The organism is Cellulomonas sp. PS-H5, from assembly GCF_019265565.1.
Classification (GTDB): Bacteria; Actinomycetota; Actinomycetes; order Actinomycetales; family Cellulomonadaceae; genus Cellulomonas.
The window spans coordinates 1-49,541 of the sequence record NZ_JAHVCI010000031.1 but is presented as its reverse complement, the minus strand read 5'-3'; the positions used below and the strand labels follow the sequence as shown (position 1 = coordinate 49,541).

Below are 49,541 nucleotides of genomic sequence, written 5' to 3'. Positions count from 1 at the left end.
CTGCGGCGCGCGCTCGACGCGACCGCAGCCGACGAGGGGTGGCCCGCGCCGTGAGCCGGCGCCCGCGGCGCGCGGTCCGGCCGCGCGCCGCGGGCGCTGCCCCGCCCTGTGCTGCCGGCGATACCCGGCCCCGTGCCGAGGGCGGTACCCGGCCCTGTGCCGAGGGCGGTACCCGGCCCCTTGCCGCGGGCGATGCCCGGCCCCGTGCCGCGGGCGATGCCCGGCCCCGTGCCGCGGGTGCCGCTCGGGCCACACGTCGCGGTGCTCGGCGCGTGCCGCGGCGCGATGCCCAGCCGCAGGTCACCGCCCCGGCGGGGCTACGATCACGGCAGGGACCTGGAGCACCCCGGAACGCGCGGCGGCCGTCGTCGTCGCACCGCCCGGACCTCGCCCTCGACGACCAGGAGAGGTGAGCGGATGACCCGGGGCCGGCTGCGCGTGCTGCTCGGGGCGGCGCCCGGCGTAGGCAAGACCTACGCCATGCTCGAGGCGGGCCGCGACCTGCGCGCCGACGGCCGCGACGTGGTCGTCGCGGTCGTCGAGACCCACGGGCGTGCCGCCACGGCCGCGCTGGTGGAGGGCCTGGAGGTCGTGCCGCGCGCCCGCGTCGAGCACCGCGGCATCGCGCTCACCGAGCTCGACCTCGACGCGGTGCTCGCCCGCCGCCCGCAGGTCGCGCTCGTCGACGAGTACGCCCACACGAACGCCCCCGGCTCCCGCAACGACAAGCGCTGGCAGGACGTCGCGGAGCTCCTCGTCGCCGGCATCGACGTGCTGACGACGGTGAACATCCAGCACATCGCGTCGCTCAACGACGTCGTCCGCACCATCACCGGCGTCCCGCAGCGGGAGACCGTCCCCGACGCGGTCCTCCGGGCGGCCGACCAGATCGAGCTCGTCGACCTGGCCCCGCAGTCCCTGCGCGACCGTCTCGCCGAGGGCAACGTCTACCCGGCGGAGCGCGTCGACGCGGCGCTGTCGAACTACTTCCGGCTCGGCAACCTCACTGCGCTGCGCGAGCTCGCGCTGCTGTGGCTCGCCGACGAGGTCGACTCCGCGCTGCGCTCCTACCGCGCCGAGCACGCCATCGAGGCGCCGTGGGAGGCGCGCGAGCGCGTCGTCGTCGCCCTGACCGGCGGGCCCGAGGGGGAGACGCTGCTGCGCCGCGGCGCCCGGATCGCGGCCCGGTCGGCCGGAGGCGAGCTGCTGGCCGTGCACGTGAGTGCCCAGACCGGCCTGCGGGACACCGACCCCGGGGCGCTCGCGGCCCAGGCGGCGCTCGCCGAGCAGCTCGGTGGCACCTACCACCAGGTGGTGGGGGAGGACGTCCCGACCGCGCTGGTCGAGTTCGCCCGCGCGCAGGACGCGACCCAGCTCGTCATCGGGCTGAGCAGGCGCGGCTGGCTGAAGGCCGCGCTCACCGGCCCGGGCATCGGCGCCACGGTGATCCGGCAGGCCGGGCCCATCGACGTGCACATCGTCAACCACGCGGCGGCGGCCGGCGCGCGGCTGCCGCTGCCCCGGGTGACGGGCGCCCTGACCGTCCGACGGCGCCTGCTCGGGTTCGCGCTGTGCGTGCTGCTCGGCCCGCTGCTCACCTGGTGGCTGGTCACCGCCAAGAGCGTCGACTCGCTCGCCAGCGACGTGCTCGCGTACCAGCTGCTGGTCGTGGTGATCGCCCTGGTCGGCGGCCTGTGGCCCGCGCTGCTGACCGCTTTGCTGTCAGGGCTGACGCTGAACTACCTGTTCGTCGCGCCGACCCACACCATCACCGTCAGCGAACCCGTGCACGCCCTCGCCCTGGCCCTGTACGTGGTCAACGGCGCGCTGGTCGCCGCGGTGGTCGACCTCGCCGCGCGCCGCACCCGCGCCGCGCACCGCGCGCGGGCGGAGTCCGAGCTGCTCGCCACGGTGGCCGGCGGGGTGCTGCGCGGCCAGGACGCGCTCGGCGCCCTGATCGAGCGCGCGCGGGAGGCCTTCGGCCTGGCGGGCGTGCGGCTGCGCGCGGACGACGAGGTGCTCGCGGAGTCGGGCACCGTCCGGCCGGGCTCGCCGCACGTCCCCGTGGACGAGCACACGGTGCTGGACCTCGACCGCGGCGACGGCGTCCCGCGCGGCACCGACTCCGACGTGCCGGACGTCGACGGCGCGGACAACCGCCTGCTCGGCGTCGTCGTCGCCCAGGTCGCCGCCGCCCTCGAGCACCAGCGGCTGAGCCGCACCGCCGACGCGATCGGCCCGCTGCGGGAGACCGACCAGGTGCGCAGCGCGCTGCTCTCCGCGGTCAGCCACGACCTGCGCCGCCCGCTCACGGCCGCCACGACCGCCGTCGGCAGCCTGCGGTCCAGCGACGTCGACTGGTCGCCCGCCGACCGCGAGGAGCTCCTCGCGACCGCGGACGAGAGCCTGGCGACCCTGACCGGCCTGGTCACCGACCTGCTGGACGTCAGCCGGCTGCAGGCGGGCGTGCTCGGCGTCTCGGTGCGCCCGACCGACGTCGACGACGTGATCCTGCCCGCGCTCGACGAGCTGGCCCTCGGGCCCGACGAGGTGCACCTGGAGCTCGACCCCGCCCTCCCGCCCGTGCAGGCCGACCCCGCGCTGCTGCGCCGGGTGATCGTCAACGTCCTCGCCAACGCCGTGCACGCGAGCCCCGCGGGCGTGCCGGTGCGGGTGCAGACCAGCGCGTTCGCCGACCGGGTCGAGATCCGCGTCGTCGACCACGGGCCCGGCGTCCCCGCAGACCGGCGGGCGGACCTGTTCGTGCCGTTCCAGCGGCTCGGCGACACGGACAACGCGACCGGCCTCGGCCTCGGTCTGGCGCTCTCGCGCGGGTTCGCCGAAGGCATGGGCGGCACGCTCGGGCCGGAGGACACGCCCGGCGGCGGGCTGACCATGGTGATCGCGCTGCGCCAGGCCGGCGCCGCGCCCGACCCGGGGGAGCGCGCGGCGTGAAGATCCTCATCGCGGACGACGACCCGCAGATCCTGCGGGCCCTGCGCATCACGTTGCGAGCCCGCGGCTACGAGATCCTCGTCGCCACCGACGGCGTGTCGGCGCTGAACCAGGCCATCGAGCACAAGCCCGACCTGTACCTCATCGACCTCGGCATGCCGCACCTCGACGGCGTGGAGGTCATCCAGGGGCTCCGCGGCTGGACGACGGCGCCGGTCCTCGTGCTGTCCGGGCGCACGGGCTCCGCCGACAAGGTCGAGGCGCTGGACGCGGGCGCCGACGACTACGTGACCAAGCCGTTCGGGGTCGACGAGCTGCTGGCCCGGATCCGCGCCCTCACCCGCCGCGCCTCGGGTGGCCCCGACGCCGAGCCGCTGGTCCGCATCGGCGACGTCACCGTCGACCTCACCGCCACCACCGTGACCCGCGACGGCACCCCGCCCGAGCCGGTGCGGCTCACCCCGACGGAGTGGCGGATCCTCGAGGTGCTCGTGCGCAACGCCGGCCGCCTGGTCACCCGGCAGACCCTGCTCTCCGACATCTGGGGCTCCGAGCACATCACCGACACCGGGTACCTGCGGCTGTACCTGTCGCAGCTGCGCAAGAAGCTCGAGCCGGACCCGGCCGCGCCGCGGTACCTGCTGACGGAGCCGGGCATGGGCTACCGCTTCGACCCGACGGGCGGCAGCGGCGTCTCCGCGGAGTGACGCCTCGGGGCGGTCACGGCCGGCGTCGCAGCTCGGCCTGTACCCGTGACTCCTGGGTCACCCAGTCCGCGAGGTCGCGGTCGATCATCCGCAGCACGAGCAGATACGCGTCCAGCCCGTCCCGCACGCTGATCCGTGGCTGCCTGGACTGCGCCCGGCCGGGCAGCGGTACGCCGTTCACGAGCGGCTCGTGGTGGGCCGCACGGTTCCGCAGCGCCTGGGTGGTCCTCAGCTTGTCGTGCGTCCAGGTGCGGGTGAAGCGGCCACCGCTCGCCGCGGCCTCGGTGCGACCGCCGGGGAACGCTCTCGCCAGGCCGCCGCGCCAGAGGTCCTCGTAGCTGACGGACCACTGCTGGGGCTCGCGCCCGACAGTCCCGCCGGAGTCGAGCAGGTCGACCCAGAACCCGAACATGAGCTGGGCCACGACACGACCCGGGGTGCGGCGCGACCGGGGCAGGTCCCGCCAGGCCACCGCCAGCTTGTGGCGGGATCGGTCGTCGAAGCCGATGTCCCGGGTGTACCAGCGCGCACCGTGCATCTCGGTCAGAGCGCCGTCGAGCGCGTTGCGCACCGCGACCTCCACGATCGCGATGTCCGCGAGCACGGCCGATGCGACGTCGCGATCCCAGACGTACAGCGCCCGAGCCCGCTCGCGGTCGCCGCCGCCTGCGCGAAGGTAGGTGGTGAACCGGTCGGCCGAGATCGCACGGTCCAGCGCGACCGAGTGCTGCGGTTGCACCGAGGGCTCCCCTCACGACGAGCGGCGACTACAGTGGTGGCGTACTCCCCGGACCCGCCTCTCTGGACTCGAGCCATGACGCGGCCGGGGTTCTTCATGTCCGGGCTGGGGCGTCTCCCATCGTGCTCGGTCTCACCGGCACCTAGGCGCGAGCGTCATACGCACTCCGGGTGACCTCCGCGTCCCGTAACGCGCCCGGACGGGTGGCGTCACCGCTCGTCCGGCTGACCCCGGTGGCGGCGCCGACGCCGCGCTGGTAGCCGCGGACCGGTCGGCCCCCGTCCGCGATGTGAACGCGCACACCGCTGACCTGCGGTTCTGTCCGCTCTCGGGTGGTACTTGCCGATCTGTCCGATTTCTGTATAGTTCTCCTCGTTGAGCGACAACGGCAAACCCGCTGCAAGGCGGGGACGCAAAGCCACGGGTCCCATGGGGACAGCCGGGCTACCGAACCGACTAGGAGTCACCATGACGTACCCCCTCGAGGCCCAGCTCCCGACCCAGGCCTCCGCCTCCCTGCTCACGCCGGGTGAGGTCGCGGTCATGTTCCGGGTCGACCCGAAGACGGTCACCCGCTGGGCCCAGGCCGGCAAGCTCTCCGCCGTCCGCACCCTCGGCGGCCACCGCCGGTTCCTCGAGTCCGAGGTCATGGAGCTGCTCGGCGGCGTGCCGCAGCAGGCCGGCCGCCTCTGAGGCGCAGCACCCCGCAGCATCGCGAACGGGCCCCCGAGCACACGCTCGGGGGCTCGTTCCGCGTTCCGGGGTACCGCGCGCCCGCGCCTGGACCTCAGCCCGGCAGCGGGTCGAGCACCGTCGCCAGGACCGCGCGGCGGACGTCCGCCACCGGCCGGTCGGGCTGGAACGCCAGCCACTCCAGCCCGGCGACGAGCGTCGCCCCGAACATCGCCGCGGCGGTGAGCGAGGGGTCCCGGTGCGGCCAGGACGCCTCGACGACCTCGGCGAACACGGCGAACGACTCGTTGCGCACCTGCCGGATCGAGTCCTGCCAGTCGCGCCCGGTGCGGAACACCTCGGCCACCAGCACCTTGGCGAAGTCGGGGTGGCCCTGGATCTGCGCGAGCAGCTCGTGCACCAGCGCGCCGACCGCGTCCCGGCCCTCGCGCCCCTCGGCCGCGCCGCGGAGCGCGGTGGTCAGCGCCTGCTGGCCCTCGGTGAGCACGGTCTCGAACAGCGCGCCCTTGGACCCGAAGTTGTAGTAGACGCTGCCCTTGGCGACGCCGGCCCGGTCGGCGATGTCGTCGACCGAGGTGGCGGAGAACCCGCGGTCCGCGATCAGCGCGACGGTCGCCGTGATGATCGCCCGGCGGGTGTCGCGCCGGCCGGGGCCGGGGGAGTCGACGGCCCCGGAGGGCGCGGGGACGGCGTCGGCGGCGGCTGGCATGGGACCCAGCCTCTCAGATCGACAGGGCGGGGTGCAGGCGGGACAGCGTCCACGTGCGCTGCCGGGCCGCCCGCCACGAGGTGATCGCGAGCGAGCCGAGCAGGAACGCCGCCAGCGCCGCGACCGAGGTCCACAGCCGCGCGTCGGTGCCGCCGGTGGTGAGCTCGCGCAGGCCGGTGACGGCGTAGGTCATCGGCAGCGCGGGGTGCAGCGCCCGGAAGAACGCGGGCGTGGTCTCGACCGGGTAGGTGCCGGACGCGGCCGTGAGCTGCAGCATGAGCAGGGCGATGATCGCGACCTTGCCCGCCGCCGCGCCCAGCACCGCGATCAGCATCTGCTGCACCGCCAGGAACGCGCCCGCGACCAGCACCGTGAACGCGGCGGTGCCCAGGGCGGTCGACCAGCCGAGGCCGAGCCCGAAGTGCACGACGGTCAGCAGGATCACGACCTGGCCGACGCCGATCGCCAGCGCGGGCAGGTAGCCGGCGAGCGCGATCCGCCAGCCGCGGGCGGGGGTCGCGAGGCCGCGCGGCGGCAGCGGGCGGAGCAGCAGCCACGTGATCAGCCCGCCGACGAACAGCGCGAGCGGCACGAAGAACGGCGCGAAGCCCTCGCCGTAGCCGTCGGCCGCGGCGACGTCGGTGCTCGACAGTCCGACGGGGGTGCTCAGGGCGCTCGCCCGGTCGGACCGGGTGGCGTCGGAGTCGTCCGGGATCTGCGCGGCGCCGTCGGCCAGCTTGTCGGCGAGCTCCTGACTGCCGTCGCCGAGCTGGTCGGAGCCGTCGGCGACCTGGGTCGCGCCCGAGGCGAGGGTGCCGGTGCCGGACGCGAGGTCGGCGGCGCCGGAGGCGAGCGTCTGCGCGCCGGAGTCGAGGTCGGACGCACCGGAGGCGAGGGTGCCCGCGCCGCCCGCGAGGTCGGACGCGCCGGCGGCGACCTGCGCGGTGCCGGACGCGAGGGTGCCGGCACCGGACGCGAGCTCGGCCGTCGACGAGGACAGCGTGCCGAGGCCGGACGACAGGGCGGCGGAGCCGTCGCGGAGGTCGTGGGCGCCGGTCACGAGCGCCCGGAGGTCGGCCGCGGCCTTCGCTTGGCCGTCGGCGGTCGTGGGCAGGCCGAGGTCGGCGAGGGTCGTCTGCATCGCCTGGAGCTGGGCCTGGATCCGCTGCGCGGCGTCGGTGTCGCCCGCGGCGGCCTGCTCCTGCGCGAGCGCGGTCAGGTTCGTGGCGACGGACCCGAGCCCCGTGCTCGCGCCGGACAGGCGGCCCAGGGTCGTGGCCGCCTTGTCGACGCCGTCGCTCAGCTGCTGCGCGCCCGCCGCCAGCAGCCCCGACTTCGTCGACGCGTCGGACGCGCCCGCGGCCAGCCGCTGCGCGCCGTCCGCCAGGTCCGCCGCGCCCGACGCCGCGGTGCTCGCGCCCGACGACAGCGTGCCCGCGCCGGTCGCCAGCGTCGCCGCCCCGGAGTCCAGCCGGCCCGCGCCGCTCGCGAGGTCCGCGGCGCCCGACGAGAGCCGGGCCGCGCCGTCGGCGGCCGAGGTGGCCCCGTCGGCGACCTGGTGCGCTCCGGACGACAGGTCGCCGCTCGCGGCGGTGAGCGTCAGGGCGCCGTCGGACGCCTGGGCGAAGCCGTCGCGCGCCGAGCCGAGCCCGACGAGCACCTGGTCCGCGGCCTGCTCGCCGATGGTGGCGGACACCGCGGCGCGGATCTGCGTCATCGCGCTGCGGCCCAGGGTCGAGGCCAGGTAGGAGTTGGCGTCGTTGTAGGTGACGTCGATCTCCGCGGACGTGGGGGCGTCGCCGCCGATCGACGCGATGTCGGTCGAGAAGTCCCCGGGCAGCGTGACCGCGAAGTAGTACGTGCCGTCGGTGACGCCCGCGGCGGCCTCGTCGGCGTCGACCTGCCGCCAGTCGAGGGCGTCGGAGTCGAGGAGCTCGTCGACGACGTCGTCGCCGGCGTGCAGCGGCTCGCCGTCCCGGGTCGCGCCCTCGTCGGCGTTCACCAGGGCGACCGGCAGCCGGTCGAGGTTGCCGGTCGGGTCCCAGTAGGCCCAGAGGTAGAGCGCGCCGTAGAGCAGCGGGATGGCGAGCATCGCCACGACGGCGAGCTTCGGCAGCACGCCGCGGCGGAACCGGCGCAGCTCGGTGCCGGTCGACAGGGAGGAGAGCATCGGGGGTCCTCGGGAAGGAGAAGCGGGAGGGTTCAGGCGGCGGGCACGGCGTGCGGGCCGGTGGCGAGGTTCACGACCTCGGGGACGGCCCACCAGCGCATCCGGGCGACCTCGTCCAGCGAGGCGACCGACGCGATCACGGTGGTGCCGGCGGCGGCGAGCGCCTCGAGCCGGGTCCAGACCGTCTGCCGGCGGCCGGAGTCGTGCACCTGGTCGACGTCGTCGACGACGAGCAGCTCGGGCTCCTGGGCCAGGGCGAGGGTGACCCGCAGCAGCATCGCGTCGACCTCGTCCAGGTCCCAGATCACGGTCTGCACGCGGGGGAGCGGGCGCTCGCCGAACACCGGCCCGGCCAGGTCGGCGAACCGCTCCTGGGAGACGCGGCCGGTCCAGCGGTACCAGGGCGACAGCCAGGCGAGCCGCTCGCGGACGACGTCGCCGACCGTCACGGAGTCGTCGAGCTCGTCGACCCCGGCGAAGCCGGCGACGGCGGCGCGGCGCTGCACGACGGACCGGCGGCGGGGCAGGTCCTCGCCGAGCACGGTGAGCTCGGAGCCGCGGTCGGGGACCATCCGGCCGGCGAGCGTGAGCAGCAGGCTGGACCGGCCGGCGCCCTGCGGGCCCTGGACGACGGTGAGCGCGCCGGTCGGCAGGTCGAGGTCGACCGGGCCGTAGACGGGGCCACGGGTGCCGGTGAGCACCAGCCCACGGGCGCGGACGGCAGGTGGGGGCGGAGTGGGCGCGACCTCGGCGTCCTGCGCCTCGGCCTCGGCGCGGGCGTCGGGCCGGGTGTCGGCCTGCGCCTCGGCGTGCGGGTGCGCGGCCTCGTGCAGGTCGACGTCCGGCCGGGCGGCCTCCGCCTGGGCGACGTCGGTAATCGCCACGTGCGGGTGCGCGACGCGCGGCTGCTCGACCTCGCGGGTCGGGGTGGGCTCCGAAGACACTGTCGCCTCTGATCGTTTCGCACTGACTGGTCAGTACAAAGATAGGACGACTACCGGGCGGCGTCACGCCGAGACCGGCGTCTCGCGCGTCACACCGCGCCCGGCACGGGCGGCGGCAGGCCGGCGGCGCGACGACCGGTGTCCGACGACCGGAGCCCGACGGCCATGTCCGATCGCCGCTGGACTCCGACCCCGCGCGGCGGTGGGATGGGCCCATGACCAGCACCCCGCACCCCGCCGCGCCCGCCCTCGACGCCCGGGCGGCCCGGTTGCGCGCGCTGCACGACCCGGCCGCACCGCTCGCCCTCGCCAACGCGTGGGACGTCGCCAGCGCCCGGGTGGTGGAGGCGGCGGGCGCCACGGCGGTCGCCACGACGAGCGCCGGCGTCGCATGGTCGCTCGGCCTGCCGGACGGGGACCGGCTCGACCGCGACGCCCTCCTGGCCGTCGTCGCCCGGATCGCCGGCGCGGTCGCGGTGCCCGTGACGGTGGACGCGGAGGGCGGGTTCGCCGCCGAGGCGGCCGACGTCGCGACGACCGTCGCCGGGCTGCTCGACGCCGGTGCGGTCGGCATGAACATCGAGGACGACGGCCGCGCGCCGGAGGAGCTCGCCGCCCGCGTCGAGGCGGCCCGTGCGGCCGCGGACCGGGCCGGCGTCGCGCTGTTCGTCAACGCCCGCACGGACGTGTTCCTGCGCGGGCTCGTGGCTCCGGAGGACCGCGTGGCCGAGGCCGTCGCCCGGGCCCGGCGGTACGTCGAGGCGGGGGCGGACGGGATCTTCGTGCCCGGGGTCGCCGACCCCGCGACGATCGCCGAGCTCGCCGCCGCGATCCCCGTGCCGCTCAACGTCATGGCGGTGCCGGGCCTGCCGCCGGTCGCGGAGCTCGGGCGGCTCGGCGTCGCCCGGGTCAGCCTCGGGTCGTCCGTCGCCGAGGCGGCCTACGCCGTTGCACGCCGGGCCGCCGTCGAGCTGGCGGGGCCGGGCACGTACGGCGTGCTGGCGGACGGCGTCGACTACCGGGAGCTCGACGCGCTGGTCGCCGCCGGCGCGGCGTCGTCGGGCGGGACGTCGCCGGGCGGGGCGGACCGGCCGTGACCGAGGCCGCGCACGCGCGCTGGGTCCCGGGCGACCCCGGCTTCGAGGAGCGGTACCGGGCGATCGACGCGCGGGACACCCGGTTCGACGGGCAGTTCGTGACCGCGGTGTCGTCGACGGGCATCTACTGCCGCCCGTCCTGCCCCGCCCGCACCCCGCGGCGGGAGCACGTGACCTTCTACCGGGCGTCCGCCGCGGCGCACGAGGCCGGGTACCGCGCCTGCAAGCGCTGCCTGCCCGAGGCCACGCCCGGCACGCCGGAGTGGGACCTGCGTCGCGACGCGGTGGGCCGCGCCATGCGGCTGATCGGCGACGGCCTGCTCGACCGCGGCGGGGTGGACGCGCTCGCCGCGGAGCTCGGGTACACCCCGCGGCACGTGCACCGGATGCTGGTCGCCGAGCTCGGGGCCGGGCCGCAGGCGCTCGCGCGGGCGCGGCGCGCGCAGACCGCGCGGGCGCTGCTGGTCGGGACCGCGCTGCCGGTGACCGACGTGGCCTTCGCGGCGGGGTTCGGCTCCGTCCGGCAGTTCAACGACACGATCCGCGAGGTGTTCGCGGTGCAGCCGACCGAGCTCCGCGCGCGGGCGCGGCGGGCCGAGGGCGCGGCGCTGCCCGCGGGTGCGGCTCGGGTGCCGGCCGGGGCCCAGCGGGAGTCGGGGACCGCGGGCGCCGCCGGGTCGCCGGGTGGGCCCGGCCGCGCACCGGGAGAGCGGGCCGGCGCGTCGGGCGCGCCCGCCCGCGTGCTCGGGGTCGCCCCCCAGGTGCGGCTGGACCTGGCGCTGCCGGTCCGGCAGCCGTACGACGCGCGCGGGGTCCTCGGTTTCCTCGCGGTGCGCGCCGTCGACGGCGTCGAGGTGGCGGACCTGCCCGACGACGGCCCGCTGCGGTACGCCCGCACCCTGGCGCTGCCGCACGGCCCTGGCGCGGTCGAGGTCGTGGCGACGCCCGACCGCCGTGTCGGCTGGCGGCTGTCGGCGCGGCTGGAGCTCGCCTCGCTGGCCGACGTCGGGACGGCGGTGGCGCGCGTGCGCCGGCTGCTCGACCTGGACGCCGACCCGACGGCGGTCGACGCCGCCCTGGGGGCGGACCCGGTGCTCGCCCCGCTGGTCGCCGCGACGCCGGGGATCCGGGTGCCGGGCACCGTCGACCCCGCCGAGCTCGTCGTCCGGGCGATCGTCGGGCAGCAGATCTCCGTCGCCGCCGCACGGGGCCACCTCGGGCGGCTCGCCGCCGTCGCGGGCGCCCCGTACGCGTCGGCGATCCCCGGGCTGGAGCGGCTGTTCCCGACGTCGAAGGAGGTGCTCGCCGCCGTCCCCGCGCCGGTCCCGGGGGCCGACCCCGACCCGGGCCGGCCGCTGCGGCTGCCCGCGCGCCAGGTGGCGGCGGTGCTCGCGGCGGCGGAGGCGCTGGTCGACGGGTCGCTGCCCGCGCACGTCGGGGCGGACCCGGTGACGCTGCGGGAGCGGCTGGTCGCGCTGCCGGGCGTCGGCCCGTGGACCGCGGCGTACGTGGCGATGCGGGTGCTCGGGGACCCGGACGCGTGGCTCGCCGGCGACGTGGCGCTCGTGGCGGGCGCGACGGCGGCGGGCGCACTCGACCCCGGCCTGCCGAGGCCGGCGGCGCACCGCGCCCTCGCGGTGCGGGCTGCCGCGTGGTCGCCCTGGCGCTCGTACGCCGCGATGCACCTCTGGCGGGCCGCCGCGCCCCGCTGACCAGGCCGCCTCCGTGCCGCGCGCCCGGTCCGCGGATGCCGGTCGTGGCATGGAAGAATCGCGGGCATGGCGATGAGAGAGATCCGCGTGGTGGGCGACCCGGTGCTGCGCACCCCGTGCGAGCCGGTGACCACGATCGACGCCCGCGTGAAGGGCCTGGTCGAGGACCTGCTCGAGACGGTCGACCACGAGGGTCGCGCGGGCCTGGCCGCGAACCAGATCGGCGTCGGTCTGCGGGCGTTCTCCTGGAACATCGACGACGAGCTCGGCTACGTGCTGAACCCCACCATCGTCGAGCTGTCCGAGGACTACCAGGACGGCGACGAGGGCTGCCTGTCGGTGCCCGACCTGTGGTTCCCGACCAAGCGTGCCTGGTACGCGCGGGTCGTCGGCACGGACCTGGACGGCAAGGAGGTCGTCGTCGAGGGCGTCGAGCTCATGGCCCGCTGCCTGCAGCACGAGGTCGACCACCTGGACGGCCACCTCTACATCGACCGGCTGGACCGGTCCGTGCGCAAGAAGGCGATGCGCGCCATCCGCGAGACCCTCTGACGGGTCGTCGGGGCGTCCGGAACCCGGACGATCCGGGCATCGAGCAGGTGATGAGGGCCGGAGCGCTGGTGCGCACCGGCCCTCATCAGGCATGCTGTCCCCAGCACGCCGCGCGTGCAGGCTGTGGAGTCACGTGTCCGGTAGGGACGAGGTCGTTGGGGAAGGCGAACCTCGAGCCGATCCGGGAGGGATGACATGGCAGGTGCGATCACCCGCGGTGTTCTTTTCGTGCACTCCGCGCCGCGCGCGCTCTGCCCGCACCTCGAGTGGGCGGCGGGCAACGTGCTGGGCATCCGTCTGTCCATGGACTGGACGGAGCAGCCCGCCGCACCGGGGATGTTCCGTGCCGAGCACTCGTGGCAGGGGACCTCCGGCACTGGCGCGCGCCTCGCGTCGGCCCTGCGCGGCTGGACGCACCTGCGCTACGAGGTCACCGAGGACACGAGCCACGGCAGCGACGGCGCCCGGTGGAGCCACACGCCCGAGCTCGGGATCTTCCACGCCCAGACCGACGTGCACGGCAACGTCGTCGTCCCCGAGGACCGCATCCGCGCGGCGCTCGAGCTGGCCGACGCGCGCGCCGTCCGCGAGGAGCTGGCGCTCGCGCTGGGGCAGGCGTGGGACGACGAGCTGGAGCCGTTCCGGTACGCGGGCGCGGGCGCGCCCGTGCGCTGGCTGCACCGCGTGGGCTGAGCGCCTCCGGGGTGCGCGAGGGCGTGGGCTGACGCGCCCGGGCCTCGGCGCGCGGTCATGCCCGCCGAGCGCGGTACCTCCCGCCGAGCGCGGTACTTCGCGCCGAGCGCGGTAGCTGGAGCGACCGCGGTCGGCGCGAGCGACCGCGCTCGGCGCGGCCGCGGTCAGCGGTAGAAGCGCGCCGCGCGGTCGTAGAGGTCCAGGACCTCGTCGCGGCGGGTCGCCGTCGGGAACCGGGCCGGCTCCGCGCGGGCGGCGGCCGTGAGGTCCGCGACCCAGCGGGCGAAGAACGCGCGGTGCTCCGCGGCGTCCGGCCTGGGCCCGTCGACGTGGACGGGGCTCGTGTGGGCGAGCCGGATCGTCCGGGGGTCGGGCTGCCGGGCGCGCGCCGCGACCCACCCGGCGCCGCGCAGGTCGAGCACGGTGTCGAGCACCGGCCCGTCAGAGGCGGCGACGACCCGCCCGTCGACGACGAGCTCCACCCGCACGGGCCCGGGCGCTGCCCCGCCGGTCGAGCCGTGCGCCGACGACCCCGCCGGTCCGCCCGGCGCCCCGCCCGGCGCCGTACGCGCCACCGCCCGCACCCGGTGCCGCCCCGCCGGTACCGTCGCGCCCGGGCCTGCGTGCCCGTCCCCGACGTCCAGCGCGAGCAGCGGCCCGTTCGTCACCACTGACCGCCCCGCCCGCAGCCCGGCGTAGAACCCGTCGACGGTCAGCGGCCCCGGCGCCTGGACGTAGACCCGGTCGTACCCGGGCGGCGCGGGCAGCACCCCCGACGCCGACCCCGCCGAAGCCGGCAGCCGCACACCCAGGCCGAGGTACCGGTACCAGAGCCCGAGCTGGTACCGGGCCGCGCCCTCCGGCCCGGGGTGCGCGGCGCGGTCGCGCGGCCGGCCCCAGGCCTCGTTCGCCAGCATCCCGCCGGGCACGAAGTGGTTGTTCAGCACACCGACCGCGTCCGGCGCGCCGGTCGCTACCAGCACCGGGGCGTCCCACCAGGTCAGCTTCTCCGCGTCGACGAACGCGCCGGCGGCCCGCGCGGCGTCGACCAGGGTGCGCGCGGGCGGGGACCACCAGTCGTCGGCGCCGGTGCCGGGCAGGTCGGGCACGTCGACGCCGTGCAGCAGCACCGCGCCGCCGCCCCGCTCGTCCTCGGTCACGGGCGCGACCGCGTGCCGGTCGCCGTCGACGGTCAGCGCGGCCCGCGGCGCCCCGCCGGACCCGTCCGCCGATCCGGCCCCGCCCGCCGCGGGCGCCTGCTCGTTCCACCGCGTGACGAACGCCCCGAGGTGCAGGTCCTCCGCCCGCAGCACGGTCGCGGCGTCGGCGAGCGGCCGGTGCACGTGCAGGTCGCCCGACCACCACCCCTCCGCGGCCAGGTCGGCCCACCGCCCGGGCGCGCAGGCGACGCGCGCCCCGGTCGTCCCGACGTCGACGACCCGCTCGACGCGCCGGTGCTCCGGCCCGCGCTCGACGACCACGTGGCACGCCCCGCGCGGCACGGGCACCTCGGCGGCCCCGTCGACGAGGAAGTGCGCGGTGTACCCGGGCTCGATCGCGGAGCCGTCCGTCGGGTCGAGGTCCATCCCGAGCACGCCCGGGCGGTCGCTCGCGGTCCGGTCCCGGACGGCGTCATCGGGCGCGTGCCACGCCCCGTCCGGCCCGCGCACGGTGACCCGCGCGGGCCCGCCGGTCTCGATGGTCAGCGTCGGCACGCGTCGACCGTAGCGAGCGCCCCGGGGCGTCCCGCAACATCGCCGTGACCAGAAGTTCACCGGATGATGAGCGGGTGCAGCGCTCGTTCCCAGGCCGTTCCCAGGATGCGTGCCTAGCGTCGTCTGTCACACCCAATGTGATCGGATTCAACCAAGGGGTCCCGGGGGCCGGGACCAGGGGAGGACGACCCATGGCGCACACCACCCGACGCCGCACGCTCGGCCTGATGTCCGGTCTGTCCGTCCTCGTGGCGCTGGCCGCCTGCAGCAACGCGGACGCGGCCACCGAGGACGGCGCGCAGTCGTCCGGCAGCACCCAGTCCGACGCCGGCTCCGGCAGCAGCGCCGACGCGACGGCCGGTGCCGGCACCGACGGCACTGCCGGCTCGTCGTCCGGCGGGTTCGCCGACGGCAGCTACACGGCCGAGGGCTCGTACTCGACGCCGGGCGGCGAGGAGTCGATCTCGGTCGACCTGACCGTCGCCGACGGCGTCGTGACCGACGTGACCGTGACCCCGGAGGCGAGCGGCGGCAACGCGGCGCGGTTCCAGGACGAGTTCGCCTCGGGCATCTCCGACGAGGTGGTGGGCCAGGAGCTCGCCGGGCTGTCGGTCGACAAGGTGTCCGGCTCGTCGCTGACCGGCGACGGGTTCAACGCGGCGCTCGACCAGATCCGGGCCGATGCCGCGGCCTGAGGCCACCGCGGCCTTCGACGCCATCGGCACCCGCTGGACGATCGACAGCGCGGAGCCGCTGCCGGACCCCGTCCTGCGCGCCGCGCGAGAGCGGATCGACCGGTTCGACCGGGACTGGTCCCGGTTCCGCAGCGACTCCTGGGTGTCGGAGGTCGCCCGCGGCGGTCCCGGCGCGTACCGGCTCCCGGACGACGCCGGGCCGCTGCTGGACGCCTACGACGCGGCGGCGCGGGCCACGGACGGCGCGGTCAGCCCGCTGGTCGGGCGCGCGCTGGAGGGGCTCGGCTACGACGCGGCGTACACGCTGCGCCCGCGCCGGGACGCCGAGGGCGCCCTGCTCACGGCGCCGGCGCCCGACTGGCGCGTCGCGGCCCGGCGGGACGGCGCGACGCTCACGCTGGACGAGCCCGCGCTCATCGACGTCGGCGCGGGCGGCAAGGGCTACCTGGTCGACCTGGTGTCGGGCGTGCTCAAGGCCCACGGGGTCGGGGAGCACGTGGTGGACGCCGGCGGGGACCTGCGGGTCGCCGGCCTGGGTGCCGCGACCGGCCTCCTGACGGTCGCGCTCGAGGACCCCCGGGACACGAGCCGCGCGGTCGGCGTGCTCCGGCTGTCCGAGGGCGCCCTGTGCGGGTCGGCGACCAACCGGCGCGCCTGGGGCGAGGGCCTGCACCACGTCGTCGACGCCCGGACCGGCGCGCCGACCTCGGACGTGCTGGCCACCTGGGCGGTGGGCGGCTCGGCCCTGACCGCCGACGTCGCCGCGACCGCCCTGTTCTTCGCCGACCCGGACCTCGTCGCGTCCCGGTTCGGCGTCCGGTACGTGGTGCTGCGCGCCGACGGGAGCCTGCGCTGGTCCCTCGGCCTGGACGGGGAGGTGTTCGCGTGAGGGCGTACGCGTGGCTGGACGAGCGGCTGGGCCGCGTCACGATGTACCGGCTGCTCACCCTGGGGCTGTCCGCCCTCGCGGTCGTGGCGCTGGTGCTGGCGGCGACGGACCGGATCTTCCTCGACCCCGGGGCGATGGTGGTGAGCGCGGCGGTCGCCGTGGCTGCGTCGGTGGTGAGCGCGTGGGGCGCCGCGCTGGCGTTCCGCACCCGGCCGCACACCGAGTCGGCGATCATCACCGGCCTGATCCTGTTCTTCCTGTTCTGGCCGACCCTCGACGCCCGGTACCTCGGCACGCTGGCCCTGGCCGCGCTGCTGGCGAACGCGTCGAAGTACGTCCTGGCGTGGCGCGGCCGGCACCTGGTCAACCCCGCGGCCGTCGGGGCGCTGCTGGTCGGCCTCACGGGCTGGGACGCGACGACCTGGTGGGTGGCGGACCGCTGGCTGCTCGTGCCGGTGGCGCTGCTGACGCTCGTGGTCGTGGCCCGGACCCGGCGCTACGCGCTCGTCGGCACGTTCGTGGTCGTGGCGGTGCTGGCGGTCGCGGTGCGGCTGGTCGCCGAGGGATCCGCGCCCTGGTCCGCGGTGTCGACCGCCCTGGTGTCGTACCCGATCCTGTTCCTCGGCGGCGTCATGCTGACCGAGCCGCTGACCCTGCCCCCGCGCCGGTGGCAGCAGCTGGTCGAGGCGGTCGTCGTCGGCGCCCTGATGGCCGTGTCGTACCACGTCGGCCCGCTGTACAGCACGCCCGAGGCGGCGCTGGTCGTGGGCAACCTCATCGGGTTCGCCTGGGGGCAGCGCGGGGCCGTGCGGCTCACGCTGACCCGGTCGACCCGGCTCACGCCGCGCACCGTCGAGCTCGCGTTCCGCGCCGACCGCCCCGTGCGGTTCCGGCCCGGCCAGTACGTCGAGCTGACCGTCCCGCACGCCCGGCCCGACAGCCGCGGCACCCGGCGGGTGTTCAGCGTGTCCTCGGCGCCGTCCGCGGACGAGCTCACCGTGGCGCTGACCGTCCCCGAGAAGGCGAGCACGTTCAAACGGGCGCTCGGCGCCCTGCCCGTCGGGTCCCGGGTCCGGGCGACCGGCCTGGGCGGCGACTTCGTCCTGCCCGACGACGCGGCGCGGCCCCTGCTGCTGGTGGCGGGCGGCATCGGGATCACGCCGTTCGCGTCCCAGCTCGCGGCGCTGGCGGCCGCGGGGGAGCGGCGCGACGTGGTCCTCGTCCACGGGGTCACCGACCACGCGGACCTGGCCTACGCCGACGCGGCCCGGGCCGCCGGCGCGCGGGTGCTGGTGCTGTCCCCGACGCCGGACCTCGACAGCCTGCCGGCCGGGGCCATGCACCTCGGCGAGGCCCGGCTCAGCGCCGAGCTGCTGGCCGAGGCGGTGCCGGACCTGGACCAGCGGGACGCGTACGTGTCGGGGCCGCCCGCGATGGTCGACGGAACCCGGGCGCTGCTGCGGCGCGCCGGGGCACGGCGGGTGCGGACGGACGCGTTCAGCGGGTACTGACGCCCGGCGCTCAGCCCGCCGTCCGCCGGTGCGCCACCGCGTCCAGCTGGAACCGCAGCCCCTCGTGCGCGAACGCCGTCTGGATCGACTTCCGCGCCGGGTAGCCCGCCACGAACCGCTCGCGGAACACCGCCTCCATCGCCGGGATCTCCCAGATGTCGGCGAACAGCGCGTCGACCTGCACCACGTCGGCGAGCGACAGGCCGAGCGTGGAAGCCGCGCCTCCAGGGTGTCGAGAGCCCCGTGCACCTGCTCGGTGGTCGTGCCCGTCGTGTTCCCGACGCAGTAGGAGACGAACACGAGGCCGCCGGCCTCGACCATCCCCGCGTGCGCCCAGCCGTCGTGGATCTCGTGCCGGGTGATCGCGTCCATGCCGCCGACGCTACGCACGGGCTCCGAGGACGGGGCGGGCCGAACGGCCCGGACCGCCCGCTCATCCGCGCGGGGTGACGCGCCCGCGCGCGCACCGCGCGGACCGTGGGACCCGGCGTCGGTGCCGGCGCCGCCGGCAACCTCAGGGGGAGGGCCCGACATGTCGCCGAGCCAGGAAGGACCGGAGGGCGAGTTCCGCTCCTCCGACGACGTGCGCACCGCGTTCATCTCCGGCAACAACTTCCGTGCCCAGGTCGTCCGCTACGTCGACATCGACGGGGACGCCATCTTCGAGGGCGACATCGTGCTCGGGCCGGTCGACCAGGTGGAGCGCGAGTCCGAGCAGCTCAAGGCGGAGCTGCGCGGCGAGCTCGAGTCCGGCGTGATCATCACCGGCGACCAGTTCCGCTGGCCCGGGTGCCTGGTCCCGTACGACATCGACCCCGCGCTGACCGACCAGGCGCGGGTCACCGAGGCGATCGCGCACTGGCAGCAGAACACCAACTTCCGGTTCGAGGAGCGCACCGCGGCGAACGCGGCGTCCCACCCGAACTGGGTCACGTTCCGGCCGGGCAGCGGGTGCTCGTCGTCGGTCGGGATGCGCGGGGGCCAGCAGTTCATCAACCTCGCGGGCGGCTGCGACCGGGGGCGGACGATCCACGAGATCGGGCACGCCGTCGGGCTGTGGCACGAGCAGTCCCGGGCCGACAGGGATGCGTTCGTGACGATCAACTGGGCCAACATCCAGGCGGGCTTCGAGCACAACTTCAACCAGCACATCACCGACGGCGACGACGTCGGTGCCTACGACTACGGCTCGATCATGCACTACCCGCGGGACGCGTTCGGCGTCGGGGGCGCGGAGACGATCACGCCCGTCGACCCCGCCGCGCAGATCGGCCAGCGGGTGGCGCTGAGCGCGGGCGACATCGCCGCCGCGAACGTGCTCTGCCCCGGGAAGTCGCCGGCCGAGACGCTCAAGGAGCTCGGCCCGGAGACGCTGAAGGAGCGGCTGCCGGAGACCCTGAAGGAGCTGCAGCCGGAGACCGTGAAGGAGCTCGCCCCCGAGACGCTGAAGGAGCGGCTGCCGGAGACGCTCAAGGAGCTGCAGCCCGAGACCGTCAAGGAGCGCATCCCCGAGACGGTCAAGGAGCGCATCGAGACCATCCGGGAGAACCTCGGCGGCTTCACGCTGCAGGAGGGCACGCTCCCGGGGACGGGCGGGCGCGTCGTCGACCCGGGGCAGTTCGCGGGCCGTGTCCCGTTCGCCCTGGGCACGCCGCATGCGGGCGCCCCGGGCACCGCGGGCACGGCCGACGCCGGGTCCCCGGACGTCCTGGCCCGGCTCGCCGCGCTCGAGGCGGCTGTCGACGCGCTCGCGGCCGAGCAGGCGGCGCTCGTGGACCAGGTCGTGCGGCTCGTCGACCCCGGGCAGTGAGCGGGGTGATCGTCGTCGTCTCGCACCCCGCGGACGTCCACGCGACCGCGGTGGTCGGCCGGCTGGCGTCCTGGGGCCGGGAGACGTACCTGCTCGACTACGCGCGGTTCGGGCGCGACCTGACGCTCACCCTCGACCCCGCCCGCGCGGGCGGCCCGGCCGTGCGGGTGGCGGACGCCGGGGGCGTCACCGACCTGACGGACGCGACCGCGGTGTGGTGGCGGCGCCCGCAGCTCGTCGACGTCGGCGGGATCCCCGACGACGACGCCCGGGGGTTCGCGTACGGGGAGTGGCACGCGGCGCTCGGCGGCCTGCACGAGCTGCTGCCGTGCCCGTGGATGAACCCGCCGCCGCTCGACGCCGCCGCGTCGCACAAGTCGACGCAGCTCGCGGTCGCCCGCGGGCTCGGGCTGCGGGTGCCGGAGACCCTGATGACGTCCGACCCGGCGGAGGCCCGGGCGTTCGTCGAGCGGCTGGGCGCCGGGTCGGTGATCTACAAGATCTTCGCGGCGACCGAGCGGGTGTGGCGCGAGACCCGGCGGCTGCGACCGGACGACCTCGCGCTGCTGGACTCGCTCCCGCTGGCGCCGGTGATCTTCCAGGAGTTCGTCCCCGCGCGCGCCGACCTCCGGGTGACCGTCGTCGGCGACCGGCTGTTCCCGCTCGCGATCGACAGCAGCGGCACCGGGTACGACGCGGACTTCCGGCTGCACCTCGCCCGCGCCCGCACCGGGGCCGCCGACCTGCCCGACGACGTCGCCGACCGGCTGCGGGCGCTGATGAAGCGGTTCGGGCTGGTGTACGGCGCGGTGGACCTCCGGCTCACGCCCGAGGGGGAGTACGTGTTCCTCGAGGTGAACCCCGCGGGCGAGTTCCTGTTCGCGGAGCACGGGTCGGGGCTGCCCCTCACGGACGCCGTCGCCGGCTGGCTGGCCGCGCCCGGCTAGATCGCGACGACCGGGAGGTCGACCTCGGGGGTCGCCGGTGCCCGCGGCACCGCCACCGACTGCGTCGAGACGAGGTCCGCGTGCGAGGTGCGCTCGGCGCCGCTCACCGCGACGCGCGCCCAGACGACGAGGTCGGCCGTGCTCGCCAGGAGGTCGTCGGGGGCGTCCACCGCGACCGTCGCGATCGTCCGGGTGCCGTCGTCGACCGCCTCGGCGTCGACGCCCGCCACCAGCACGCTCGCCGCGTCCTGCTCGGTGACGTCCCGCACCTCGACCCGCACGGGGGTGCCCGGCGCCGGACGGGGGCCCGCGCCGGCCGCCACGACGCGCACGGTCAGCTGCACGCACGCGACGCTACACCCGTGCGCGGAGGCCCGGCACGCGGGTCCCTGGCGCCCGCCGCGGCCCGCGACCCCCGGGGCCTCACGACGCCCCCGCCCCGCCCGCCACCGGCACCCCGGCCACCGGGTAGGGCCGCCCGCCCCGGCGGTGCGCGCCGAGCGGCACCAGCGCGTCCGCGGACTCGGCGCCGAGCGACGTGCCGTCGACCGTCACCACATCGCGCGGGTCCGACCGGTCGGCCAGCGTGGCGCGGAGCAGGTCGTCGAGCCGGTAGCGGTCCGGCCCGGCGAGGTCGACCGTGTCCTGGAGCGGCGCCCCCTGCGCGACCTCGGCGAGCAGCCCGACGACGTCCTCGACCGCGACGGGCTGCAGCAGCGTGCCGGTGGCCCGCACCGCGCCGTCGGCGGTCAGCCAGTCCGCGATCGTCGGGACGAAGTCGTGGAACTGCGTGGCGCGCACGATCGTGAACGGGACGTCGCCCTCCCGCACCGCGTCCTCCTGGGCGACCTTGCCCGCGAAGTACCCGTTCGCCAGCGCGCGGTCGGCCCCGACGACGGAGAGCAGCACGTGGTGGCGGACGCCGGTGCTGAGCTCCGCGGCGAGCAGGCGCTCGGTGGTGCCGCGGAAGAACGCCGTCGCGGCCGCGGCGTCCATCTCGGGGGTGTTGAGCACGTCGACCACGACGTCGGCGCCCCGCACGGCGTCCCCGACGCCCGCGCCGGTCACCGGGTCGAACCCGTCGCGCCGCGACCCGACCACCACCTCGTGCCCGAGCTCCCGCAACTGGGCCGTCAGCCGGCTCCCGACGTGGCCGGTACCCCCGGCGACGAGCATCCTCATGGCGATCCCTCCCGGACGGCGCCCTGCCGGCCTCGGGAGGATGACGACGCGGCGCCCGCCGGTGTGAGGTCAGGCGGACCAGGTGGTGAGCTTCCCGGGGTTGACCTGCAGCCACAGGTCCGTGATCAGGCCGCCGCGCACCCGGGCGTTGACCAGCGCCTGGACCTGCCCCCCGTCCTCGAGGGCGAACGCCAGGCCGTCCCCGGTGCGCCGGGCGGCCAGGACCGCCGAGGGCCGCTTCCGGACGATGCCGAGCAGGAACCGGGCGACGTGGTCGACGCCCAGCACCGGGCGCCGCGCGGCGCTGACGACCCCGCCGCCGTCCGCCCGCAGCGTCACCGACGGGTCCAGCAGACCGGTGAGCGCAGCGAGGTCCCCGCCGGCGGCCGCAGCCACGAACGCCGCCAGCACCTCGTCGTGCTCGCGAGTCCCTCGGCCCGGGTCGGCGTCGTGCGCCCGCACGCGGCGCCGGGCGGAGGTCGCGAGCTGCCGGACGGCCGCCGGGCTGCGGCCGACGACCGCGGCGATCTCGTCGAACGGCAGGGCGAACACGTCGTGCAGCACGAAGGCGACGCGCTCCGCGGGCGTCATCGCCTCCATGACGACCAGCAGGGCGGTGCTCACCTCCTCGTCGAGCGACACCCGGTCGGCCGGGTCCCCGTCGGCCGGCGCGGGCGACCGGGCCCCGACGCCCGAGAACAGGTCGGCCGGCACCGGCTCCGGGAGCCACTCGCCGACGTACCGCTCCCGGCGGGCCCGCGCGGACCCCAGCACGTCGAGGCACACCCGGCTCATGACCCGGGTGAGCCACCCCTGGGGGTTCCGGACGGCCGCGCGCTCCGCGTCGGTCATCCGGTACCAGCGGACGTACGTCTCCTGGACGGCGTCCTCCGCCTCGGCGAGCGTGCCGAGCATCCGGTAGCCGATCGCGAGCAGCCGGCGGCGCTCGGCGAGCACGTCGGGGAGGTCGTCCGGGGCGGGGCCCGGGACGGCGCCCGGGTCGGCCCGGACCCCGACGGGGTCCACGCCGGGTGCGCGCTCGCTCATCTCCGCCCGTCCTCCCCGTCGCCCGTCACGCTGCGGCGATCGTGGCACGGTCGGCCTTGCGGGGACCCGCCGACGCGTCGACGAGCGCGGCCGCGCGCTCCGGGGCGCCGCCGGTCACGAACGCGCGACGCGGGTCGACGACGGCGCCGAGCGAGGCGATGTCCCGGCCCCCGAGCGCGGCGCCCAGCCAGACCAGCAGGACGCGGAGCTTGCGCTCCCAGGTCGGCACGGCCAGCACGTGGTAGCCGCGGTGGGCGAGCCAGGCGGGCAGGCCGGTGAGCACCAGCCGCCGGAACTGGAACACGCCCTGGTGCCGGCCGAGCGTGGCCACGACCCCGAGGCTGTGGTGCACGTAGTCCCGCGGGCGGCGGCCGCGCAGCGTCGCGACGAGGTTCGCGGCGAGCAGCCGGCCCTGCCGGACGGCGTGCTGCGCGTTCGGGACGGTCAGCGCTCCGGGCGCCCCCGCCAGGTCCGGGACGGCCGCGTCGTCGCCCGCGGCCCACGCGTCCGGGACCACGGCGCCGTCCTCGTCCTCGACGCGCAGGTCGGCGCGCACCCGCACCAGGCCGCGCGCGGTGACGGGGAGGTCGGTGTGCCGGCTCACGACCGGGTTCGCGGCGTTGCCGGCCGTCCAGACGACGAGGCCGGTGTCGAACTCCTCCCCGGTGGACAGCACCGCGTGCCCCGCCACGGCGGACAGCAGCTGCGCGCCGAGGTGCACCCGGGCGCCGCGTCCGCGCAGGTGCCGCACGACCCACGCGCCCGGCCCGTCGGTGACCTCGGGCAGGATCCGGTCGCGGGCCTCGACGAGGTGGAACGCGAGGTCCTCCGGGCCGAGCTCCGGGTACGACGCCAGCAGCGAGGTCGCCAGCGAGAGGGTCTCGCCGAAGGCCTCGACGCCGGAGAAGCCGCCGCCGACGAACGTGAACGTGAGCAGCCGGCGCCGCTCGGGGCCGGGGGGCAGGACCGCCGCGCGGTCGAACGCGGTCAGCACGTGGTCGCGCACGGCCACCGCCTCCTCGACCTGCTTCAACCCGATCGCGGTGTCGACCAGCCCCGGGATCGGCAGCGTGCGGGTGACGGCGCCCGCGGTCACGACGACCACGTCGTAGGCGAGGTCGAACGGCACGCCGTCCCGCGGCGCCACCGTCACCGACCGTGCCGCGTGGTCGATCCGGGTCACCGCTCCGGCCACCAGGCGGGTCCGGCGCAGGTGCCGGCGCAGCGGCACGGTGGCGTGCCGGGCCTCGACGGAGCCCGAGGCCACCTCGGGGAGGAACGGCTGGTACGTCATGTACGGGCGCGGGTCGATGACGGTGACCCGGGCCTCGCCCCGGCGGAGCCTCTTCTCGAGCCCCCACGCGGCGTAGAACCCGGCGTACCCGCCACCGACGACGACGATGTGCTTCACGGCTGCGACCCCTCTTCCTGTCCGGTCGTCTGCATGACGACGCGGGCCCGCGAGATGTGAGGTCGGGGCTCGTGGACGAGAAGAGCGCCCCGCCCGGCACGCAGGTGCGTGTCGCGCAGGGCGCTCCGCTCGGAGGCCGCGGGGTCCGGTGCCCCGGGGGTCAGGCGTTCGTGACGACCAGGGCCACGTTGTGGCCGCCGAAGCCGAACGAGTTGTTGACCACCGCGATGTCGCCCTCGGGCAGCGCGCGCGGGGTGTCCCGGACCAGGTCGAGCACGAGCTCCGGGTCCGGCTTCTCGACGTTGATCGTCGGCGGGGCCTGGCGGTCGTGCACCGCGAGCACCGAGAACACGGTCTCGAGCGCGCCGGCGCCGCCGAGCAGGTGGCCCGTCATCGACTTGGTGGCGGACAGCGCGACCTGGTCGGCGTCGGCGCCGAGGGTCTCGCGGACGCCGCGGGCCTCGATGAGGTCGCCGACGACGGTCGAGGTGGCGTGCGCGTTGACGTGCCGCACGTCCGCCGTGCCGATGCCGGCGTCCTTCATCGCCATCCGCATCGCGGCGATCTGGCCGCGACCCGTCGGCTCGGGGGAGGTGATGTGGTAGCCGTCCGAGGACAGGCCGACGCCGGCGATCTCGGCGTACACCTTCGCGCCGCGGGCGCGGGCGTGCTCCTCGGACTCGACGACGACGATGCCGGAGCCCTCGCCGATGACGAAGCCGTCGCGGTCGACGTCGTAGGGGCGCGAGGCGCGGGCCGGGTCGTCGGACCGGGTCGACAGCGTGCGGGACGCGGCGAACGCGGCCATCGGCATCGGGTGGATGGTCGCCTCGGTGCCGCCGGCGATCACGACGTCGGCGCGCCCGCTGCGGATCATGTCGACGGCGTAGCCGATCGCCTCGGCGCCGGAGGCGCAGGCCGACACCAGGGCGTGCGCCCCGGCGCGGGCGCCGAATTCCAGCTCGACGTACGCGGACGGCGAGTTCGGCATGAGCATGGGGACGGTCATCGGCAGGACGCGGCGGGCGCCCTTCTCGCGCAGGGTGTCCCACGCGTCGAGGGTGGTCCAGATGCCGCCGATGCCGGAGGACACGACGACGCCGAGCCGGTCGGGGTCGACCTCGGGCGAGCCGGCGTCGGCCCACGCCTCGCGGGACGCGATGATCGCGTACTGCGCCGACGGGTCCATCTTCTTCATCTCGGGCCGGGGGAGGACCTCCTCCGGGCGGACCGCGAGCGTGGCGGCGAAGTCGACCGGCAGGCCGTACTTCTCGCTCCAGTCGTTGTCCAGGGTGCGCGCGCCCGACGTGCCGGCCAGGGCGGCCTGCCAGGTGGTGGGGACGTCCCCGCCGAGCGGGGTCGTGGCGCCGAGGCCGGTGACGACGACTCGCGTGCTCATGAGGTGCTCCTGGGTGTCGGGTGCGTGCGGGTGGTTCGGGGGTGCCCCGGGGGTGCCGGGACGCGACCGGGGTCCGCGCCGCGGGAGCGCTCGGCTCCCGTCGACGCCGCGCGAGGCGGCGGCGCGGCGCGGACCCCGGTCGGGTGTCTCAGGCCTGGGCGTTCGAGATGAACGACACCGCGTCGCCGACGGTCGCGAGGTTCTTGACCTCGTCGTCCGGGATGCGGACCTCGAACTTCTCCTCGGCCAGGGTCACGATCGTCATCATCGACAGGGAGTCGATGTCGAGGTCGTCCGTGAACGACTTCTCGGGCAGGACCGAGTCGGTCGGCAGGCCGGTCTCCTCGCTGACGATCTCGGCCAGGCCGGCCAGGATCTCCTGCTCGCTGTGCGCCATCGGTGTCTCCTTGGTTGTGTGCTGCGCCCCACCGTGAGGTGCGGCGACGGTCGTGCGGTCGATGAACGGTACTGCGGTCGCGGCGCCCGTCAGGGCAGCACGACCACCTGGGCGGCGTAGACGAGGCCCGCGCCGAAGCCGATCTGGAGCGCCAGGTCGCCGCTCTTGACCTGGCCCTCGCGGATGAGGCGCTCCGTGGCCAGGGGGATGGAGGCGGCGGACGTGTTGCCGGTGTCGGCGATGTCCCGGCCGACCGCGACGGTCTCGGGCAGCTTCAGCTGCTTGATCATCTGGTCGATGATCCGCATGTTCGCCTGGTGCGGGATGAACGCGTCGATCTGGTCGGCGGTGACGCCCGCGGCGGCCAGGGCCTTCTCGGCGACCGGGGCCATCTGCCAGACGGCCCACTTGAAGACGCTGGGGCCCTCCTGGCGCAGCGTCGGCCAGCCCGCGCCCTTGTCCCGGGTGTCGAGCCACGAGTGGGTCTGGCGGATGGCCTGCGCCTGCGAGCCGTCCGAGCCCCACACGGTCGGGCCGATGCCGGGGAAGTCCGAGGGGCCGATGACGACCGCGCCCGCGCCGTCGCCGAGCAGGAAGGAGATGGACCGGTCCGTCGGGTCGACGAACTCGCTCATCTTCTCCGCGCCGATGACCAGCACGTTGCGCGCGGTGCCGGCGCGCACCAGCGCGTCCGCCTGGCCGATGCCGTAGCAGTAGCCCGCGCAGGCGGCCGACACGTCGAACGCGGCGGCCGGGGTGGCGCCGAGCCGGTCCGCGAGGATCGCGGCGCCCGACGGCGTCTGGTGGAAGTAGGTGACGGTCGCCAGGATGACCGCGTCGATGTCCGCGCCGGTCAGGCCCGCGTTCGCGATCGCCTCGCGGGCGGCGGTCTCCGCAAGGTCGAGCACGTCGGTGTCGGCGCCCGCGCGGACGCGGGTCACCATGCCCGTGCGCTGCCGGATCCACTCGTCGGAGGAGTCGATCGGGCCGACCAGGTCGTCGTTCGGGACGACGTTCTCGCCGCGGGCGGCGCCCAGGCCGAGGATCCGCGTGTGGGCGGGGCCGGTCGCCTGGGTCAGGGTGGGGCGGGTCACTGGGCGGTCTCCCGGGAGTCGTCGGTCGTGGGCGCGGCGCCGGGGGTCGCGGTGTGGCGGGCGACGAGGTCCCGGGCGGCGGGCAGGTCGGCCGGCGAGGTGATCGCGACCGTCTCCACCCCGGGCAGGCTACGCCGGGCCAGGCCCTTGAGCACACCACCGGGGGCGAGCTCCAGCAGGCCGGTCACGCCGAGCTCGACGAGGGTCGCCTGGCACAGGTCCCAGCGCACCGGCTGGGCGATCTGCGACACCAGGCGGGCCACCACGTCGGCGCCGGCGGCGTCCGGGCCGAAGGCGGTGCCGTCGGCGTTGGTGAGCAGCGTCACGCGGGGCGACGCGGCGGCGGCCTCGGCGGCGACGGCGGCGAACGCGTCGCGGGCGGGCTGCATGAACGGGGTGTGGAACGCGCCGGCCACCTGCAGCGGCACGACGCGGGCGCGGGCCGGCGGGTTCTCGGCGAACCGGGCCAGCGCGTCCTGCGCGCCGGCCGCGACGACCTGGCCGCCGCCGTTGACGTTCGCGGGCCACAGGCCGGCCGCCTCGATCGCCGCGAGCACCTCGTCCGGGTCGCCGCCGAGGACGGCGGTCATCCCGGTGGGCTCGGCGGCCGCGGCCTCGGCCATGAACCGGGCGCGCTGCCCGACCAGGGCCACGGCGGCGGCGTCGTCGAGCACGCCCGCGACGGCCGCGGCGGCGAACTCGCCCACCGAGTGCCCCGCCGTGGCGTCCGCCGTCACCGGGCCGCCCTCGTCCTCGAGCGCACGGAGCGCGAGGAGCGAGGTGGACACGATGAGGGGCTGGGCCACCGCGGTGTCGCGGATGGTGTCGGCGTCGGAGGTCGTCCCGTGCGCCGTCAGGTCGACGCCCGAGGCCTCCGAGAAGGCCGCCAGGCGGTCGGCGGATCCGGGCAGCTCGAGCCAGGGGGCGAGCATTCCGGGGGTCTGGGCGCCCTGTCCGGGGCAGACGATCGCGAGCACCCGACCACTCTGCCGGTGCGGACGCGCCGCGCCCGCTCACGACCCGCACACCGTTCCCGAGCCCGACTTGTCCGGGTCCCACAACGCTCGCTGGGTCCCGCGGGGTCCCGCGCGGCGCGAGGTCGGCGGTCGCGCCCGAGGTCGGCGGTTCCGCCGGGGGTGCGGTGGCCGGAACCGACGACCTCGGCGGGGGTCAGGTGCCGGGGTGGTCCAGGCGGCCGACCGCGAGGGCCTGCTGCAGGACGTAGGCCTCGCGCGGGTCCAGGGGGTCCCAGCCCGTCACCTCGGCGACGCGGCGCAGGCGGTACCGGACCGTGTTCGGGTGCACGTAGAGCGTGCGGGCCGCGGCCTCCAGGGACCTGCCCGCCGCCAGGTACGCCGTGAGGGTCTCCAGCAGGCTGCCGGTGCTGGCCAGCAGCGGGACGTACGCCTGCTCGACCAGGAGGGCGCGGGCGCTCGCGTCGCCGACGAGCACCCGCTCGGGCAGCAGGTCGTCGGCGAGCACGGGGCGCGGCGCCTGCGGCCACGCGGAGATCGCGGCCAGCCCGGCGAGCGCGGCGCGGGCGGACCGGGCGGCGTCGGCGAGGTCCTCGCCGGTCGGGCCGAGGACCACGGGGCCGGGGCCGAACCGCGGCAGCAGGGACGCCGCGGCCTCGCGCAGGTCGCCGGTGCCGCCGAGGAACACCACGAGCCGGTCGCCCTGGATGCCGACCAGCGCGTCGTCCGCGGCGCGGCGGGTCGCCCGGCGCAGGTCGGACGTCCGGACGTCGTCGAGCGGGGAGGCGGTGGTGCCGACGACGACCAGCGTGCTGCCGCGGCCGCTCCAGCCGAGCGCCGCGACCCGGGACCGCAGCGAGTCGTCGACGTCGCCGCGCAGCAGGGCGTCCACGACCAGCGCCTCCAGCCGGGCGTCCCAGGCGCCGCGGACCTCGGCGGCGCGGGCGTAGACCTCGGCTGCCGAGAACGCCACCTCGCGGGAGTACCGGAGCACGGCCTCGAGCAGGTCCCGCTCGCCGCCGGGCGCCGCGAGCCGGTCGCTGTGCGACTCCACGACGTCGACCACCACGCGGACCAGCTGCAGCGTGTGCTGCAGGGAGATCGACCGGGTCAGCTCGGGCGGGGCGGTCGCGAAGATCTCGCCGACGCCGTGCGGCGGGCGGGACGGGTCGGCGAACCAGGTGACGAACGCGGTGATGCCGGCCTGGGCGACGAGGCCGACCCAGGAGCGGTCGTCGGCGGGCAGGGCGCGGTACCAGTCGAGGTCCTCGTCCAGCCGGCGCATCGCGGCGGCGGCCAGCACGCCGCTGCCCTCGCGGACGCGGCGCAGGGTCTCGCCGTTGCTCGCGTCCGGCGCGGTGGCGATGCGGCCGGCGCGGGTGCGGGTGCGGGCGGGGGACAGGCCGTCGACCGGGGCGGCGGCCCGCGGGGCGTCGTCGGCCGGGCCCTCGGGCGGCGTCGCGGTCGCGGCGGTCGGGGTCGCGGCGGTCGGGGCCGACGACTCGGCGGGCGACGGCGCGGCGGGCGACGGGGCCGGGGCGGCGCCCTCGGGGGCGGGGGCCGCGGACGTCCGGCGGGGCTGAGGCATGGCGTGAGCATAGGGCCCCGTTGTGGGGAACCGACAAAGGTCCGGGCCGTGGCGGGGGGACCGGCGGGCCGTTCGACCGGTGCGGGACGAGTGCACCGGATAGTGTCGCGTCATGGCTCTGCTGCCCCGACTGCGCCGCCTGCTGGGCCGCCCTGCGCCCGCGTCCCGGATCGGGGCGCGCCGGCCGACGGCTGCCCCCCGGCACGGCGACGTCCCCCAGGAGGACGCCCTGAGGTCCCGCCTCGGCGACGATCCCAACGACGAGCGCGCCTTCGCTGCCCTCGCCGAGATCGTCCGCCGGCACGCCGTGACCGGCGTCGACGACGACCCCCTGACCGCCGAGGCCGACGACGCCGAGCGTCAGCGCGCCGCCGACCTGGCCGTGTGGTCGCTCGGCGAGGAGCTCGCCGGCAACCCGCGGGCCTGGTACCCGCTGGTCGAGGTCGCGCGGCTGTCCGTGCGCGACGACCTGGAGGGGACGCTCCGCCGGCTGACGACCGCCGCCGAGCGCGACCCCTCGGGCGCGGCCCTGGTCGCCGGCCTGCGGCTGCTGCGCGAGGCGGGGCTGCCCGTCGAGGCGCTCGGCCTCGGCACCGGGCACTGGCACCCGAAGGACCACGACCCGGAGGTCGGGCGCGAGCTCGTGCTCGCCGCCGTCGAGGCCGACCGGCCGCTCGACGCCAAGCAGCACCTCGCAAGCCTGGACCTCTACCCGAAGCAGGACGACATCGCCCAGATGCGCCGCGAGCTGACGCGCCTGGTCGACCAGGCGGAGCGGCACGCGGGCGCCTGACGCCCCGCCCGACCCCCGACCGACGAGAGCCCCGCCGACCCGCACGGGTCCGCGGGGCTCTCGCGCGTTGGCTGCCGGTGCCGATGCGGGCCGCGCGCACGGAGTCGCGGGGCCCCGGGTTCGGTGGGTGCAGCCGAGTTCGGCGGTTGCTGGCACCGAACTCGGCGAGAAGCGCCGAACTCGGCTGGGCCCGCGGAACTCGGCTGGGCCCGCGGAACTCGGCCCGCGCGACGACCGACGCCCGGACCCACCGGGGACGGCGACGGGCCCCGCATCCCTCCGTGGAGGGGTGCGGGGCCCGTCGCGTGCGTCAGGCTCGTCCGGTCAGGACTCGCCGCCCGCGTTGCCCGAGGTGCCGGCGGTCACGTCGTGCAGCCGGTACCGCTCGATGGCCTGCGCCGGGGCGTCCGCCGCGACCTTGCCCTCGCGGGCGAGCTGCTGCAGGACGCGGACCACGGTCGACGGGCCGTCGATCTTGAAGTGCCGGCGGGCGGCGGCGCGGGTGTCGGAGAACCCGAACCCGTCGGCGCCGAGCGTGGCGTACCGGCCCGGGATCCACTCGCGCACCTGGTCGGCGACGAGGTGGTCGTAGTCGGTCGTGGCGACGAACGGGCCCTCGGCGCCCTGGAGCTTGGCGGTGAGGTACGGCGTGCGCGCCTCCTCGCCCGGGTTCAGGAACGCGTGCTGGTCGGCGGCCAGCGCCTCGCGGCGCAGCTCGTTCCAGGACGTCACGGACCAGACCGCGGCGTGCACGCCCCAGTCGTCGGCGAGCAGCTGCTTCGCCTCGAGCGCCCACGGCACCGCCACGCCGGACGCGAGGATCTGGGCCTTCGGCCCGTCGCCCTCGGCCGGGGAGAGCAGGTGGATGCCCTTGAGGATGCCCTCGACGTCCACGTCCTCCGGCTCGGCCGGCTGGACGATCGGCTCGTTGTAGACCGTGAGGTAGTAGATGACATCAGGGTCACGGGTGTCGCCGACAGCACTGCCGAACATCCGCTGGATGCCGTCGCGGACGATGTGCCGGATCTCGTAGCCGTACGCCGGGTCGTAGTGCACGACGTGCGGCATCGTGCCGGCCAGCAGCGGCGAGTGGCCGTCGGCGTGCTGCAGGCCCTCGCCGGTCAGCGTGGTGCGGCCGGCGGTGGCGCCGATGAGGAACCCGCGGGTCATCTGGTCGCCGGCCGCCCAGAACTGGTCGGCCGTCCGCTGGAACCCGAACATCGAGTAGTAGAAGTAGAACGGGATCAGCGCCTCGCCGTGCGTGGCGTACGACGTGCCCACCGACTGGAACGCGGCGGCGGAACCGGCCTCGTTGATGCCGGTGTGCATGATCTGGCCGGACTCGGACTCCTTGTAGGAGAGCATGAGGTCGCGGTCGACGGCGAGGTAGTTCTGGCCGTTCGTGTTGAAGATCTTCGCGCTCGGGAAGATCGAGTCCAGGCCGAACGTGCGGGCCTCGTCGGGGATGATCGGGACCAGGCGCTTGCCCAGCTCCTTGTCCTTCACGAGGTCCTTGAACAGCCGCACGAGCGCCATCGTCGTGGCGACCTCCTGCGTGCCGGAGCCCTTCTTCAGCAGCTCGTAGGCCTTGTCGCCCGGCAGCGTCAGCGGCTTGTGCGTCGAGCGGCGCTCGGGCACGTAGCCACCCAGCTGGCGACGGCGCTCCTGGAGGTACTGGATCGCCGGGTCGTCCTGACCGGGGTGGAAGTACGGCGGCAGGTACGGGTTCTCGTCGATCTGCTCGTCCGTGATCGGGATCGAGAGCGAGTCGCGCAGGGCCTTGAGCTCGGCGCCCTTGAGCTTCTTCATCTGGTGCGTGGCGTTGCGCCCGGCGAAGCCGGAGCCCAGGCCGTAGCCCTTGACGGTGTGCGCCAGGATGACGGTCGGCTGCCCGGTGTGCTCGCGCGCGGCCTTGTAGGCGGCGTAGATCTTCCGGTAGTCGTGCCCGCCGCGCTTGAGCGCCCAGATCTCGTCGTCGGTCATCTTCTCGACGAGCTGCTTGGTGCGCGGGTCGCGCCCGAAGAAGTGCTCGCGGATGAACGCGCCGTTCTCCGCGCGGTACGTCTGGTAGTCGCCGTCGGGCGTCTCGTTCATCAGGTGGACGAGCGCGCGGTCCTTGTCGGCGTTGAGCAGGGCGTCCCACTCGCGGCCCCACACGACCTTGATGACGTTCCAGCCGGCGCCGCGGAACTGCGCCTCGAGCTCCTGGATGATCTTGCCGTTGCCGCGGACCGGGCCGTCGAGGCGCTGCAGGTTGCAGTTCACCACGAAGGTCAGGTTGTCGAGACCCTGCTGGGCAGCGTGCTGCAGCATGCCGCGCGACTCGGGCTCGTCCATCTCGCCGTCGCCGAGGAACGCCCAGACGTCCTGCTGGCTGGTGTCCTTGATGCCGCGCAGGTGCAGGTACTTGTTGGTCCACGCCTGGTAGATCGCCGACGCCGGGCCGAGGCCCATCGACACCGTCGGGAACTCCCAGAAGTCCGGCATCAGGCGCGGGTGCGGGTAGGACGGCAGGCCGCCGCCCGGGTGCGAGACCTCCTGGCGGAAACCGTCGAGCTGGTGCTCGGACAGCCGGCCCTCGAGGAACGCGCGGGCGTAGACGCCGGGGGAGGCGTGGCCCTGGAAGTAGATCTGGTCGCCGCCGCCCGGGTGGTCCTTGCCGCGGAAGAAGTGGTTGAGGCCCACCTCGTACAGCGTCGCCACCGACGCGTACGACGAGATGTGGCCGCCGACGCCGACGCCGGGGCGCTGCGCGCGGGTCACCATGACCGCGGCGTTCCACCGGTTCCACGAGCGGTACCGGCGCTCCAGCACCTCGTCGCCCGGGAAGTACGGCTCCTCGTGGACGCCGATGGTGTTGACGTACGGCGTGTTCAGCTCGGCCGGCACCGCGACGTTCCGCTCACGCGCGCGCTTGAGCATGCTCAGCAGCACGTAGCGGGCGCGGGGGCCGCCCTTGTCGTCGATGAGCCCGTCGATGGACTCGACCCACTCGGAGGTCTCCTCGGGGTCCACGTCCGGGACCTGGCTCAGCAGGCCGTTGATGAGCGGTCCGCGCTCGTCCTTCGAAGCCACCAGTGCTCCTCGCCTCTCCACGCGGGGGGCCGGTCGGCCCCGGTGCGCATCTCGGCCCGCCGGCGTGCGCGCCGGTTTCGGTGCGCGCCGCCGCCGGGCGGGTAGTAGGACCATTGTCCGCCGTCCGGACACCGAAAGTCTCCCAGTCCGCCAGTCGGGATGCGTGACGTCCGTGACAATCGGCTCTCAGGAGGGTGGCCCCGGTCACGTCCGGGCACGTCACCGGCCCTTTCCGTGGTGCGCGCGCGGGTCGCACCGCCCGCGGGGGCCGCGGGATGGGGTGCCGGGCGCGGGCCGCGGCCCGGCGGCGCCGTCTTGCGGGCCGGACGCGCTGGTCCGCGCCGCACCGACATCCCGGCGCCACGACGCCGCTTGCCACGCGGACGTGGGGTGCGGTGGGCTACCGTTCGGTGATCATCGAACAGGTGGTGCTCGGGACCGGCCCGGCACGCCCGACGGAAGGAACAGGTCAGGACGTGGCATCCAGCACCGGCGACGCTCCCTCGGGGGCGGGCCGTCTCGGGTTCACCTCGGGCCAGGTGGTCCAGGAGTTCGGTTACGACGACGACGTCGACGACGCCCTGCGGTCCGGGGTCGAGGAGATCACCGGCACGGAGCTCGTCGACGAGGACTACGACGACGTCGTGGACGGCGTGGTCATCTGGTTCCGCGACGAGGACGGCGACCTGGCCGACACCCTCATGGACGCCATGACCGTGCTGGACGACGGCGGCCAGATGTGGGTCCTCACCCCCAAGCCGGGCCGCGACGGCCACGTCGGGCACGACGACATCGAGGAGGCCGCGACGACGGCCGGCCTGCACGCGACGAGCACGTTCTCGATCGCGGGCGACTGGTCCGCGACGCGCCTCGGCAGCCGCGGCCGCGGGCGCTGACCTCCCGGTCGTGAGCGGGGCCGCGGGGCCGCCGGTCGTCGGTGCCGCCGCGCCCGCGCTGACGCTCCCGGACGCGCACGGCGCGCCGGTGGCCGTCGGCGGGCCGTCCGCCCGACCGGTGCTGCTCGTGTTCGTGCCGTTCGCGTTCTCGCGGGTGTGCACCGCCGAGCTCACCGAGCTGCAGGCGCACCTGCCCGAGCTCGCGGGCGTCGACGTCCGGGCCGTGTCCTGCGACCCCGGACCGTCGCTGCGCGCCTGGGCCGAGCAGGACGGGTACACGTTCCCGCTGCTGTCGGACTTCTGGCCGCACGGCGCCGCAGCGCGGGCGTACGGCGTGCTCGACGAGGTCGACGGGTACGCGCGGCGGGGGTCGTTCCTGCTCGACACCGCGGGCGTCCTGCGGTGGTCGGTCGAGTCCGCCGCCGGGGTCGCGCGGCCGTTCGCGGCGTACCGCGAGGCGGTCGCGGGGCTGTGACCTGCGTCCGGGGGCGGCACCCGCACCGGTAGGCTGCGCACCGCAGCAGGGGCCTGTAGCTCAGTTGGTCAGAGCGCCGCGCTTACACCGCGGAGGTCGTCGGTTCGAGACCGGCCGGGCCCACCCGACCCGCACCGACGCACCCACGCCACCCGGTGCCGGTCCGCGGGTCCGTCGCCGGCACCTCGTGACGATCTCGTGAGCGTCCCGCGCACAGCCCGGGCAGTCGCACGGCCACGCCGCCTGAGTGGCCGGTGCGTGGGTGCGGCGGCTCGTACGGTGAACCAGTGCCCCCGCTCTCCCCGCTGCTCCGCCGTGCCCTGGCGACCCTGACCGCCCTGCTCCTGGCGGTGCTCGTGGCCCCGCTGGCGGCGTCGGCCGGGGTGCCCGGCGGGCTGTCGGGGGCGGCGGACCGCGCGGCCGAAGTGCCCGCCGGGTCGCCCGCCCCCGCGGAGCCCGCCGAGGCGCCGTCGCCCGTGCTGCTCGTCGGCGTCACCGGCCTGCGCTGGGACGACCTGAGCGCCGTCGGCACCCCGGCGCTCGCGGAGCTCGCCGCGACGGGCGCCGTCGGGAGCACGGTCGTCCGGAGCGTGCGCTCGTTCACCTGCCCGAGCGCCGGCTGGCTCGCCGTCGGCGCGGGCGGCCGCGCGGACGACACCCGGGTCGCGGACGGGAGCTGCCGCACCCTGGCCGAGCCCGACGCGGCGGGCCGGGTGCCGGGCTGGGGCGACTACGTCGCGGCGACGGACGCCTCCGCGTACGACTCCCGGCTCGGGCTGCTCGGCGACGCCGTCGCGTCGTCGGCTCTCGCCGCGACCGGCATCGGGCCGGGCGCGGCGATCGCGCTCGCCGAGGCGGACGGCCGGGTGGTGGGGGAGCACATCGACCGGCCCGAGGGCGTCGACGACCTGCGCGACGCGACGGCGGCTGCGCTGGCCGGGTCGTCGCTGGTGGTCGTGGACGCGGGCTCGGTGCGCGACCCGGGCCGGGCGACGCGGGACCGCGCGGCGGGCGACCCCGCCGGCGACGAGGCGGACGGGTCCGGCCCCACCCAGGCCGACCCGGCCCAGGAGGTCGGCCCCGAGGTCGTCGCCGAACCGGACCGCGCCGAGCAGGTGCGGGCGCTCGACGCCCGCCTCGGTGCCGTCCTCGACGGCGCCCGCGCGTCCGGTACGGACCCGACGGTGCTGCTGGTCTCGGTCGCCGACTCCGGCCGCCGCGCGCACCTGCAGGTGGCGGCCGCGACGGGCCCCGGCGAGCCCGGCGGCCTGCTCGGCTCCGCCTCGACGCGGCAGCCCGGCCTGCTGCAGACGACCGACGTCGCGCCGACCGTCCTCGACGCGCTCGGCATCCGGGACCACGCCGCCGCGGGCGCGCTCGTGGGCGCGCCGGTCCGGGCCGCCGCCGACGACCGGACGGGGGCCGAGCGGGTCGCGGCGCTCGTCGACCAGAACCGGCGCGCGCAGGCGGTCGCGCCGCGCATTTCGGGGTTCTACGTGCTGTGGGTCGGCCTGAACCTCGCGCTGTACGCCGCGGTGACCGTGGGGCTGACCCGCCGTGGGCGGTCGCTCCTCGCGTGGGTCCGCCGGCGGTCCCGGGCTGCCACGGAGGCGCCCCACGCGGACCAGGAGCAGGCCCAGGCCCGCGGGGTGCTCGAGGTGCTCCGCGTCGCCGCGGTCGCGGTCGCGTCGATCCCGGTGGCGACGTTCCTGGCGAACCTGGTGCCGTGGTGGCGCTCGGGCGAGCCGGGGTGGGTCCTCGGGCTGCTCGTGGCGGCGTTCGCGCTCGTGGCGTCGGCGGCGGCGTACGCGGTCCCGGCGTGGCGGCACGTCCCGCTCGGCCCGGTCGGCGTCGTGGCCGCGATCACGGCGACGGTGCTCGGCCTGGACGTCGCGCTCGGGGCGCGGCTGTCGCTCGACTCGCTGATGGGCCCGGGCTCGCTGGTGGCCGGGCGGTTCTACGGGTTCGGCAACCCGGCGCTCGCCCTGTTCGTCACGGCGACGACCCTGGGCGCGGTCGCGCTCGTCGACCCCCTGGTCCGCCGTGGCCGGCGCCGGGCGGCGACCGCGGTGGTCGCGCTCACCGGGCTGCTGACCCTCGGGGTGGTGTCCGGCATCGTGTCGACGACGCCGACCACCGGGGCGAACTTCGGCGGCCCGCCGGTGGTCGTCGCGGGCTTCCTCGTCCTGGTCGTGGTGACGGCCGGGGCCCGGCTCGGCTGGCGCCGGCTGGTGCTGGTGGTCGGCGCGGGGATCTCGGCCTCGGTCGTGCTGTCCGTGCTCGACTGGCTGCGGCCGGCCGACGAGAGGACGCACCTCGGCCGGTTCGTCGAGACCGTGCTGGACGGCGGGCTGGGCGGCGTCCTGCTCCGGAAGGCCGGGACCAACCTGCGCATCCTGCTCGGCAGCGAGCAGACCCTGCTGGCGATCGGGGGCCTGCTGCTCGTCGTGATCCTCCTCGGCCGCCCCGCGCGCTCGGCGCTGCGGGCGGCCGACGGCGGTCCGTACGCGTGGCTGTCGGGTGGCGCGCCGCTGCGCGCGCTCACGAACGACGCCCCGCTCCTGGTCGGCGGGCTGACGGCGCTCGGGGTCGCGCTGGGGTTCGGGTTCGCGATCAACGACTCCGGCGTCGTCGTGCCCGCGACCGGCGTCGGGCTGGCGGTGCCGCTGCTGGTGGCCGCGTGCGCGACGTGGCTCCTGGGCCGCACCGCCCGCCCGGGCGGGCCTACGCCGGTCGCGCCATCCGCCGCGCCGCTCGTAGGCCGAACACCGCCGCAGGCCCGATCGTCGACCCCGGCCCGGGGTACGTCCGGCCCATGACCGACGCCGAGCTGTTCCCGGCCGCGTACAGCCCGTCGACGACGCTGCCGTCCTCGCGCAGCGCCCTCCCGTCGGCGTCGGTCAGCACGCCGCCCTTGGTGCCGAGGTCCCCGATGACGACCCGGAACGCGGTGAACGGGCCGCGCTCCAGCGGGCCGAGGTTCGGGTTCGGGTGCACCGTCGGGTCGCCGTAGTACCGGTCGTAGGCGGAGTTGCCGCGGCCGAAGTCGCCGTCGACGCCCGAGCGCGCGAAGCCGTTGAACCGCTGCACCGTGGCCCGGAACCGCGCGGGGTCGACGCCGATCCGGTCGGCCAGGTCGGCGAGCGACGGCGACTTCACGTACAGCCCCGCGTCGGCCAGGGCGCGCAGGGCGCGGGGGTCGAGGGCGTAGTTCCGCAGGTAGCGGCGGGCGTGCCGGGCGTCGGCGACCAGCCAGTAGGCGCCGTCCGGGTCGTGCTCGAGCATGTGGTGGCCGAGGTCGACGTAGGACTCGGACTCGTTGGCGAACCGGTCGCCGCGGGCGTCCACGAGGATCGAGTAGGGGAGCGAGCGCTCGCCGACCAGGAACGCGGGCGGCTCGCCCGGCGTCGGCGACGCCACCGAGGCACCCCACCACGCGTCGTCCATGAGCTCGACCGCCGCGCCCGCCTCCTGCGCGATCGCGATCGGCCGGCCGACGTTGCCGGGGTTGCCCGACGGGGCGCCGTCGATGCCGTGGAACTTCTGCCGCCACTCGGCGTTGTGCTCGAACCCGCCGCCGGCGATCATCACGCCGCGGCGGGCGCGCACCACGACCGGCCGGCCCTCGCGGGTGACCCGCACACCCGTGACCCGGCCGTCCTCGACGACCAGCTGCTCCAGCGGGCTCTCCAGCCACAGCGACGCGCCGCCGCGCTGCACGACCGCGTCGAGGAACGACGTCGCGAGGGCGGCCCCGATGCCGGCGAGGCGCTGCCCGCGGGCCACCGCGCCCAGGGTGCGGAACACGAACCGGGCGCCGCGCACGAACCCGGCGGGCGTCGACCAGGCGCGCTCCAGCAGCCACATGTCGTCGGTCTTGATCGGCAGCGGGACCAGGGCGCGGCAGGTCGACCACCAGTCGCCGATCACCTTCGTGTCGAGGGGCTTCGCCTCGATCGCGCGGCCGATCTTCCCGCCCGGCAGCTCCGGGTAGTAGTCCGGGTAGTCGGTCGCCCGCACGAACCGCATGCCGTGCCGCTCCGCCGTGGTGACGAAGTCCGCGACGCCGTCGACGAAGGCCTCCTTGCGTGCCCGGTCCGACGCCCGGCGGACGTCGCCCACGCACGCGTCGAGGTAGGTGAGCGCCTCGGCGCGGGAGTCGCCGACGCCGTCGCGCCGCATCAGGGGGTTGTCCGGGAGCCACATGCCGCCGCCCGACATCGCCGTGCTGCCGCCCCAGCGGTCCGTGCTCTCCAGCAGGAGCACGCTCAGGCCCTCGTCCACCGCGCCCAGCGCCGTGGCGAACCCGGCCGCGCCGGTGCCCACCACCACGACGTCGTAGACGTGCTCGTCGCTCGTGCCCATGCGGTCCTCCTCGACGCGATCCGGACACCGATGTCCGTTTAGGCCTCAGCATGGCCCGCGAGGGCGCCGCGGCGCAACGGCCGGGCGGGTGGCCGGCGCGTGACGCGGCGCGACGCGGCGTCGCGTGCACCGAGCGAGTACTCGACGCGTCGAGCGGGTAGCCAGCGCCTACTCGCTCGACGTGTCGGCTGCTCGGTCGGCCGGAAGGCGGGGCGGCCGGAGGGGCGGGCGCGCTGGCAGAGGGGGCGGAGGGGAGCGGGCGCGGAGCCGGCGCGCGGCGTTCCCCGCGCGGGTCAGGCGTCGGCCGGGCCGTCGACGACGAGCGTCGCGGCCGGGAGCTCGTCCGGCGCGTCGACGAGCAGGCCGCGCAGCCCGAGCACGAGCGCGCGCCGCAGGTGCCGGGCGGCGGCGTCCCCGCTCTCGACGGCGAGCACCCCCTCCGACATCGCGAACAGCAGCCGCAAGTCGTCGGCCGTCACGTCGGGTCGCACGCGGCCCCGGGCGCGGGCGTCCGCCAGCGCCGCGTCGAGCAGCGCGCCCGCCCGGCGCTCGACCTCCGCGACCGCCGGGTCGTCGGCGGCGTGCACGGCCCCGAACAGCCCGGGCGCGGCGACCTGCTGCGCCCCGATCTCGGCGACCAGGTGCTCGACCAGGCGCTCCGGCGGCAGCGTGCCGACGTGCCGCTCCAGCGCGTCGACGCGCGCCGCGTACACCGCCGCGACGAGGGCGAGCCGGTCGGGGAAGTGCCGGTAGAGCGTGCCCCGGCCGACGCCGGCCCGCTGCGCCACGCGGTCGAGCGGGACCGCGGCGCCCTCCTCGCGGAACACGGCCTCGGCCGCGGCGACGATCAGCCGCCGGTTGCGCACCGCGTCCCGTCGCTCCGCCACGTGCCGAGGGTAGGGGACCCGGGTGGCGGGGCGGAGCCGGTGGGCCGAACGCCCGCGCGGCGCCGGTGCCGCGTGCGAGGCTCGGGGGATGGCTGCCGACGACGACCGTCCCGCGCGCGCCCGCCCTCGCGACCTGGTCGAGGTCGTGCACGACGCCCCCGCCGAGGACCCCGACCGCCGGCCCGGGGCTCGCCGCCCCGCCCGCCGCTGGGTCCCGCTCGTGGCGCTCGCGGTCCCGGTTGTCGCCGTCGCGGCGGTGCTCGGCGCGCAGGCCGCGGGCGGCGGCACGTACGACCCCGACGTGGCCGGGGCACGGGTGTCGGAGCGCGCCCACGGGATCATGACGGCGGAGAGCGGCTTCGGGGCCGTCGGGGGGACGGGCGGCCCCGGGATGGCGATGACCGGCAGCTCGTCGGAGGCCCCGGAGCGCGGGGCGCACGACTTCACCGTCGTGTGCGCCTCGGAGCGCGGCCGCGGTGCCCACCTGACCGTCCGGGTCGGCGGCGAGGTCGTCGGCGAGGCGGATGTGGCGTGCTCGAACGGGGCAGACCCGGACGCGGACCCCCTGGTCACCGTGCTGCCGCTGGAGGAGCTCGGCGCCGGCTGGTCGTACGAGGTCGAGTCCGAGACGCAGGCCGCCGTCGCCGTCGCCGTCGTCCTCTCCTGACCGCGGCTCACCCCCGGCGCGTGACGACGCGGCGCGCGCCGGACGGCACGCTGGCGGCGTCGGGTCAGGACGCGGCGCGGGAGGGGGCGGGGCGGTGCTCTACCACATCCGGGTCGTCGGCCCCGAGCGGGACCTCGGCGGGCTGGGCGACTACGCCGACATCGTGGCGGCGCCGACCGGGGACGGAGCGATCCTGTCCTGCGAGGTGCCGGACGCCTCGGGCCTGACCGGGGTGGTGGCGCTGCTCTGCGACCTCGGGGTGGACATCGCGGAGCTCCAGGCGGTGTCCCGCCGCGCGTGACGCCGGCGGTCACACCAGGGCGCGGAGCACCGGCGACCACCCCGGCCCCGGCTCCGGGGCGTAGAGCCGCAGCACCAGGCTGAACGGCCCGGGCGGCACGGGGAGCCACCCGGCCCGGCCGGCGGCGTCGACCGGGGTCTCGTGCTGCAGCGCCACGACCAGCGCGCCGTCGGGTGCCCGGGGCAGGTCCGGCGTCCCCGGTCCGAGGGCGTACCGACGGGCGCGGTTCGCGACGAGCTCGCCCGACGGCTCGGCGTGCGCCGCGAGCGACCAGTGCAGCCGGGCGGGGACCGGGGCGGGCAGGGTCATCCGGTACCGCCGGTGGCCGGCCAGGGGTTCGCCGTCGACGGCGCGCCACCGCAGGGTGCGGACCTCGTCGGGCTCGGGCGCGTGCAGCTCGTGCTCCGCGGCGACGGCCCGCCGCAGCGCCGCCGACCCGGCCCCGGCCCCGCCCTCCGTCGCCGCCTCCAGGCCCTCCCGGCGCAGCGCGTCCTCGAGCTGCGCCGCCCCCAGCGCCGCCCCGCGGGCGACCAGCACCCGGGTCCGCGCGTCCGGGCCGCGCGCCCCCCACCCGTCCGGCCCGCCGGGCAGCACGCCGAGGCGTACCCACCGCTCGACGCGCTCGCGGTCCGCCGGATCGGTGGGCCGCGCGAGCCGGAGCAGCAGGGCGAGGTAGTCGACGAACCCGGCCCCCCAGGCGCGCTCCTCGTCCCACGGCAGCCACGCGACCGACGGCGCCGGCCGGGGCGGGGTGACGCCGCCGAGCGCGTGCAGGGGCCGCACCCGGTACGCCCGCTGCACGGCCCGCGCGGCGGGCAGGTCGCCGGGCCGGGGCACCGCGGTGCGGGTGAGCACCCGCACCAGCGACGACGCCGACCGCAGCACCCCACGCACCCCGGGCGGGACCGGCCCGTCCCAGCCCGGGCCGACGACGGCCCAGTCACCCGCGCGCGTCCCGGTTCGCGCGGCCCCGACGTGGGCGACGGTGCGCCCCAGCAGGTCGATCACCTGCGCCCCGGAGTACAGCCCGGCGGGCAGGTCGGCGTGGCCGACGACGGCGGGCTCGGCCCGCAGGTCGAGCCAGGCGCTCGACCGCAGCAGCAGCGGGTCCGCGGACCGGGTGCCGTCGCCGGGCGCGGGCGGCCCGTCGTCGTGGTCGAGCAGCCCGAGCGCCGCGACCCCGGTCCGCAGCTCGGTGCGCAGCTCCCGGTATCCCAGGAGCGCGGGGTGCGCCCACACCGCGGCCTCGGCGGCGGCCCGCACCACCTCCGGGTCGTGCGGGACCGGAACCGGTGCGGGCAGGGTCTCCGGCATCGCCCACCGTCCTCGCGCCCGTCCCGCACCGACGCCCACCAGCACAGCCGTGCGCGCCGCGCGTGGCCTCACCCGCGGCGCGTGAGCCGGGCACCGCGGGACCGCGGATCTGCGCGCGGGCCCCGGGCTCACCCGGCGCGGGTGAGGGAGTCAGGGGAGAACGTGACTCACGATCACCCCGGATCTGTCACTGTGGTGGCGGGCCAACCCGGGACGCGCGAGCAGGCGGTCTACGGTGAGGTCGGGCACGCGTCGGGGGGCGTGGAATGGACGCTGGGGACATCGGCGGGGCGGCACGTCGTGGGCGACCGGGCGTGCCTCGCGGTCGCGCGGCCCCGGGGGGCAAGTTCACGGTCCCGCGACCGCCGCGCGGCCTGGTCGTGCGGTCGCGGTGCGACGAGGCGCTGGCGGCGACGGTGGCCGCGCACCGGCTGACGGTCGTGAGCGCGCCGGCGGGTTTCGGCAAGACGACGCTGCTCGCGCAGTGGGTGGCGCGCGCGCCGGGCCGGGTGGCGTGGGTCTCGCTCGACCCGCTCGACGACGAGCCCGGGCGCCTGGTGCGGGTCCTGGGCGACGCGCTCGCGCGGATCGCGCCCGGCGCCCGGCCCGAGGAGGACCCGGTGCCCGATCGGGGGGTGGCGACCGTCGCCCGGCGGCTGGACGCCCTGGTCACGGCGCTCGAGGCGCTGCCGCCCGAGACGGTGGTGGTGCTGGACGACGTGCACCTGCTCTCCGCCCGCACCTCCCGCGAGGTCCTCGGCCCGGTGCTCCGCTACGCCGGTCCCCGGTTCGTGCTGGCGGGCCGGTACGACGCGGCGCTGCCGGTCAACCGGATGCGCATGGCCGGCGAGGTCGGCGAGCTCCGGGAGCGGACCCTGGCGTTCACGGAGGAGGAGGTTGGCGACGTCGTGCGCGCGGTGGGCGTCCCGGGCGACGCCGCGGCGGTCCGGGCGCTCTGGGAGATCACGCGCGGCTGGCCGGTCGCGGTGCGGCTGGCGCTCGCGGCGGACGTGCTCAGCGGGTCGGGCGAGCCGCTGGCGCACCTGCGCGACCGCGACGTGCCGATCACGGGGTACCTGGTGGAGGAGGTCGTCGGGTCGCTGCCGGACGACCTCGCCGACTTCGTGCTGCGCGCGAGCGTGGCCGACCAGGTCGACCCCGAGCTCGCCGAGGCGCTGGTGCCGGGCGGGGCCCGGCTGCTCGACGAGTGCGTCGGCCGCGGGCTGTTCCTCACCGACGTCGGCGACGCCGGTGACGGCCCGGTGTACCGGTGGCACGCCCTCGTGGCCGCGCACGCGCGGGTCGTCCTGACCCGCCGGGACCCGCTCGCGGCGCGGGTGGCGCACCGGGTGGTCGCGGCCCACCTCGGTCCTCGCGACCCTGCGGCGGCGATCCGGCACGCCCTCGACGGGCACGCGCCGGACCTCGCGGCACGGGTGCTCGGCGAGCGGTGGCCGGACCTCGTGGTGCGCGGCGACGTCGGCCAGGTGCGCGGGCTGCGCGCGGCGCTGCCGCCGCGGTACCGCAGCGACCCCGACGTCCTGCTGGCGCTCGCGGCCGCGCACGCCTACGAGGCCGACGGTGCGGGCGACGACGACGGCGGGCCGGCGTGGGTCGGCGAGCTGGTGCGGACGTTCCTCGGCCCGGGCCGCCCGGCGCTGGAGGAGTCGGTGCGCCGCGGGCGGGCCCTGCTCGACGGCGGGGTGCCCGACAGCGGGGTGCCCGACGACGCCGTCCGGGCGCTCGCCCTGTACCTCGTGGGCCGCGCGGAGCTGCAGCAGTACGGACCCGACCCGGCCGCGCTCGGGCACCTCGCGGCTGGCGGGGCGCTCGCCGCCGAGCGGGGCTGGGTCGCGCTCGAGCTCGGCTGCCGGGCGGAGGAGGCGCTCGCCGCCTCCCTGCGCGGCGACGTCGGCGCCGCGCTGGACGGGGCGCGGGCCGTGCTCGCCACCGCGGCGCTGCACGAGTGGCAGGGCGCGAGCATCGTCGCCTCGGCCCACCTGGCGTGCGGCGTCGCGTCGTACTGGCGCGACGAGCTGTGCGCGGCCGCCGGGCACCTGCGGGCAGCGATCGAGGCCGCGGGCCGGAACCGGCGCGAGGTCGCGGTGCACGCCGCGGGCGTGCTGGCCATCGTCTGCCTGGCGCAGGGCGACGCGCCCGGGCTCGCGCGGGCCCGGGAGATCACCGACGCCCCCTGGCCGGACGGCGCCGCGCCCGAGCACCTGACGGCGTTCCGCGACTTCCTCACCGCCGTGCAGCTGGGCGCCGAGGACCGGCCGCGCGAGGCGCTGGCGATCGTCGACGAGACGTCGGTCGCGTTCGCGGACCCGCTCGCCCTCGGCTGGCAGAGCGACCAACTGCTGCGCATCGGGGACATCGAGGGCGCGGAGCGCGCGCTGCGGGCGGCCGAGCGCGCCGCGGCCGGTGCGGCGGCCGTCCTCGGGGCGACGCCCGCGCAGGTGCGGGTCGCGAACCTGGCGGCCGCCGCCGCGCTGCACGCCGACGAGGACGCGGGCGCGGCGCACGTGGCGCTGGAGGCGGCGCTGGCGGCCGCGGCGCCGCACGGGCTCGTCCGCCCGCTCCGGGACCGCGCGGCCGCGCTGCACCCGCTGCTGTCGGCGCACCTCGAGTGGGGGAGCGCGCACGAGCCGCTGGTCACGCGGCTGCTCGTCGCCGAGCACGAGGCCCCGACGCCGCGGGCCTCCGCCTGGGACCTGACGCCGCGGGAGCGGGACGTGCTGGCCTGCCTGCGGTCGTCCCTGACCTCGGAGGAGATCGCCGGCTCGCTGTTCCTGTCGATCAACACGGTGAAGACCCACATGCGGGCGATCTACCGGAAGCTCGGCGTCGACGGGCGGCGCGCCGCCGTGCGGACGGCGGTGCAGCGCGGCCTGCTCTGACCCGCCGGCCCCGCGTCAGGTCGACACGGGCCGCAGCTCGCCGCCGTGCACGACCAGCGCCCAGAGCACCGTGACGCACAGCCCGATCGAGACCAGGGACCACCACGGCGTCGCCGGCAGGGCGGCGAACTGCAGCAGCAGCTCCAGGCCGACCAGGACCACCGCGGTCACCCGGGCCCAGGTGGCGGCCGTGGTCAGCAGGGAGATGCCGACCACGAACACCAGGGCCGACACCGCGAGGTGCACCCAGCCCCACGTCGAGACGTCCACCGCCGCCAGCCCGTAGCTCGTCCAGGCGACGATCGTGTGCGGCGAGAACACCGCGACCAGGCCGCTGAACATCCCCCACAGGCCCATGAGGATCATCATGAGCGCGGCGAACCAGATCCAGCCGACCCAGGCGGTCTCCCGCGGCCGCACCCGGGTACCCGGGTCCGCGGAGGCCTTCGTCATGGCCGTCCTCCTCCCGACCGGGGCGTGACCCGGTCCCCGCTCCGGCTCCGGCGACCGCTCAGGCGTTCTGCTCGAACACCTCGCGCAGCCGCGCCTCCTCCTCCTCGGAGAGGTTCGTCTGGATCAGCTCGGGGTGGATGCCCTGCTCCTTGAGCGCCCCGAAGACCTTGTCCGGCACGGCGCCGGACGACAGCAGGAACAGCGCCGACGTGCCCGGCGTGACCTTGCTGCGCACCGACTGGATGAAGTCGTCGTCGATGCCGACGTCGGTGAGCGACCCGGCGAGCGCGCCGGCCGCCGCACCGATCGCGGCGCCGATGAGCGGGATGAAGAACAGCAGGCCGAAGAGCATGCCCCAGAAGGTGCCGCCCAGGGCGCCCGCGGCGGCGAGGCTGTGCGCCTGCCGGGTCTTCGGCTTCGACTTGTCCGGGTCCCAGGACACCGTGGCGGCGTCGTGCACCTGGATGAGCTCCTGCTTCGCCAGCGACTCGAGCGCCTGCTCGGCCTGCTGCGCGCCGCCGGGGGTCTCGAACTTCCACACGCTGAGAGTGGCCACCGTCGTGCTCCTTCGTCGGTTCGTCGTGCTCGTCGGTCTCGTCGCCGGGTGGGACGTCTGCCAGCCTCACCGGGGCGGCGAACGCCGCGCATCGCCCGGGCCGGGTGACCCCGCCGGTCCGCGGCGGGTCATCCGCGGAGGACGACGCCGCGGGGCCGCCGGGGCGCGAGGCTCGTCGCGAGCACCGACGACCGGGGGGAGTCGCCATGCCCGAGGACCGCGCCGCGACAGCGCTCGGCCACCCCGCGGACGCGGGCGCGCAGGAGCGGGCCGGTCGCACCCCGGGGGGGCCGGATCCGGTGCTCGCGCCGGGGGCGACGCGCCTCGCGCTCGCCGCGGTCGCCGCCGCGGGCGGCCTGGCCCTGGTCGTCGCGCGCGCCCGCGCCGGCGTCGCGCTCGAGCCCGTCGCGTGGGAGGCCGCCGCGCAGGTGGTGGGCGCCGCGACGCTGCTGCTGCGCCGGGAGGTGGTGGCGCTCGCGGTCTGCCTCGCGCTGTGCCTGGTGTCGCCCGTGCTCGCGACCCCGGTCGCGCTGTACCTGGTCGCGCGGTGGGCCGGTCCACGCGCGGTCTGGCTCGGTCTGGTCGCCGCGCTGCTGATGGTCTGGCCCGTGTGGCAGGTCACCGCGTTCCGCACGGGCGTGGCGGTGCCGCTCCTGCTGCTGCTCGACGTGCTCGTGCCCTGGCTGGCCGGGCGCGGGCAGCGGTCGGCGGCGCACGCGGCGGTGCTGCGGGTCGCCCAGGAGCGCGCCGCCGCACAGGCCGCCACGCTCGCGGTCCGGCGGGCCGAGCGCACCCGGCTCGCCGGGGAGCTGCACGACGTCGTCGCGCACCGGATCAGCCTGATCGTGCTGCACGCGAACCTGCTGGACGCCGCCACGGACGACCCGGCCGTGCACGCCGCAGCGGGGGAGATCCGGGACACCGGGCGCGCGGCGCTGGACGAGATGCGCGAGGTGCTGCGGCTGCTGCGGCGGGACCCCGGCGAGGACGGGCTGGCCCGGCACGCGCTGCCGGAGGTCGAGGGGCTGGTCGCCGCCGCGCGGGACGTCGGGCAGCCCGTCACCGCCGTGGTCGCCGCCGCGCACCGCGACCCGCCCGACCCCGCGGAGCGCACCGCCGTCCGGGTCGTCCGCGAGGGCCTGACCAACGCCGTCCGGCACGCGCCCGGCGCGGGCACCCGGGTCCTGGTCGAGGACGCCGGGCCCGAGCTGCACGTCCAGGTGCTCACGACCGAGGCGCGGTCGGTGCCGACGGGGCTCACCACCGGCGGCACCGGCCTGGCCGGGCTGCGGGAGCGGGTGGCGCTGGTCGGCGGCCGGCTGGACGCCGGGCCGACGCCGGCGGGCGGGTTCCTGCTCGACGCCCGGCTGCCGAGGCGGGCGACGCCGGCGTGATCCGGGTGCTGGTCGTCGACGACGAGGCGCTGTTCCGGCAGGGCATCGCCCGCCTCGTCGCCGCCGCGCCCGACCTCGAGGTCGTCGGCGAGGCGGCCGACGGGCGGGCCGCCGTCGAGCAGGTGCGCGCGCACCGGCCCGACGTCGTGCTGCTCGACATGCAGATGCCGGTGATGGACGGCCTGAGCGCCGCCCAGGAGATCCTGCGGGCGGGCACCGGCGCGGCCGTGGTCGTCCTCACCAGCTTCCTGTCCGACCGGTACATCGTCCCGGCGCTCCGGCTGGGGGCCGCCGGCTACCTGCTCAAGGACAGCTCGGTCGACGAGCTGCACCGGGGGATCCGCGCCGCGGCGGCGGGGGACGCGATGCTGTCGCCGACCGTGACCCGGCGGCTGCTCGACGCCGTCGGGCCCGCGCTGTCCGGGCTGGCGCAGGAGGCCCGGGACCGGGTCGCGCCGCTCAGCGCCCGGGAGCGGGACGTGCTCGCCTGCGTGGCGGAGGGGCTGTCGAACGCAGAGACGGCGCGGCGGCTGTACCTGGCGGAGCCGACCGTGAAGGCGCATCTGGCGCACGCGATGACGAAGCTCGGCGTCGACAACCGGACCCAGGCGGCGATCGTGGCGCACGACGCGGGGCTGGTGCCGCCGGGCTCGGGCTGAGCCGCACGGGCTCGAGGAGCATCCGTTCGGACCGGGTCGGACGAGCCGGTCGGACGAGGCCGTGGGGGTGCCCGCGGCGGCAGCGTGGTGGGTGTCGACGGGGGCGGGCAGGCCGCCCCCGCACAGCCACCAGGAGCCCGCCATGTCGTCCCTCGCCCTCGTCCTCGCCGCGTCCGTCTCCGGCGCGACGCTCGTCCTCCCGGCCGCCCCCGCGACACCGGCGACGGACCTCGCGGCGGCGGACGGGCACGGGATCGTCTGCACGGCTGCGGCCCCGGCGGCGTCGACGCGGGTGCTGCGGTCCGCCGCCTGGACCGAGGACGTCCCCGGGTGGACCGAGACCGTCCGCGAGGCGTGGACCGACACGGTGCCCGGCTGGACCGAGACGGTGCGCGACGCCTGGACCGAGGAGGTGCCGGCGTGGACGGAGACCGTCCGCGAGGCGTGGTCCGAGCGGGTGCTCGTCACGCCCGCGCACACCGTCGAGGAGGTCGTCACGGAGGCCTGGGAGGAGACGGTCGTGGACGCGCCGGCGTGGACCGAGACGGTCGACCACCCCGCCGTCACGCGCACCGTCGAGCACCCGGCCGTCACCCGGACCGAGTGGCTGATGCGGCAGAAGAACGGCAACGGCGAGACGTGGACCGCGGACCGGTCCACGTTCCCCGGGAACGGCTGGCGGGTCGTCGACCAGCGGGAGACCGTCGTGACGCCTGCGTGGACCGAGACCGTCGTCGACCGCGCCGCGTGGACCGAGACGATCGAGCACGCGGCGGTGACGCACGTCGAGCAGCACCCCGCGGTCACCCGGACCGTCGAGGTCCCCGACGAGTGGGGCACCGTCGAGCACCCGGCCGAGACCGTCGAGCACCCCGCGACGACCGTGCAGCACCCGGCCGAGACGGTCGACCACCCCGCCCGGACGGTCGAGCACGCGGCCGTCACGGTCGACCACCCGGGGCGGACGGTCCTGCACCCGGCCGTGCTCGACGAGCTGCCCGGCGACCCCGCCGCGGCGTCCTGCGTGGCGGCCGCCGACCCGGACGCGGTGCCGGTCGCGGCGGCGCTGGCGGCCCCCGCGCTCGTAGGCCCTGCGGCGCTGCCGGCCGACGCGGTCGCGCCGGCGGCGGCGACGTCGTCGGCCGTGCTGGCGGCAACCGGCTCGGACGCCGCGGG

Annotated in this window: 43 protein-coding genes, 1 tRNA gene and 1 riboswitch; of the genes, 23 read left to right on the top strand and 21 right to left on the bottom strand. The window is 76.7% G+C overall.

The genetic code is table 11. From position 1 onward, the window contains the following. Positions 1-417 precede the first annotated feature (417 nt). Positions 418-2,955 carry a DUF4118 domain-containing protein gene (locus tag J5O08_RS12830; protein WP_218707274.1) on the top strand — a complete coding sequence of 846 codons (2,538 nt, stop codon included), beginning with the start codon at positions 418-420 and terminating at the stop codon, positions 2,953-2,955. Further along, positions 2,952-3,662 (top strand): response regulator, encoded by a 711-nt coding sequence (locus tag J5O08_RS12825; RefSeq protein WP_218707273.1) that lies wholly within the window; start codon positions 2,952-2,954, stop codon positions 3,660-3,662. Before J5O08_RS12830 ends, J5O08_RS12825 begins: the two co-directional genes overlap by 4 nt. Before the next feature lie 13 nt (positions 3,663-3,675). Here the strand turns inward: J5O08_RS12825 and J5O08_RS12820 are convergent, their stop codons facing one another. Then, positions 3,676-4,401, bottom strand: a complete 726-nt coding sequence (locus J5O08_RS12820) for an Abi family protein (RefSeq protein WP_218707272.1) — start codon at positions 4,399-4,401, stop codon at positions 3,676-3,678. A 377-nt stretch (positions 4,402-4,778) separates the two neighbouring features. After that, positions 4,779-4,853: riboswitch (cyclic di-GMP riboswitch) on the top strand. Positions 4,854-4,869: 16 nt separating this feature from the next. Between J5O08_RS12820 and J5O08_RS12815 the strand changes: the two genes are divergently transcribed. After that, entirely contained in the window at positions 4,870-5,094 is a 225-nt protein-coding gene (locus J5O08_RS12815) for a BldC family transcriptional regulator (protein WP_218707271.1), read from the top strand. 94 nt (positions 5,095-5,188) lie between these two features. Here J5O08_RS12815 and J5O08_RS12810 read toward each other — a convergent pair whose 3' ends face one another. From J5O08_RS12810 to J5O08_RS12800, 3 genes are read right to left on the bottom strand one after another with little or no spacing between them, the layout of a single operon-like run. After that, the gene (locus tag J5O08_RS12810) at positions 5,189-5,803 is read right to left on the bottom strand and encodes a TetR/AcrR family transcriptional regulator (protein WP_218707270.1); all 615 of its coding nucleotides are present in this window, start codon (positions 5,801-5,803) and stop codon (positions 5,189-5,191) included. Positions 5,804-5,816: 13 nt separating this feature from the next. Then, positions 5,817-7,973: a YhgE/Pip domain-containing protein gene (locus J5O08_RS12805; RefSeq protein ID WP_218707269.1), complete on the bottom strand. Its 2,157-nt coding sequence runs from the start codon at positions 7,971-7,973 to the stop codon at positions 5,817-5,819. Between the two features lie 32 nt (positions 7,974-8,005). Next, the gene (locus tag J5O08_RS12800) at positions 8,006-8,917 is read right to left on the bottom strand and encodes an ATP-binding cassette domain-containing protein (protein ID WP_218707268.1); all 912 of its coding nucleotides are present in this window, start codon (positions 8,915-8,917) and stop codon (positions 8,006-8,008) included. A 215-nt stretch (positions 8,918-9,132) separates the two neighbouring features. Between J5O08_RS12800 and J5O08_RS12795 the strand changes: the two genes are divergently transcribed. From J5O08_RS12795 to J5O08_RS12780, 4 genes are all read left to right on the top strand, one after another. Next, a complete protein-coding gene (locus J5O08_RS12795; protein ID WP_218707267.1) occupies positions 9,133-10,014 on the top strand; it encodes an isocitrate lyase/phosphoenolpyruvate mutase family protein in 882 nt (293 codons plus the stop codon). Further along, on the top strand, positions 10,011-11,726 hold the full coding sequence (locus J5O08_RS12790) for an AlkA N-terminal domain-containing protein (RefSeq protein WP_218707266.1): 1,716 nt from the start codon (positions 10,011-10,013) through the stop codon (positions 11,724-11,726). The genes J5O08_RS12795 and J5O08_RS12790 overlap by 4 nt, the downstream gene beginning before the upstream one ends. A gap of 66 nt (positions 11,727-11,792) precedes the next feature. Then, positions 11,793-12,278 carry a peptide deformylase gene (gene def / locus J5O08_RS12785; RefSeq protein ID WP_147796301.1) on the top strand — a complete coding sequence of 162 codons (486 nt, stop codon included), beginning with the start codon at positions 11,793-11,795 and terminating at the stop codon, positions 12,276-12,278. Positions 12,279-12,473: 195 nt separating this feature from the next. Continuing rightward, positions 12,474-12,971, top strand: a complete 498-nt coding sequence (locus J5O08_RS12780) for a DUF3145 domain-containing protein (protein ID WP_147796302.1) — start codon at positions 12,474-12,476, stop codon at positions 12,969-12,971. 164 nt (positions 12,972-13,135) lie between these two features. Here the strand turns inward: J5O08_RS12780 and J5O08_RS12775 are convergent, their stop codons facing one another. After that, positions 13,136-14,686 (bottom strand): CehA/McbA family metallohydrolase, encoded by a 1,551-nt coding sequence (locus J5O08_RS12775; protein ID WP_218707265.1) that lies wholly within the window; start codon positions 14,684-14,686, stop codon positions 13,136-13,138. A gap of 191 nt (positions 14,687-14,877) precedes the next feature. Here J5O08_RS12775 and J5O08_RS12770 point away from each other — a divergent pair, with 191 nt between their 5' ends. The 3 genes from J5O08_RS12770 to J5O08_RS21670 are packed head-to-tail and all read left to right on the top strand — an operon-like array spanning position 14,878 to position 17,781. Continuing rightward, positions 14,878-15,381: an FMN-binding protein gene (locus J5O08_RS12770; protein ID WP_218707264.1), complete on the top strand. Its 504-nt coding sequence runs from the start codon at positions 14,878-14,880 to the stop codon at positions 15,379-15,381. Continuing rightward, a complete protein-coding gene (locus J5O08_RS12765) occupies positions 15,368-16,270 on the top strand; it encodes an FAD:protein FMN transferase (RefSeq protein WP_218707262.1) in 903 nt (300 codons plus the stop codon). Before J5O08_RS12770 ends, J5O08_RS12765 begins: the two co-directional genes overlap by 14 nt. Continuing rightward, positions 16,267-17,781 (top strand): FAD-dependent oxidoreductase, encoded by a 1,515-nt coding sequence (locus J5O08_RS21670; protein ID WP_218707260.1) that lies wholly within the window; start codon positions 16,267-16,269, stop codon positions 17,779-17,781. The genes J5O08_RS12765 and J5O08_RS21670 overlap by 4 nt, the downstream gene beginning before the upstream one ends. A gap of 10 nt (positions 17,782-17,791) precedes the next feature. Here the strand turns inward: J5O08_RS21670 and J5O08_RS12755 are convergent, their stop codons facing one another. Next, positions 17,792-17,968, bottom strand: coding sequence for a RidA family protein (locus J5O08_RS12755; protein ID WP_218707259.1), 177 nt, complete (start codon positions 17,966-17,968; stop codon positions 17,792-17,794). Between the two features lie 345 nt (positions 17,969-18,313). Between J5O08_RS12755 and J5O08_RS12750 the strand changes: the two genes are divergently transcribed. Further along, positions 18,314-19,591, top strand: a complete 1,278-nt coding sequence (locus J5O08_RS12750) for a M12 family metallopeptidase (protein WP_218707258.1) — start codon at positions 18,314-18,316, stop codon at positions 19,589-19,591. Then, positions 19,588-20,538 carry a hypothetical protein gene (locus J5O08_RS12745; protein WP_218707257.1) on the top strand — a complete coding sequence of 317 codons (951 nt, stop codon included), beginning with the start codon at positions 19,588-19,590 and terminating at the stop codon, positions 20,536-20,538. The genes J5O08_RS12750 and J5O08_RS12745 overlap by 4 nt, the downstream gene beginning before the upstream one ends. On the opposite strand, the gene J5O08_RS12740 is transcribed toward J5O08_RS12745, so the two are convergent. The 9 genes from J5O08_RS12740 to J5O08_RS12700 all read right to left on the bottom strand — a co-directional run bounded on the left by J5O08_RS12740 (position 20,535) and on the right by J5O08_RS12700 (position 29,630). Continuing rightward, positions 20,535-20,882, bottom strand: a complete 348-nt coding sequence (locus J5O08_RS12740) for a hypothetical protein (RefSeq protein ID WP_218707256.1) — start codon at positions 20,880-20,882, stop codon at positions 20,535-20,537. The two genes, J5O08_RS12745 and J5O08_RS12740, sit on opposite strands and share 4 nt — an antisense overlap. A gap of 79 nt (positions 20,883-20,961) precedes the next feature. After that, positions 20,962-21,720 carry an SDR family oxidoreductase gene (locus J5O08_RS12735; RefSeq protein WP_218707255.1) on the bottom strand — a complete coding sequence of 253 codons (759 nt, stop codon included), beginning with the start codon at positions 21,718-21,720 and terminating at the stop codon, positions 20,962-20,964. Between the two features lie 69 nt (positions 21,721-21,789). Continuing rightward, positions 21,790-22,767, bottom strand: a complete 978-nt coding sequence (sigJ, locus tag J5O08_RS12730; RefSeq protein WP_218707254.1) for an RNA polymerase sigma factor SigJ — start codon at positions 22,765-22,767, stop codon at positions 21,790-21,792. A gap of 25 nt (positions 22,768-22,792) precedes the next feature. Then, a complete protein-coding gene (locus J5O08_RS12725) occupies positions 22,793-24,178 on the bottom strand; it encodes an FAD-dependent oxidoreductase (RefSeq protein ID WP_218707253.1) in 1,386 nt (461 codons plus the stop codon). 160 nt (positions 24,179-24,338) lie between these two features. Next, positions 24,339-25,577, bottom strand: a complete 1,239-nt coding sequence (locus tag J5O08_RS12720; RefSeq protein WP_147796316.1) for a beta-ketoacyl synthase — start codon at positions 25,575-25,577, stop codon at positions 24,339-24,341. Positions 25,578-25,725: 148 nt separating this feature from the next. Continuing rightward, positions 25,726-25,974, bottom strand: coding sequence for an acyl carrier protein (locus J5O08_RS12715; protein ID WP_146838928.1), 249 nt, complete (start codon positions 25,972-25,974; stop codon positions 25,726-25,728). 89 nt (positions 25,975-26,063) lie between these two features. Beyond that, the gene (locus J5O08_RS12710; protein ID WP_218707252.1) at positions 26,064-27,068 is read right to left on the bottom strand and encodes a beta-ketoacyl-ACP synthase III; all 1,005 of its coding nucleotides are present in this window, start codon (positions 27,066-27,068) and stop codon (positions 26,064-26,066) included. After that, positions 27,065-28,045, bottom strand: a complete 981-nt coding sequence (locus J5O08_RS12705; protein ID WP_218707251.1) for an ACP S-malonyltransferase — start codon at positions 28,043-28,045, stop codon at positions 27,065-27,067. The genes J5O08_RS12710 and J5O08_RS12705 overlap by 4 nt, the downstream gene beginning before the upstream one ends. A gap of 193 nt (positions 28,046-28,238) precedes the next feature. Then, positions 28,239-29,630 (bottom strand): CdaR family transcriptional regulator, encoded by a 1,392-nt coding sequence (locus tag J5O08_RS12700; protein ID WP_255589754.1) that lies wholly within the window; start codon positions 29,628-29,630, stop codon positions 28,239-28,241. Positions 29,631-29,742: 112 nt separating this feature from the next. Between J5O08_RS12700 and J5O08_RS12695 the strand changes: the two genes are divergently transcribed. Beyond that, positions 29,743-30,423 (top strand): hypothetical protein, encoded by a 681-nt coding sequence (locus J5O08_RS12695; protein ID WP_217614088.1) that lies wholly within the window; start codon positions 29,743-29,745, stop codon positions 30,421-30,423. Between the two features lie 324 nt (positions 30,424-30,747). Here the strand turns inward: J5O08_RS12695 and aceE are convergent, their stop codons facing one another. Continuing rightward, positions 30,748-33,498 (bottom strand): pyruvate dehydrogenase (acetyl-transferring), homodimeric type, encoded by a 2,751-nt coding sequence (gene aceE, locus J5O08_RS12690; protein WP_218707249.1) that lies wholly within the window; start codon positions 33,496-33,498, stop codon positions 30,748-30,750. Between the two features lie 476 nt (positions 33,499-33,974). On the opposite strand from aceE, the gene J5O08_RS21035 reads away from it, so the two are divergent. From J5O08_RS21035 to J5O08_RS12670, 4 genes are all read left to right on the top strand, one after another. Continuing rightward, positions 33,975-34,394, top strand: coding sequence for a DUF3052 domain-containing protein (locus J5O08_RS21035; RefSeq protein WP_147796321.1), 420 nt, complete (start codon positions 33,975-33,977; stop codon positions 34,392-34,394). A 10-nt stretch (positions 34,395-34,404) separates the two neighbouring features. Further along, complete coding sequence (locus tag J5O08_RS12680; RefSeq protein ID WP_218707245.1) at positions 34,405-34,869, top strand: redoxin domain-containing protein; 465 nt, start codon at positions 34,405-34,407, stop codon at positions 34,867-34,869. A gap of 49 nt (positions 34,870-34,918) precedes the next feature. Then, positions 34,919-34,992, top strand: a tRNA-Val gene (locus tag J5O08_RS12675). A 164-nt stretch (positions 34,993-35,156) separates the two neighbouring features. After that, complete coding sequence (locus J5O08_RS12670; RefSeq protein WP_218707243.1) at positions 35,157-37,688, top strand: hypothetical protein; 2,532 nt, start codon at positions 35,157-35,159, stop codon at positions 37,686-37,688. On the opposite strand, the gene J5O08_RS12665 is transcribed toward J5O08_RS12670, so the two are convergent. Together J5O08_RS12665 and J5O08_RS21030 are read right to left on the bottom strand one after the other, a co-directional pair. Further along, complete coding sequence (locus J5O08_RS12665) at positions 37,594-39,234, bottom strand: FAD-binding protein (RefSeq protein WP_218707242.1); 1,641 nt, start codon at positions 39,232-39,234, stop codon at positions 37,594-37,596. The genes J5O08_RS12670 and J5O08_RS12665 overlap by 95 nt on opposite strands. A 293-nt stretch (positions 39,235-39,527) precedes the next feature. Beyond that, positions 39,528-40,121 (bottom strand): helix-turn-helix domain-containing protein, encoded by a 594-nt coding sequence (locus J5O08_RS21030; protein ID WP_308281600.1) that lies wholly within the window; start codon positions 40,119-40,121, stop codon positions 39,528-39,530. Between the two features lie 88 nt (positions 40,122-40,209). Between J5O08_RS21030 and J5O08_RS21025 the strand changes: the two genes are divergently transcribed. Together J5O08_RS21025 and J5O08_RS12650 are read left to right on the top strand one after the other, a co-directional pair. Next, the gene (locus J5O08_RS21025; protein WP_255589753.1) at positions 40,210-40,788 is read left to right on the top strand and encodes a hypothetical protein; all 579 of its coding nucleotides are present in this window, start codon (positions 40,210-40,212) and stop codon (positions 40,786-40,788) included. Positions 40,789-40,882: 94 nt separating this feature from the next. Beyond that, positions 40,883-41,089, top strand: coding sequence for a hypothetical protein (locus J5O08_RS12650; protein WP_147796328.1), 207 nt, complete (start codon positions 40,883-40,885; stop codon positions 41,087-41,089). A gap of 9 nt (positions 41,090-41,098) precedes the next feature. Here the strand turns inward: J5O08_RS12650 and J5O08_RS12645 are convergent, their stop codons facing one another. Further along, the gene (locus tag J5O08_RS12645; RefSeq protein WP_218707236.1) at positions 41,099-42,403 is read right to left on the bottom strand and encodes a DUF1254 domain-containing protein; all 1,305 of its coding nucleotides are present in this window, start codon (positions 42,401-42,403) and stop codon (positions 41,099-41,101) included. 314 nt (positions 42,404-42,717) lie between these two features. Here J5O08_RS12645 and J5O08_RS12640 point away from each other — a divergent pair, with 314 nt between their 5' ends. Beyond that, the gene (locus J5O08_RS12640) at positions 42,718-45,303 is read left to right on the top strand and encodes a LuxR C-terminal-related transcriptional regulator (protein WP_308281599.1); all 2,586 of its coding nucleotides are present in this window, start codon (positions 42,718-42,720) and stop codon (positions 45,301-45,303) included. A gap of 15 nt (positions 45,304-45,318) precedes the next feature. Here the strand turns inward: J5O08_RS12640 and J5O08_RS12635 are convergent, their stop codons facing one another. Together J5O08_RS12635 and J5O08_RS21665 are read right to left on the bottom strand one after the other, a co-directional pair. Then, a complete protein-coding gene (locus tag J5O08_RS12635) occupies positions 45,319-45,756 on the bottom strand; it encodes a hypothetical protein (RefSeq protein WP_218707234.1) in 438 nt (145 codons plus the stop codon). A gap of 58 nt (positions 45,757-45,814) precedes the next feature. Then, positions 45,815-46,312 (bottom strand): DUF1269 domain-containing protein, encoded by a 498-nt coding sequence (locus J5O08_RS21665; RefSeq protein ID WP_218707233.1) that lies wholly within the window; start codon positions 46,310-46,312, stop codon positions 45,815-45,817. Positions 46,313-46,518: 206 nt separating this feature from the next. Between J5O08_RS21665 and J5O08_RS12625 the strand changes: the two genes are divergently transcribed. The 3 genes from J5O08_RS12625 to J5O08_RS12615 form a co-directional block, all read left to right on the top strand. After that, the gene (locus J5O08_RS12625) at positions 46,519-47,706 is read left to right on the top strand and encodes a sensor histidine kinase (RefSeq protein WP_218707231.1); all 1,188 of its coding nucleotides are present in this window, start codon (positions 46,519-46,521) and stop codon (positions 47,704-47,706) included. Continuing rightward, the gene (locus J5O08_RS12620; protein ID WP_218707229.1) at positions 47,703-48,365 is read left to right on the top strand and encodes a response regulator transcription factor; all 663 of its coding nucleotides are present in this window, start codon (positions 47,703-47,705) and stop codon (positions 48,363-48,365) included. Before J5O08_RS12625 ends, J5O08_RS12620 begins: the two co-directional genes overlap by 4 nt. A 142-nt stretch (positions 48,366-48,507) precedes the next feature. After that, positions 48,508-49,541, top strand: a 1,034-nt coding sequence (locus J5O08_RS12615; RefSeq protein WP_218707227.1) for a hypothetical protein, incomplete at its 3' end; no start/stop codon positions are given.

What these genes read in the sequence shown, in the direction of transcription:
- J5O08_RS12830 (WP_218707274.1), top strand. Translation starts at nt 418, where the DNA reads ATGACCCGGGGCCGGCTGCGCGTGCTGCTCGGGGCGGCGCCCGGCGTA.
- J5O08_RS12815 (WP_218707271.1), top strand. Translation starts at nt 4,870, where the DNA reads ATGACGTACCCCCTCGAGGCCCAGCTCCCGACCCAGGCCTCCGCCTCC.
- J5O08_RS12810 (WP_218707270.1), bottom strand. Translation starts at nt 5,803, where the DNA reads ATGCCAGCCGCCGCCGACGCCGTCCCCGCGCCCTCCGGGGCCGTCGAC.
- J5O08_RS12805 (WP_218707269.1), bottom strand. Translation starts at nt 7,973, where the DNA reads ATGCTCTCCTCCCTGTCGACCGGCACCGAGCTGCGCCGGTTCCGCCGC.
- J5O08_RS12795 (WP_218707267.1), top strand. Translation starts at nt 9,133, where the DNA reads ATGACCAGCACCCCGCACCCCGCCGCGCCCGCCCTCGACGCCCGGGCG.
- def (WP_147796301.1), top strand. Translation starts at nt 11,793, where the DNA reads ATGGCGATGAGAGAGATCCGCGTGGTGGGCGACCCGGTGCTGCGCACC.
- J5O08_RS12780 (WP_147796302.1), top strand. Translation starts at nt 12,474, where the DNA reads ATGGCAGGTGCGATCACCCGCGGTGTTCTTTTCGTGCACTCCGCGCCG.
- J5O08_RS12770 (WP_218707264.1), top strand. Translation starts at nt 14,878, where the DNA reads ATGGCGCACACCACCCGACGCCGCACGCTCGGCCTGATGTCCGGTCTG.
- J5O08_RS12765 (WP_218707262.1), top strand. Translation starts at nt 15,368, where the DNA reads ATGCCGCGGCCTGAGGCCACCGCGGCCTTCGACGCCATCGGCACCCGC.
- J5O08_RS12750 (WP_218707258.1), top strand. Translation starts at nt 18,314, where the DNA reads ATGTCGCCGAGCCAGGAAGGACCGGAGGGCGAGTTCCGCTCCTCCGAC.
- J5O08_RS12735 (WP_218707255.1), bottom strand. Translation starts at nt 21,720, where the DNA reads ATGAGGATGCTCGTCGCCGGGGGTACCGGCCACGTCGGGAGCCGGCTG.
- sigJ (WP_218707254.1), bottom strand. Translation starts at nt 22,767, where the DNA reads ATGAGCGAGCGCGCACCCGGCGTGGACCCCGTCGGGGTCCGGGCCGAC.
- J5O08_RS12720 (WP_147796316.1), bottom strand. Translation starts at nt 25,577, where the DNA reads ATGAGCACGCGAGTCGTCGTCACCGGCCTCGGCGCCACGACCCCGCTC.
- J5O08_RS12715 (WP_146838928.1), bottom strand. Translation starts at nt 25,974, where the DNA reads ATGGCGCACAGCGAGCAGGAGATCCTGGCCGGCCTGGCCGAGATCGTC.
- J5O08_RS12700 (WP_255589754.1), bottom strand. Translation starts at nt 29,630, where the DNA reads ATGCCTCAGCCCCGCCGGACGTCCGCGGCCCCCGCCCCCGAGGGCGCC.
- J5O08_RS12695 (WP_217614088.1), top strand. Translation starts at nt 29,743, where the DNA reads ATGGCTCTGCTGCCCCGACTGCGCCGCCTGCTGGGCCGCCCTGCGCCC.
- J5O08_RS12665 (WP_218707242.1), bottom strand. Translation starts at nt 39,234, where the DNA reads ATGGGCACGAGCGACGAGCACGTCTACGACGTCGTGGTGGTGGGCACC.
- J5O08_RS21025 (WP_255589753.1), top strand. Translation starts at nt 40,210, where the DNA reads ATGGCTGCCGACGACGACCGTCCCGCGCGCGCCCGCCCTCGCGACCTG.
- J5O08_RS12645 (WP_218707236.1), bottom strand. Translation starts at nt 42,403, where the DNA reads ATGCCGGAGACCCTGCCCGCACCGGTTCCGGTCCCGCACGACCCGGAG.
- J5O08_RS12635 (WP_218707234.1), bottom strand. Translation starts at nt 45,756, where the DNA reads ATGACGAAGGCCTCCGCGGACCCGGGTACCCGGGTGCGGCCGCGGGAG.
- J5O08_RS12625 (WP_218707231.1), top strand. Translation starts at nt 46,519, where the DNA reads ATGCCCGAGGACCGCGCCGCGACAGCGCTCGGCCACCCCGCGGACGCG.